Raw genomic sequence first — 57,052 nt, forward strand, 5'->3', positions numbered from 1 at the left:
TGCCGGTGATTTCGATGCTGCAAAGCCAGCAGCGGTTTGCGTTGCCGACTTATCGCTAATTGGGGTCGCCATGCGGCCCATCGCGGGACCAGCCCGCTCCCACACCCGCTCCCACAAAGGCAGTGCGGTCCTCTGGGAGCGGGCTAGCGCCGCGATAGCTTCAGCGCCGATCAATCATCCAGACGTGCAAAACGCTGGGCGATCTTCTCCCCGGTGAAGCGCACCTGCGCCTGCGGGTTGTTGCCCATACGAATGGCCACCATCCGCGGGTTCTCGCCCAGATCGAACCAGTGCGCCACCCCCGCCGGCACCACCAGCAGGTCATTCTTCTCGCACAACAGCACATATACATACTCGCCAATGTGCAGGCTGAACTGCCCGCGCCCACTGACGAACAGCCGCGCTTCATCTTCATCGCGCACATGCTCGGCCAGCAGCCGCGTGTCCTGCGGCGGCTCATCGCTGACACTGATCAGCGCCACATGGCGATAGCCACGCTCGCTCATCAGTGCATCGATCGAGGCCTGATAGGCCGCGATCATCTCCTGCGCGCTGGACTCGCGCTGCAACGGCGCAGCCGCGGTCCACTGCTCGAAACGCACGCCCTGCTCGGCCAGGGTCGCCGCGATGTCCTCGGCATGGGTCAGCACCTTGTTCGGAATGTCGGCGGTGGACTGGTGGTAAACGGTCAGGCAGCTCATCGGCAAATTCCTATGTCACGGCATCTTTCAATCGGGTCGCAATGATAACGGCTGCCGCCATCGCTGCGACGCTGGCAATACTAAAGGTGGTCAGCGGGCCCAGCAGATTCCAGCTGTAGCCCGAATACAGCGCGCCCAGTGCCCCGCCGGTGCCGGCCAGCGCCGCATACAGCGCCTGGCCTTGGCCCTGCTGGCGCGCACCGAAGCTGCGCTGGACGAAGGCGATGGCCGCCGCATGGAAACTGCCGAAGGTCGCCGCGTGCAGCACCTGGGCAAACAGCAGCAGCGCCAGGTGCTCGGCAAAATGCCCGAGCAGCAACCAGCGCAGCGCCGCCAGCACGAAGCTGGCGCAGAGCACCCAGCGCAACGACAGCCGCGCCAGAATCCAGCTCATCGCCAGGAACATCAGCACCTCGGCCACCACCCCCACGGCCCAGAGCATGCCGATGGTGCCACGGGCATAACCGAGGCGCTCCAGGTGCAGGGTCAGGAAGGTGTAATACGGGCCATGGCTGAACTGCATCAAGGCCACGCACAGGTAGAAGGCCGCGACGCCGGGGCTGGCCAGTTGCTTGAGAAAACCCGCCCCCGCCGCACGCTCGCCCTGCTCCGGGGGCTGGGCGTTGGGCACCCACAAGCTGGCCACGACGATACCGGCCATGATCGCCACCAGCGCCAGCGGGTAGATGTCCAGGCTGAGCCACTCAAACAGCCGACCGAGGCCGACTACGGTCAGGATGAAGCCAATCGACCCCCACAGGCGGACCTGGCTATAGCGTGCGGTCTGCCCCTTGAGGTGGGCCAGGGTGATGACTTCGAACTGCGGCAGCACCGCGTGCCAGAAGAACGCATGCAGGGCCATCACCAGCGCCAGCCAGGCGTAGCTCTTGGCAACGAAGATCAGCGAAAAACTTGCCAGCGTGCACAGCGCGCCCAGGCGCACGATCAGCAGGCGCCGACCGCTGCGGTCGCCCAGCCAGCCCCAGAGGTTCGGTGCGATGCAGCGCATCAGCATGGGAATGGCCACCAGCTCGCCGATTCGCGCGCTGGAGAAGCCCAGGTGGTCGAAATACAACGCCAGGAACGGCGCCGTCGACCCGAGCAGGGCGAAATAGAACAGGTAGAAGCTGGACAGGCGCCAGTAAGGGATCGCCGCCACGGCTTAAAAAGCCGTGGCGCGCGGGCCGGCCAGCGGCATTACAACTGGCCCAGCACCGGCGTGGCGACACGCACGTCGGCGTTCTGCCCACGGTGACGCAGCAACTGGTCCATCAGCACGATGGCCATCATCGCTTCGGCAATCGGCGTGGCGCGAATGCCCACGCACGGGTCGTGCCGGCCCTTGGTGATGACATCGACCGGGTTGCCATCGACGTCGATGGAACGGCCCGGCGTGGTAATGCTCGAGGTCGGCTTGAGCGCCAGGTGCGCAACGATCGGCTGGCCGGAGGAAATACCGCCGAGGATGCCGCCGGCATTGTTACTGAGGAAGCCTTCCGGGGTCAGTTCGTCGCGGTGCTCGGTGCCGCGCTGGGCGACACAGGCGAAACCGGCGCCGATTTCCACACCCTTGACCGCGTTGATGCTCATCAGCGCATGCGCCAGCTCAGCATCGAGACGGTCGAAGATCGGCTCGCCGAGGCCCGGCATCACGCCTTCGGCGACCACGGTGATTTTTGCCCCGACCGAATCCTGGTCGCGGCGCAGTTGGTCCATGTAGGCCTCCAGCTCCGGCACCTTGTCCGGGTCGGGGCTGAAGAAGGCATTCTGCTCGACTGACTCCCAGGTCTTGAACGGGATCTCGATCGGGCCCAGCTGGCTCATGTAGCCGCGGATGCGGATGCCCTGGGTGGCAAGGAACTTCTTCGCGATTGCACCAGCGGCAACGCGCATGGCGGTTTCCCGCGCCGAACTGCGGCCGCCGCCACGGTAGTCGCGCTCACCGTACTTGTGATGGTAGGTGTAGTCGGCGTGGGCCGGGCGGAACAGGTCCTTGATCGCCGAGTAGTCCTTGGACTTCTGGTCGGTGTTGCGGATCAGCAAGCCGATCGAGCAGCCGGTGGTACGCCCTTCGAACACACCGGAGAGGATCTCGACTTCGTCGGCTTCCTGGCGCTGGGTGGTGTGCCGGCTGGTGCCCGGCTTGCGCCGGTCGAGGTCATGCTGCAGGTCGGCCAGCGACAGCTCCAGACCCGGCGGGCAGCCATCGACAATGGCGACCAACGCCGGACCATGGCTTTCGCCAGCGGTGGTGACAGTGAACAGCTTGCCGTAGGTATTGCCGGACATGCAGGACGCTCCGCGAATCAGCCTGATTTGAACAAGACCGCCAGTATACGCAGGCTAACCACGCAGTTCATCCCTGACGGCGAACCTTATTGCCGGTGCCCGGTCCAAAACGCATCGCCCCGATAGTAGCCAGATAATGTTGCGCCTCGTCGCTGTACTTTTCCTGCTGTTCAGCGGCCTCGCCCAGGCGACCGCGCCCACCGTTCTGCAACGCCCGATCAGCCTCGCCACCGAGCAGGGCACCCTGTACGGCAGCCTGCTGCTGCCACGCGGTGACAGCCCGCCACCAGTGGTGCTGATCATTGCCGGCTCCGGGCCCACCGACCGCGACGGCAACAACCCCGGCAGCGGCCGCATCGATAACCTCAAGCGCCTGGCCTTGTTACTGGCCAACAACCACATCGCCAGCGTGCGCTACGACAAGCGCGGGGTAGCTGCCAGCCAGCCGGCGACCCCGGACGAACGCAACCTGAGCGTCGAGCGCTATGTGGCCGACGCCGTGGCCTGGAGCCGCACGCTCAAGGCCGACCCGCGCTTCGGCCCGCTGATCCTGCTTGGCCATAGCGAAGGCGCATTGATCGCCAGCCTGGCCGCCGAACAGGCCGGGGCCAGCGCAGTGATCTCGCTGGCCGGCAGCGGCCGGCCAGTGGACCAGGTGCTGCGCGAACAACTGGCCGAGCGCCTGAGCGGCACGGAGCTGCAGCAAGGCCTGGCGCTGATCGACCGGCTCAAGGCCGGACAGTACTCGCGCGACGTGCCGGCCCCGCTGCGCGCCGTGTTCCGGCCCAGCGTACAGCCGTACCTGGTGTCGCTGTTTCGCCAGGACCCGGCGGCGGCTTTTGCCGCAGTGAAGGTACCGGCGCTGATCGTGCAGGGGCGTAACGACATCCAGGTCAGCCTGCAGGATGCCGAGAACCTCCATGCCGCCAAGCCAGATGCAGCGCTGGCGCTGATCGATGGCATGAACCACACCCTGCGCATCAGCCCGGCCGAGATGAACGCGCAACGCGACAGCTACCTCAATCCGGAACTGCCGCTGGCACAGGCGCTGGGCGAGAAAATCATTGCGTTTATCCGTGGATTACCGGCGGCCTGAGGCGATCCGGCGCAAATTGCTGCTCCAGTCTTGCCCGGTTCTGCCGATAGGCTGGTGCTGGCAACGCCGTTGCGGCCAGCCTGCTGCGCACTAGAGGACCGCCGTGATGACCGATGCCCCAACCCAGGATGCCCCAGAAGCGTCTGACGAACCGCAACTGCCGGAGGCTGCCCCCCTGCCGTGGGCCGAGGTAACCACCGAGCATTTCCAGATGCTGCGCCTGTCGCCGCTGCCCACCGACCGCAATAGCGGCATGCGGCCGTTACGCTTCGTGCAGTTCGGCTATGCCGAGCGGCACAACAAGGAGCACAGCCTGCTGCGCATGGACGTTCGCCTGCCGGGGCAGAAAGTGCGCAAGGAGCAGAACCACCTGGATATCTGGGTCGACCACGAGAACAAATCGCTTAAGGTCGCTCCTGACAGCGGTTTGCAACTGGAGCCACTGAACCGCGGCCTGGGCCGTTTCATGCTGGCGCAGGCAGTGCAATGGGCGCAGCGCAAATGGTCGCATTACCAGGTCGAGGGCATGGCCCTGCAGAGCAAGGACGCCTTGAACGAAGACAATCGCCTGCGCCGCGACCGCTTCCTCAACAGCCATGGATTGGAAGTGGAATACGCCGACGCCCAGCACATGAAGGGGCGTTATGTGGAAGTGCCGGTGGGTCAGCTCAAGGGCGGCTGGAACACCGACAAGGTGCAGCGCATGGAGATTCTCGATGCGGCGGGCATGCTGCAGCAGGCCGAGCAGAACCTGCAGGACAAGGAAACGCAACTGCGCGAGCGCGATGAGCGGGTGGCGAAGTTCAAGCGCGAGGACAGTGGCTTGCGCTTTACCATCACCTGCCTGGTGGCGTTTGCGGTGTTCCAGGCCGGGCTGCTGATCTGGATTGCTACCCACCGTTAAACGCATCGCGGGGCTAACCCGCCCCCACAAGCACTCTTAACCCTGTGGGAGTGGGCTAGTCCCGCGATAGCCTCACTGCATTACACCCGCGAAGCGAACAGCGCCTGATGCTGGCGGCATTGTTCCGCCGTCAGCATAAACACGCCGTGCCCGCCGCGCTCGAATTCCAGCCAGGCGAAATCGACTTCCGGGTACAGCTGCTCGACATGCACCTGGCTGTTGCCCACTTCGACGATCAGCAAGCCCTTCTCGTTCAGGTGATCGGCCGCCTCGGCGAGCATCCGCCGCACCAGGTCCAGGCCATCGTTGCCGCAGGCCAGGCCCAGCTCCGGTTCGTGGTGATACTCCTGCGGCATGTCGGCGAAGTCTTCGGCATCGACATACGGCGGGTTCGACACGATCAGGTCGAAGCGCTGCCCCGGCAGACCGCCGAAACCATCGCCCTGCACGGTGTACACGCGTGCTTCCAGACCATGCCGCTCGATGTTCTGGTTGGCCACTTCGAGCGCTTCGAAGGACAGGTCGGCCAGCACCACTTCGGCCTCTGGGAACACGTCGGCACAGACGATCCCGATGCAGCCGGAACCGGTGCACAGGTCGAGAATCCGCGCCGGCTCGCTGGCCAGCCACGGCTCGAAGCGTTTCTCGATCAACTCGCCAATCGGCGAACGCGGAATCAGCACGCGCTCGTCGACAATGAACGCCATACCGCAGAACCACGCTTCGCCGAGCAAATAGGCGGTCGGCACACGCTCGTCGATGCGGCGTTTGAGCAGACGCTGCAACTTGACCAGTTCGTCGTCTTCCAGGCGACAGTCCAGGTAGCTGTCGGCCACTTCCCAGGGCAGGTGCACCGCGCCCAGAACCAGCAGCCGCGCCTCATCCCAGGCGTTGTCGGCACCGTGGCCGAAGAACAGCCCCTGCTCATGAAAACGGCTGACAGCCCAGCGGATGTGGTCGCGCAAAGTGCGCAGGCGGGAAGTGATCACGGTAGACTCCTTGAATTTCGACCGGCAATTCTAACAGCCCAGGCTGCACAATTGGCCGGCAAATGTGCCACTGGCATGTCTCGCCAGGGTGGCTGCAGGCCACTAACCACGCTGCTTGTACGCGAAGCGATTCACATAAGCGTCCAAGCAGGGGACAATAGGTTAAAAGCCCTATCCAAAGGAGCCCCTGATGTCTGTTCCAACGACGATGTTCCACCTCAGCGGTCGCGGTTATCCGCCGGCCAAACTGAGCAACGCCAGCCTGGTGATTATCGATGCGCAAAAGGAGTACCTCAGCGGTCCTCTGGCGCTCTCGGGCATGGACGAAGCGGTGGCCAACATCGGCAAACTGCTCGAGGCAGCACGCAAGGCCGGGCGTCCGATCGTCCACGTGCGGCACCTGGGCACCGTCGGTGGCCTGTTCGATCCGCAAGGCGAGCGCGGCGAGTTCATTCCGGGGCTGGAGCCCCAGGGCGATGAAATCATCATTGAAAAGCGCATGCCGAATGCCTTCAAGAACACCAAACTGCATGAAACCCTGCAGAACCACGGGCACCTCGACCTGATCGTCTGCGGCTTCATGAGCCACTCCAGTGTCAGCACTACCGTGCGCCGGGCCAAGGACTATGGTTACCGTTGCACCCTGGTCGAGGACGCCTGTGCCACCCGCGACCTGCCGTTCAAGGACGGGGTGATTGCGGCAGCGCAGATCCAGCAGAGCGAAATGGCAATCATGGCCGACAATTTCGCCTGCGTGGCGCCGGTCAACAGCCTGATCTGACCGACCGCCTGGCTGGCAGCTGGAACCACCCTGCGGCTTTTCGGTCCAACCTCGGATATCCATAGAGGGAATCGGAATGAAGTTGTCCGATGGTTTCGACGCCAAGCGCCTGCGCCCACGTGAACGACGCAACTGGGGCGCGCGCCTGGCAGCCGGCGTGTCCGCACTGCTCGCCACGCTCGGCGTGCTGTTGGCCATGGCCGGCGTTGCCAGCCTGCTGGGCCGCCCGGCAGCGCTGGGCGAGCTCAATGCCAATCCGGCCGGGGCCGCGGTGTTGCTTGCCGGCGGTCTGCTGTTGCTCTATCTGGGCGTCTGGTGCTGGCGCCGAAGCCGCTTGCGCCTGCGCCGTAGCCGCGAGCTGAACCTGTCGCCGCACCTGATGAAAAAGCACGATTGACTGCAACGCCATGGAGAGTCGCGTAAACTACGCCGCCCTGGCGGAGGCTTACATGCAAGACGACGATTTTTCCCTGTTCACCAGCGAGATGCGTGGCGTAAAGCCGATCAAGCACGATCGCGCCGACACCGGCAAGCCCAAGGCCGACCGCAAGCAGCTGGCCAATCTACGCCTGCATGCAACCGTGCGGAGCGACCAGACCGTGGTCGACGGGCTGTCCGACCAGTTCGTTATCGACGTAGGCCCGGAAGACGACCTGCACTGGAGCCGTGATGGCGTCCAGGAAAGCCAGATGCGCAAGCTCAAGCTGGGCCAGATCGGCTTCGAAGGCAGCCTCGACCTGCACGGCATGAGCGTCGAGAAAGCCCGTGAAACGCTGTGGGCGTTCATCGAGGAGGCTACCCGCTTCGAAGTACGCTGCGTGCGCGTCACCCACGGCAAGGCCGTGCGCCTGGACGGCAAACGACCGATGATCAAGAGCCACGTCAACACCTGGCTGCGCCAGCACGCCCAAGTACTCGGTTTCACCTCCTGCCAGGCCCGCCACGGCGGCGCCGGTGCGGTGTATGTGATGCTCAAGCGGACCATGCTCGAAGGCCGCGACGAATAACGCCGTACTTGCAGCGCCGCCACAGCCACCGTACCCTTCGCGTTTGCGATAAATCTCACAGGTAGATCCATGTCCCTGGAACAGAACTACACCGCGATCCTCGGCCAGCTCGGCGAGGATGTCTCCCGCGAGGGCCTGCTCGACACGCCCAAGCGGGCTGCGAAGGCCATGCAGTACCTTTGCCGCGGTTACACCCAAACCCTGGAAGAAGTGACCAACGACGCCCTGTTCAGCTCCGACAACAGCGAAATGGTCCTGGTCAAGGACATCGAGCTGTACTCGCTGTGCGAACACCACCTGCTGCCATTCATCGGCAAGGCCCACGTTGCCTACATCCCGAATGGCAAGGTACTGGGCCTGTCGAAAGTAGCGCGGATCGTCGACATGTTCGCTCGCCGCCTGCAGATCCAGGAAAACCTCAGCCGCCAGATCGCCGAAGCGATCCAGCAGGTCACCGGCGCGCTAGGCGTGGCAGTGGTCATCGAGGCCAAGCACATGTGCATGATGATGCGCGGTGTGGAGAAGCAGAATTCGTCGATGATCACCTCGGTGATGCTCGGTGAGTTCCGCGAAAACGCCTCGACACGCAGCGAGTTTCTCAGCCTGATCAAGTAACCAGGCGCTGTACTGGAGCCGACCCTTTGCGGGTCGGCTTTTTGCATTCAGAGGAGTTGTCATGATCGTTAAAGCACTGCGGGTTGGCTTGGGCCAGTTGATCGTCTTCCTCGACTGGATCAGCCGCCCGGCCAAGCTCAAACGCGACGCCGTTGCCCAGGCGCACGTCGAACAGGCGGCCAAGGGCCTTAGCCTGTATCAGTTCCATGCCTGCCCGTTCTGCGTGAAAACCCGCCGCACCCTGCACAAGCTGAACGTGCCGGTGACGCTGCGCGATGCGAAGCACAACGCGCAGGATCGCCAGACCCTGCTCGACCAGGGCGGCAAGATCAAGGTGCCCTGCCTGCGCATCGAAGAGGACGGCAAGACCACCTGGATGTATGAGTCCAAGGTGATCATCGAGTACCTGAACAAGCGTTTCTCGGCGGTCTGATCAAGCGCTAACCACCCGCAGTGACTGGCCATCCGAGAGCGCTGGCCTCCTGCGGGAGCGGGCCTTCAGCGATAGGGCGTACACCTGCCTCATCGCCGGCAAGGCCGGCTCGCCGAGGGTCAGTGCCCCCTGGGCAGCGTTTCAGCCGACCATCGTTACATGCCGCGGATGGCTGGCCACGCGCTTCAGCCACTCCTGCACCGCCGGGTAGCCGCCCAGGTCGAAGCCACCTTCATGGGCAACGTGGGTGTAGGCATACAGCGCGACATCGGCAATCGAGTAGCTGTCCCCGACCAGGTACGGGGTCATCTGCAGCTGCTTCTCCATCACCCGCAGGGCCTTGTAACCGCCCTTGTGCAGCGTCTTGTATTCTTCCTCGCGGTCGGCCGGCCGGCCCAGGTAGTGTTCGATAAAGCGTGCCACGGCAATATACGGCTCATGGCTGTACTGCTCGAAGAACTGCCACTGCAAGACCTGAGTGCGCAAGCGCGGGTCACTGGGCAGGAACTCGCTGCCATCGGCGAGGAAGTTCAAGATGGCGTTGGACTCCCACAGGTACGTACCGTCTTCCAGCTCCAGAACCGGCACCTTGCCGTTGGGGTTCATCTTCAGAAAGTCGTCAGTTTCCGTCTCGCCCTTGAGAATGTCGACCGAGTGCCACTCATACGGCTTGCCGAGCAGGTGCAGCATCAACTTGACCTTGTAGCAGTTGCCCGACTGGTAGTCGCCGTAAACCTTGTACATTGCTCCCCCTCATGAATACTCGATCGTGCCGCCGTCCATAGTTGGCGACTGTACGGCTAATTGCAATGGTTGCTGTATGGCATATCCGCGAGACTCGCAGGGTAGTCTGCAAAATCTGCTTACACCCGTATAAGGAATACCCTTCATGTCCGATGCCACCTCAACGCACCTGCGTCCGTTGGCCGACACCTCTCCTTCGGCCGTTGTTGCCGGATTCATTGCCATGCTCACCGGCTACACCAGCTCCCTGGTGCTGATGTTCCAGGCCGGCCAGGCCGCCGGGCTGAGCAGTGCGCAGATCTCCTCATGGATCTGGGCGTTGTCGATCGGCATGGCGGTGTGCAGCATCGGTCTGTCGCTGCGTTACCGCACCCCGGTCACCGTGGCCTGGTCGACGCCCGGTGCCGCCCTGCTGATCACCAGCCTGGGTGGTGTGACCTATGGCGAGGCGATTGGCGCCTATATCACCTGCGCCGTGCTGGTGGTGATCTGTGGCCTGACCGGCAGCTTCGAAAAACTGGTCAAGCGCATTCCTGCCTCGCTCGCCTCAGCCCTGCTGGCCGGGATCCTGTTCAAGATCGGCAGCGAAATTTTCGTCGCGGCCCAACACCGCACAACACTGGTGCTGGGGATGTTCTTTGCCTACCTGCTGGTCAAGCGCCTGTCGCCCCGCTACTCGGTGCTGGCGGCGCTGCTGGTGGGCACGGCACTGTCCGCCCTGCTCGGCCTACTCGACTTCAGCGGCTTCACACTGGAACTGGCAACCCCGGTGTGGACCACGCCAAGCTTTTCGTTGGCGGCGACCATCAGTATCGGTATCCCGCTGTTCGTGGTGGCGATGACTTCGCAGAATATGCCAGGTGTCGCGGTGCTACGTGCTGACGGATATCAGGTTCCGGCGTCGCCACTGATCTCGGTGACCGGTTTTGCATCGTTGCTGCTGGCGCCGTTTGGCTCGCACGGGATCAATCTGGCGGCGATCAGCGCCGCCATCTGTACCGGCCCACACGCCCATGAAGACCCGAACAAGCGCTATACCGCGGCGGTCTGGTGCGGGATCTTCTACGGCATTGCCGGCGTATTCGGCGCGACCCTGGCGGCGCTGTTTGCCGCCCTGCCCAAGGAGCTGGTGCTGTCGATTGCGGCATTGGCGCTGTTCGGCTCGATCATGAACGGCCTGAGCGTCGCGATGAACGAAGCGCGCGAGCGTGAAGCGGCGCTGATTACCTTCATGGTGACCGCGTCGGGGTTCACCCTGTTCTCCATTGGTTCGGCGTTCTGGGGGATTGTGGCCGGGGTGCTGACGCTGCTGATTCTGAACTGGCGCAAAACTGCCTGAGGCGCATCATGGGAAGGCAAAGCCTTCCCAATCGCTCACAAGCGAAAATGCCCGACCATGCCCTTCAGCGCATTGCCCAACTGCGCCAGCTCGACACTTGAGCTGGCGTTACCCTGCATCGCCAACGCCGACTGATCGGCACTGCTGCGGATTTGCGTAACGCTGCGGTTGATCTCCTCCGCCACCGAGCTCTGCTGCTCGGCCGCCGCCGCAATCTGCTGGTTCATCTGCTGGATCAATGACACCGCCGCAGCGATGCTGCCCAGCGCACTCTCGGTCTGCAACGCATCGGCCACCGCCAGCTTGACCAGCTCGCCACTGCCCTGGATGGTCGCCACCGAGGCCTGGGCATTGCTGCGTAAACTGCTGACCAAGCGCTCGATTTCCTCGGTCGATTGCTGGGTGCGCCGTGCCAGCGCGCGCACCTCGTCGGCCACCACTGCAAAGCCGCGGCCCTGCTCACCGGCTCGCGCCGCCTCGATCGCCGCGTTGAGCGCCAGCAGGTTGGTCTGCTCGGCCACGCTCTTGATCACCTCAAGCACCGAGCCGATGTTCTGCACCTGTGCACTGAGGCTTTCGATACTCTGGCTGGCCGCCTGCGCCGAACCGGCCAGTTGCTCGATACGTTGCATACTCTGGCGCACCACCTGCTGCCCACTGTCGACCTTGGCATCCGCCGATTGCGCGGCCTGGGCAGCCGCTTCGGCGTTGCGCGCCACGTCATGCACGGTGGCCGTCATCTGGTGCATGGCCGTCGCGACCTGCTCGGTCTCCTCCTTCTGGCTGCTCACTTCACGGTTGGTCTGCTCGGTCACCGCCGACAGCGAATGGGCGTTGCTGGCCAACTGCTCGATCCCGGCCTGCAAGCCGCTGACAATCTCGCTCAAGCCGTTGCCCATCTGCTGCATGGCCTGCATCAGCTGACCCACTTCGTCGTTGCGCGCCACCCCGGGCTCTTCGCGCAGGTCGCCGGCGGCAATCCGCTGGGCACGCTGAATCACCTGGCGCAGCGGGCCGACAATCGCCCGCGTGATCAGCCAGGCCGCCACGATCCCGACCAGCAAGGCCAGCAGCGAGGACACCAGAATCAGCAGCGCATTCTGCTTCAGCTCGGCCTGCATGGCGCCGTCGATATCGGCATTGATCTGCTCGACCCGCGCCGTCACCTGGTCGGCGCGCGCCTTAAGTTGTTCGCACAGTTGCTGCTCACGCGCCAGCAGGTCGGTGTACTCGCCAAGCTTCTCGGCAAAGCTGCCGATATGGGTGGCTACCTCACCCAGCACCGACTGGTAACCGGGGTCTTGGATACTGCCCTTGAGTTGAGCGACCAGCGTCGCCGCCTGTTCGACCTGTTCTATCCGGCCCTGACGGGCATCCTCGGCGCCCTTGCGGTTCTGCTCCAGGCGCAGCCGCGCCTCGTCCATCGCCAGCAGCATCAGCCGGGCCACCTGGGCTACCTGGCCGGACTGCTCGACGAATTCGGCACCCTGCTGCCCCTGGGAGTTCTTGAGTGTGTAGGTGCCATCGTCGGCCAAGCCAGCCTGCAGCACATCGAGGTTGTTGGCGACGCTGGACACCGACCAGCTGGCCATGTCCAGCGCCAGCTCCTTGGCCTGGGTCAGCGCAACGAACTGGTCGAAAGCCTGTCGATAGGCACCCAGGGCCGCACCGACATCGCTGCCGGTCAGTACCGGCAGCACTTCGACCTGGCTGCTCAGCGCCTCGACCCCCTGATGCAGGGCCTCGATTGCCTGGGGGGCGGAGCGCTGGGCGAAGGCTTGTTCCTGCAAACGCACCTTGAGCAGACCGTCGTTGAACGCGGTCATCTGCTTGAGCGCCTCGAAGCGCTGGCCAACGCTGTACAACGCGGCAATGCCGATGGCCGCCACAGCCGCCGTCAGCACCAGCACCAGGGTAAACCCCAGCCCCAGCTTGCGGGCCATGCCCAGGTTGGCAAAACCGCCACTCGTGCCCGATTTCATTACGCGCCCCCCTTAGATGCCCAGCCCGAAGAGTGGCAATCGCGCAGGTCTGTGCACAAGCCTTTGGCGTCGGAATAATGGCAAAAAGCTACGGCCACGTCGTTTTCAGGACACTCGAGGTCGTCGCTACAGGGGGTCTCGGCTAGCGCGGAAAAACTGCTGGGCACGCAGGTCCTGAGCGTAGGCCACATTGATGCGCAGCCAGTCGCTGGCGCTGCCATCGGGATTGAAGGCACTCCCCGGCGACAGCAACACACCGGCCTCCAGCGCCAGCCGGTGCAGCGCCGCGAAGTCGCGCCCTGGGCAGCGCGCCCAGACGAACATGCCACCATACGGCTCGACGAACACCTCCCAACCGCTGGCCTCAAGCAACTGCAAGGCACTGGCCATGTGCTGGGCCAGGCGCACACGCAGGCGCTGTACGCTTTTGCGGTAGACACCGCTGGACAGCAGTTGCGCCACCACCTGTTCGGCAAAGCGCGAGGCGCCAATCCCGGTGACCATCTTCACCTCGGCCAGTCGCGCGATCAACGGCGCATCGGCGAGCAGGTAGCCAACCCGCAACGAACTGCTCAGGGTCTTGGAAAAACTCGCCAGGTAGATGACCCGCTGGTGGTTGTCGAGGGTCGCCAGCCGCGTGGTGCTACCTTGCTGGAAGTCGGCATAGATATCGTCCTCGACAATCCGCAGGTCGTGCTCGCGCGCGAGCTCAAGCAAACGCTGCGCGACCTTCGGTGCCAGGCTGGTGCCGGTCGGGTTCTGGTACATGCTGTTGATGAAGAAGAAGCTCGGCGCATGCTCGCGCAGCAAGCCCTCCAGGACCGCCAGATCCGGCCCCTGCACGGTGCGTGGCACCACCAGCATCTGCACGCCGTGCAAGCGCAACAGGTTGTAGAGGTTGTAGTAGCCCGGGCTCTCCACCAGCACCTTGTCGCCCGGCTTGAGCAGCGTACGCACCAGCAGGTCGAGCGCGTGGCTGGCGCCTTGCGTAGTGAGGATCTGCTCAGGTTGCGCTTGGATGTCCAGCAGGCCCAGGCGCTTGCGAATCTGCAGGCGCAAACTGGCCAGACCGAGGGGCGGGCCATAACTGAACAGGTCCTGCTCGGGGCCGCGGCTGACCTGGCGAATCGCCTGGGCAATCTCGTCGGCCTGGCGCCAGCTGGCGGGCAGCCAGCCACAACCCAGCTTCAACAGCTCGGCATGTGCGTCGCTGAACTGCCGCCAGCGACTGTCGACGCCGTCGTCCCAGGGCGCATCGTCAAGCGTCGGCGGCGAGGCTTTCTGCTCAGCCACGAAGAAACCGACGCCATGTCGTGCCTCCAGCGCGCCCAAGGCCACCAGCCGGTCATAGGCTTCGATCACGCAGGACTGACTGACGCCCTGCGCCTTGGCCAACTGACGGATCGACGGCAGGCGGCTGCCCGGACGCAAACGCTGGGCGCCGATCCAGTGGTGCAGGTTGTCCACCAGTTGCTGCACCAGCGGCATGCTGGCCGTGCGATCAAGGTTCAGGTCCATTGCAGGTGTTCGCTATTTTTGGGTAAACAGTTAATCACAAAAGCATAACGGCTGTGCCTTGTTGCGTGATGGCCTTACGCCGAGAGTGGAGGCCTCATCCACTGGAGTTTTTGCATGGCCGCTCACCGCGCCCCTTACGCCCTGGCCTTCGCCTTGTGCATGATCACCTTTGCCGTCAACCTGCAGGCGCCGCTGTACACCGCTTACGCCGAGCTTGCCGGCGGTGGCGCCACGGCTACGGCCATCGCTTTTTCCGGTTACGTACTGGGTGTGTTGCCGGTGCTGTTGCTGCTTGGTGGGCTTGCCGACCGGGTTGGCCGCCGAGCGCTGATCCTGAGCGCGCTGGGCCTGTCGATCGCCGCCACGTTGCTGATGCTGTTTGCTCCGACACTGGAATCGTTGGGTATCGCCCGCCTGCTGATGGGTGTCGGTACCGCCCTCGCCTCCGCCACCGGCACGGCCTACATGGGCGAACTGATGCATGACGGCGACAACCGCCGCGCGGCCAACTGGGTTACCGCTGCCACTTCACTGGGTTTCGGCCTGGGCGCGGCGACCACCAGCCTGTTCCTGCTCAGCGTGCCAAGCCTGACTCCGGGCAGCTTCCTGCTGCATCTGCTGCTGGCAGCCTTGGCCATGCTGGCGGTCTGGCGCTTGCCGGACACCCGCCCGGCGCAACGCTCGGCCTTGCTGCGCCTGCCCTACTACCCTGCCGGCAGCCTGCCTTACGGGCTGGCGATTCTGTTGGCCTGGGCCTGTGTCGGCCTGGTCATCGCGCTGCTGCCGTCGATCCTCAAACAGCATGAGCTGGCCACCTGGTCAGGCTTTTCGACCTTCTGCGTGATCAGTTGCGGTTTGCTGTTCCAGCCGCTGGCGCGGCGACTGGCGCCGGCGCGGGCCACTGCACTCGGGCTGCTGATTCTGCCGTGCAGCTACGCCGTGCTGGCCTGGGGCGCCGACCATGGCGCCCTGGGCGCCGTGCTACTCGGCGCGGTGGCGGCCAGCAGTGCCTGCTACGGCTTTATCTACCTGGGTGGCCTGTCGGCGGTGAACAGTTTGGCCGGCGCAGAAAAAACCCGCGCAAGCGCGGGCTTCTTCCTGCTGGCCTATCTGGGCTTCAGCCTGCCGGTGATGTTCACCGGCCTGCTGGCAGACCGCCTAGGCGCGAGCACAGCCTTGCTGCTGTTCGGCCTGGCCCTGGTAGCCGGCTGCCTGCTGGTCGGCCTGGCCCTGCTGCGCAGCACACGCTCGCTGGCGACCACCCTGGTCAGCGTCAAATAGCCGTGGCGCCGCCGTCCACAGCCAGCGCCTGCCCAGTGGTGAAGGCCGCGCCATCGCTGCACAGGTACAGCACTGCACTGGCGATTTCCTCAACCGTGCCGATGCGCCCCACCGGGTGCATCGCGGCAGCGAACTCGGCCTTGCGTGGGTCGGCCTCATAGGCACGGCGGAACATATCCGTGTCGATCACCGCCGGGCACACGGCGTTGACCCGGATCTGCTTCTTCGCGTACTCGATGGCCGCCGATTTGGTCAGCCCGATCACTGCATGCTTGGAGGCACTGTAGATGCTCATCTTCGGTGCAGCACCCAGCCCGGCCACCGAGGCGGTGTTGACGATGGCACCGCCGCCCTGGGCCAGCAGTACCGGCAACTGATGCTTCATGCACAGCCAGACACCTTTGACGTTGACGCCCATGATCGCGTCGAACTCGGCTTCACTGCCCTCGGCCAGGCGCCCCTGCTCGATCTCGATGCCGGCATTGTTGAAGGCGTAATCCAAACGCCCGTAGACCTCCAGGGTGCGCGCGATCACGTGCTTGACGTCGGCATCCAGGGTCACGTTGCAGGCGACGAAGATTGCCTCGCCGCCGGCCTCGCGGATCAGGCTGACGGTGGCTTCGCCGCCTGGCGCATCCAGATCCGCCACCACCACCTGCAACCCTGCGCCAGCAAAAGCCAGCGCGGTGGCCCGGCCGATACCGGCGGCACCGCCAGTGACCAGGGCAACCCGTCCAGAAAACTTCATGCTCATCGATAGCTCCCGCAACAAGGTGAGGACAATGGCTGCAGTCTAGTCAGGCAGGCAGCCGCTTGAGCAGCATCATCAGCGAGCCGGTTGCAGCACTATCGGATCGAATGATTATCCGCTCACGCGCTTATCATCGACATGGATTACTGCCTATTCGCCCCAGGGCCGAACCTTGCCGGTTTGCCCTTGAGGGTCTATCAACAAGCTTTGCCCTTCACTTCGAGAGCCTTGCCATGACAGCCAAGACCAACCGCCGCTTCCTCCTCAGCAAACGCCCTGTTGGCGCGGTAACCCGCGACGATTTCACCTTCGAACAGGTCGCCGTCGGCGAGCCGGCCGCCGGCCAGGTGCTGGTGAAGAACCTATACCTGTCGCTGGATCCGGCCATGCGCGGCTGGATGAACGAGGGCAAGTCGTATATTCCACCGGTAGGCCTGGGCCAGGTGATGCGCGCGCTGGGAGTTGGCGAGGTGATCGCCTCGCAGCACCCGGACTACGCAGTCGGCGACCACGTCAATGGCGCGCTGGGCGTGCAGGACTACTACCTGGGCGAACCCCAGGGTTTCTACAAGATCGATCCCACGCTGGTGCCGCTGCCGCGCTACCTGTCGGCATTGGGCATGACCGGCATGACCGCGTACTTCGCCCTGCTCGACGTCGGCCAACCGAAAGCCGGCGACACCGTGGTGATTTCCGGGGCCGCTGGGGCAGTTGGCAGCATTGCCGGGCAAATTGCCAAGCTCAAGGGCTGTCGGGTGGTCGGGATTGCCGGTGGCGCGCAGAAATGTGCCTACCTGCAGGACGAGCTGGGCTTTGACGGGGTGATCGACTACAAGGCCGAGGACGTGCTCGACGGCTTGAAGCGCGAATGCCCGAAAGGCGTCGACGTGTACTTCGACAACGTCGGGGGCGAGATTCTCGACGCCGTGCTGAGCCGGTTGAACTTCAAGGCGCGGGTGGTGATTTGCGGGGCCATCAGCCAGTACAACAACAAGCAGGCGGTCAAAGGGCCGGCGAATTACCTGGCACTACTGGTCAACCGCGCGCGCATGGAAGGTTTTGTGGTCATGGACCATGTGGCCGAGTATGGCAAGGCGGCGCAGGAGATCGCCGGCTGGCTGGCGAGCGGCAAGGTCAAGAGCAAGGAAGATGTGGTCGAGGGGCTGGAAACCTTCCCCGAGACGCTGTTGAAGCTGTTCAGCGGGGAGAACTTTGGCAAGCTGGTGTTGAAGGTCTGAAATGAAAAGGGGCTCTAACCAGAGCCCCATTTCTTTTAGCCGCGGATTTCCGCAACCACCGCTGCCAGCGCCTGTGCCGGATCGGCAGCCTGACTGATCGGGCGACCGATCACCAGATAGTCGGAGCCAGCATCCAGCGCCTGGCGCGGGGTGAGGATGCGGCGCTGATCGTCCTGGGCACTGCCCGCCGGGCGAATACCCGGCGTCACCAGTTGCAGCGACGGATGCGCGGTCTTCAGCGCGGTAGCTTCCAGCGCCGAGCACACCAGGCCGTCCATCCCGGCCTTCTCGGCCAGCGCGGCCAGCCGCAGCACCTGCTCCTGCGGCTCGATATCCAGGCCGATGCCGGCCAGGTCTTCACGCTCCATGCTGGTCAGCACGGTCACACCGATCAGCAGTGGCTGCGGACCGCTGCGTTGGGCCAGTACCTCACGGCATGCCGCCATCATGCGCAGGCCACCGGAGCAATGGACGTTGACCATCCACACGCCCATTTCCGCAGCCGCTTTCACAGCCATTGCGGTGGTGTTGGGGATGTCATGGAATTTCAGATCGAGGAAAACTTCGAAACCCTTGTTGCAGAGAGTTTCGACGATGCCGGACGCACTGCTGGTGAACAGCTCTTTACCGACCTTGACCCGGCACAGCTTGGGGTCCAGCTGATCGGCCAGTTTCAGGGCGGCGTCACGGGTGGGGAAATCCAGGGCGACGATAAGGGGCGTCTGACAGGCGGACATGGGCAGGCTCTCTGGGCAAGTCGAAATCGGCGCGCATTGTAGCCGATGCAGCGTAGCAAGGGGGGCCGATGATCGCGAATTCGCCCTTGGCGGGCACCACTCCTATAATTGAACCAACACCCGATGCGCCGACTCGAAACTTCAAGCGCGACGGTGTTCGCGCGTTAAGGAGAATCACATGCCCTGGTATGCCTGGTTGATATTGCTGGTTGCAATCGGTTCGATTGTTGGTGGGTTGATGATGCTGCGTGATACGGCAAAAAAGTTGCCGTTGACCGAAGAACAGTTGAAGCGTGTCCATGAGCGCAATGCGGAAATGGATGCCAAAGACGCAAAAGACCGTTAAATCATGCGCTATCGAGGGGCAGGCGTGCACACCCGCCCCGGCGTTGCTCAGTTGACCGTCACTTTGCCACGGTTGCGCTCCAGGATCGCTTTACCAATCCCCTTGACCTCCAGCAGTTCGTCGACCGAGGCGAAGTTTCCGTTCGCTTCGCGGTAGGCGACGATGGCTTCGGATTTAGCTTTACCGATACCCGACAGCTCACGCTGCAAGGTGGTGGCGTCGGCATTGTTGATGTCGATCTTGTCGATGCTTTGGTCGGCGCTGATCGCAACAGGCGGCAGTTCGGTTACGGCCGGGGCGCTCGGGACGGCAGCGGCGCTGAGCGTGAAAGTGGCGACGGCAGCGGTCAGCAGCGAGGTAAGGAAGGTGTGGCGCATTGGTGTCACTCCATGGTGTCTTGAGGTTCGAAGGCAGCTTTTCCTTGGCTGCCTTTGAACGCTAGACGCCAGCAGTTCGACCAGCAAACTGCAATCGCCGGGGATTGCTTTCCAAATAATTCAAGGGCTTGCCGCAACCACTGGAGAGCGCCTTCCTATGGCACTTTGATGCTGATAAGCTCGCCGCCCACCGATGCCACTGCCACTGGACCAGGCGAACCCCAGAGCCCCGCCTTGCATATACCCATACAGACCACTTCCTTCCGATCCTTTGCCGCCAACACCAAAGGGCGAGACTTTGCCGTCGGTGACATTCACGGGCATTTCGAGCTGCTTGAAAGAGTGCTGGCACGGATTCATTTCGAGCCAACGGCAGACCGCCTGTTTGTCACAGGCGACGTGATTGATCGCGGCCCTCGCTCCCAGGAACTCCTGGCTTGGCTGGACAAGCCGTGGTTTCACACGATCAGGGGCAATCATGAGCAGATGGTGCTCGATTGCATGGCCGGCGTGGGGGATCCGCCACGGCACGCGCGTAATGGGGGCGCCTGGTTCTATCAGCGTAGTGCACTGGAACAACAGCAAATTGCCGACCGGTTGCTTGAACTGCCCGTCGCCATGCAAATCTCGCTACCCACGGGGGCGAACGTCGGTATTATCCATGCCGAGTCGCCGCACTGGGAAGATGATCTCTGCTGGCACGATGCCGTAGCCCTGCTGGACTCACCTGATCGCGAGCGGAAGCACTCGGCACTGACCCAGGCACTCTACGCCAGGCGCAGAATCAGTACCCATGACGAGCAACCCGTACGGGGGGTACACCGCTTGTATGTCGGACATTCGACCACCCCTCAGGTTCTCCGCCTGGGCAACGTGGTTTACATCGACACTGGATGCTCATTCGCCGACGGCCGGCTGACGGCTATCAACCTCTTTAACGAAGAAGCCTCAGCCAGCCACTTTCCAGAAGAATAATTAATCTGCACCCGACGGAGTTATTCCGTGCTACTTGGAGCCCAACGCACAATGAGACCCTTGAGCGAAAAATGTATAACGTTTTTCGATTTTCTGCGATTCAGCCTGGCCCAGGTGGTCCTGATCGGCCATGGCATCGGGATTTTCTACAGCTACTGGGGTGGGTTCTTCCCCGACCGCATTCCCTATCTGCAACAGATCGCGGTGGTAGGCTTCTTCTTCGTTTCCGGCTTCCTGATCTGCCGTAGCGTCATGGCCAACGTCAAGTACAAGGGCGCCGATGCCACCCGCTACTTTGTCGATCGTTTTGCGCGCATCTATACAACACTGATCCCGGCCTTGCTGTTTGTACTGCTGGTCGACCTGCTGTTTTCCTGTTTTTACCCCGAAGCAGAGTTGCTGGCCTACCTTAGCGTGAAGACCTTCGTATACAACCTGGGCTTGATCCCTTCTATGCCTCTGGGAACCATGCGGCCCATCTGGAGCCTGATGTTCGAGTGGTGGATCTACATTCTGTTCGGCGGCCTGGTGTTCTTCCGCAAGCGTTGGTTCCTTTGCCTGATTTGCATCTGGCTGGGTGCAAAATACACCTTCACGGTTAATGCCAAGGGCGAAGCCGGGCACCTCGAACTGATATGGCTCGCCGGCGCCCTGGGAGCCTTCTGGTTTGATCGCCTGACCCAACGCACTAGCCTCGCCGGCCTGAGCTGGGTCGCGTTCGCGGCGGCAAGCGCCATCTATCTGTACACCAAAAACAGCTATCACCTGGTCGCAGGGCTGTTGCTGACGGTCGGGCTGGTATTGCTGGCAGCCAGGTTAAACCGTGACGAAAAAGCTGTAAGCCCGAAGAAAAAGCAACGCTACGCCGCGCTTGCAGGTTTCAGCTTTACCTTGTTCCTGACCCATTACACCGTACTGTACTGGGCGCAGAAAGCGTTGGGCTCCACCACCACCGGCTTCGTGACATCGATCCTGCTAGCCAATCTTCTGGCATTTGCCCTGGCCTATTGCACCGAGCGACACCACAAAGCCGTTGCCGTATTCCTGCTTGAGCTGGTTCGTCAGCGCCGCTGGCGCTTGAGTCAACCGCACAACTGATACAGGTAAAAAAATACCCGGCCAATGCCGGGTATTTTTATTTCATGGGTCCAGTCGCCGCTGCTGATAGATCCAGTCGACAATCTCTCCATCCGGCGTGTAGCCACTGACTGTTTCACGCAGCAACTGCCGAACGTGGGCGTAGTCGTCACGCTTGACCGCACTCAGCAACTCGTTGAGGCGCTCTTTCAGGACATCCCAGGCCAGATAGTCCTCATGGGCACTCATGATCATCGGGTGGCGTGTGGCCACGACGTTGTCACCGATGAGCAACTCCTCATAAAGTTTTTCCCCTGGGCGCAACCCCGTGAACTCGATGGCAATGTCACCATGTGGGTTACGTTCGGAGCGCGTGCTGAGGCCGGACAGATGAATCATTTTTTCCGCCAGCTCGACGATCCGTACCGGCTCCCCCATGTCCAGCACAAAAACGTCACCGCCCTGCCCCATGGAGCCCGCCTGGATTACCAGTTGTGCCGCTTCCGGGATGGTCATGAAGTAGCGGGTGATCTTCGGGTGAGTGACCGTCAATGGACCACCCGACTTGATCTGTTTGTGGAACAACGGAATCACCGAACCGGAAGACCCCAGTACATTACCGAAGCGCACCATGGTGAAGCGGGTCTTGTTCACTTGCGACACGTTGCTGGTATCGCCAAACAGCACAGGCGCCAGTTCTCGACTGAGGGCCTGAAGTGTCATTTCCGCCAGGCGTTTGGTGCTCCCCATGACATTGGTCGGACGCACGGCCTTGTCAGTGGAGATCAGTACAAAGTTGGAAATTCCGGCCTGTAAGGCCGCCTGGGCAGTATTCAATGTACCAATGACGTTGTTTAGCACGCCTTCGGCGATGTTGTGTTCCACCATCGGCACATGCTTGTAGGCCGCCGCGTGATACACCGTATCGACGCGCCAGGCCCTCATGATGTCGAGCATCTGCGCCTGATTGCGCACCGACCCAAGAATCGGCAACAACTTGATCGCCAGCGACTCCCGGGCAACGCGCTGTTCCAGCTCGGAAAGAATACTGTAGAGATTGAACTCGCTGTGCTCGAACAACAACAGCGTTCGCGGCTTAAGGCCGACAATCTGCCGACACAGTTCAGAACCGATCGAACCACCCGCTCCGGTCACCATCACCGATTGACCAGCAATGCAGCGCTCCAGCAGATCATCCTGTGCGGGTACCGCGTCGCGACCGAGCAAGTCGGCGATATCCACCTCCTGGATATCGTCAACCTTGACCCTACCGCTGGCAAGGTCCATGAAGCCTGGAATACTGCGAACATGCAGCGGGAAACCCTCGAGGAAACCAAGAATTTCGCGACGACGTACTCGAGTTACCGATGGGATAGCCAGGAGGATTTCCTGCGCCCCGGTGTTATCGATCATGCGTTGCAGATGGCGCGGCTTGTAGACCTGCAAACCAGAAATAACCCGATCCGCAATGCTACTGTCATCATCAATAAACGCCACCGGGCGCATCACCTTGCCCAGGCGTAATGCTGCCACCAACTGATTGCCAGCAGCACCAGCGCCATAAATGGCTACTTTGGGCAGGCCATCGTCACGGCTGGTAAAGGGTACGTGCTGCGCCGCGGCGAACCAGTCACCGAGAAAGTATTGCCGCATGGCTAGACGCAACCCACCAACCATCACCAGGCTCAACCACCAGTAGTTGAAAATGATCGAGCGCGGTACCACGTTCTGGTGGTTGCTATACCAGTAGACAACAAAGCCAAGGATCAACGAAGACAGGCTGACGGCCTTGATGATGGCGATGAGCGCGTCGTTGCCAAAATAGCGCATGACCGCGCGGTACATGCCGAAACGGATAAACAGGGGAATGGCAACGATTGGCGCACTGATGAACAGCCAGAAGTGGTCCTTGATGGGGTTGGCCATTTCGTCGATACCCAGGCGCACGACAAATGCCAGCCACAGCGCCATCCAGACCAATATGACGTCAGCCAATACCTGCAGTAGGCGTTTTTGACGACGCGGCAAGCCCAGTAGAAATGCCCGTAACCTATCCATAACCCCTTCGAACACCTTTACTGCTCCCATAGTAATCTGCAGCTGAAACCTCGTGTAGCAAGTGCATGCCAGCGAAAAGGCAAGACGTGTGGGTGCCTTACTCCAATGCACCCGCACGATAGCGCACAGCCAGTACGACCAGCGGTGCATAGGCAATTACCACACCCAGTGCACCATCCAGATCTAGCAGGATGACGCACAAGGCGATTGGCAACAACCAGAACAGATTCAGTACTCCGACTGCCACGGTTACCGGGAGATGCTTGCCGTACAACCGCGAGGCAAACTGGTAGGCGTGGCTACGATGCGCTTCATAGACTTTGTCGCCTCGGGACAGTCGGCGAATAAGGGTGTAGGTGGCATCCACGATGAACACACCGAGCAAAATCAACCAGCACCAGAACAATTGCGAAGACACCCAGGCCGCCTGCAGCGACAGAACGCCCAAGGCAATGCCAAGGAAACCGCTGCCGGCATCGCCCATGAAGATTCGCGCAGGCGGAAAGTTCCAGTATAGGAAGCCGAAAACCGCCATCGCCAGCAACAATGGCAACATTACCAGTTGCTCGAAGCCTGCGAGCCAGTAGAGCACGCACGCCCCCAGGCACGCACAAATGGCTTCAACACTGGCGATGCCGTCAATGCCATCCATGAAGTTGTATAGATTCAACAGCCAGACCAGATAAAAAGCCGCAAATACTGCCCCGAACCAGCCGAGGTCGACTTGCCATCCCAACACCTCGACCGCCGGAAAACCACCCAGCCAGACCAGCGCCCAGGTCGCAGCCAGAAAGTGTCCGAGCAAGCGCCATCGGGCCGCGATGTGGCCGTGATCGTCCATGAACCCAATGATTGCAATCAGTGCCCCGGAACCGCCCAGGGCGACTAGCGCGGGCATCTGCGCAGCCTCTCCCACCGCCAGCACAGCCAACGCCAGAAGAAAGGCAATCACGATCGCCACACCACCACCACGAGGCGTCGGTACAGCATGCGAGCTGCGCGCATTGGGAATGTCGATGATGCTTTTGGCCAGTGCATAACGCCGTAATACGGCGGTCAATGCCAGAGACAGCACCGCAACCAGCGGAATCAGCCACCCTTGAGTCATTTTCTTGTTTTTTCCTGATAATCCCGAGCCGTCAGCCCAAGCGCGTCATCGACGCTGATAGGTGGCTTCCAGCTCAGCAAAGAACGAGTTTTTTCAATATCGACCTGCAGCGAGCCACACAGGCGCTGCGACAGCGAATGCTTGCCCAGCAAGGCGGCGCCCCACTCCAGCAGCCGGCTGGGGACCGGCAGCAGGCGAGCTGGGCGCCCCAGCGCCTTAGCCATGCGGCGAAGCAACCCGGAAGTCGAAAGATCCTCTCCGTCGCTGACCAGGAACGTCTGGTTCGCGGCGGCCGGATGATCCACGCAGGTAACCACGAGGTCGGCCAGATTCCCCAAAGCCACTAGACTGCGACGATTATCGATGGCTCCGAACGGCAAGGGCACGCCTTTATCCAGCCAGCGCATCATGGCCAAGAAGTTGGCTTTGACGCCCGGCCCATATACCAATACCGGACGGACGATCACCACTTCCAGGCCGATCTCCTTGGCCAAGATCCGCAACCCTGCCTCGGCTTCCATCTTGGACACACCATAGGGGTCAGCCGGCGCGGGTACGTCATCGGCAGTGTAGGGGCGGCCTTTAGGCGTACCTTCGCCATTGACCTTGATCGAACTGATGAAGACAAATCGCTTGGCACCGGCTGCCGCGGCCTGGCGTGCAAGATTCAAGGTGCCCTCGACGTTGACCTTGCGAAAAGCGGCCAATGGGTCGGCTTCTGTATCGTTCATCACGTGAACGCGCGCAGCGGAGTGAATGACCGTATCCACACCGGCAAGCGCGCACTGCCAGTCGGTAGTAGCGTCCAGCGCTGCGATGCGGGCCACAGTCACGCGCGGGTCAACCTGCACAGGTACCTGGCGAAATGCCGCAACCACTGCCTGGCCCTTGGCAAGGAGCCGTTCAAGGACGGCCTTACCTACGAAACCGGAAGCTCCGGTCAACAACACGGTATGCGACATCACTTGTCTGCCTTACGTAGGGTAGCTTCACCAAAAAGAGTTTCCAAACGTGCCATCAGCTTGGGTTTGGAGTAATGCTGCAGGTAGTACTCGCGCCCGGCGTCGCCCATCTGCTTACGCTGCGCACTCGAGGTGCCAACGAGGTCGCTGACGATCCGGACAAGCCCCTGGGCATCACCAGAGTCGCACGCAAAGCCGGCGCCGGATTCATCGATGACCCGCGCAGCCTCGCCGTTGATCATCCCCAGCAAGGGTCGCCCGGAAGCCAGATAGGCCTGGACCTTGCCTGGAATGGTCTTCTGGAACACATCGTTGGTCTTCAAGGTAACCAACAAGGCATCGGCCCGGGCGAACAGCCCGGGCATGGCCTCCAGAGGGTGACGACCAAGCAGGTGCACATTATCCAGGCCACGTGCCAGCACCTGCTCAGCCAGCCAGGCACTCATGCGCCCATCCCCCACAATGACCCAGCGCACTGCCACCTTGCCACGCAGTGCTTCGGCGGCATCCAGCACCGCAGGAAAGTCCTGGGCCTCGCCAAGATTGCCGGCGAAAACCACAGTGAATACCGACGCATCCGCTGTTATCAGAGCGCTGCTAGCCGCGTCTGGCGCAGAGAAGTCGTCCTCGGCCCAACTTGGAAAGTACACCAGACGCTCATCGGCAATGCTGCGTGTGCAGTACTGCTTGACGTTCTCCAGGAACCCATGGGACTGCAAAAGCAGGTAGTCGGTACGATTGTAAATCCACGAAACCATTCGCCCAACCAGCGATAGCAGACGTGGGTTGCGCAATACCCCCACCGCCCTGAGGGTCTCCGGCCAAAGGTCCAGCACCCAGACAAACACCGGCGCACGCTTGAGGCGCCCAATTACGATAGCGGGTATCGCCGCCATGATCGGCGACACGGCATACACGAAAAGCGCATCGAACTTTCGTCCGCGCAACTTGAAGGCACCCAGGGTCGAGGCACTGAGGAAAAACGAGGCATAGTTCAGGACCAGCCGAATGCTGCGCTTGCCACGCGGCAGCATCGGAACCCTAACGATCTCGGCGCCGTGGTAAGAGGAAAAATCGCCAGGCGCGGCACGATAGCTTTCGAACACTTCGCCTTCTGGATAATTCGGCAACCCGGTCAGCACCGTCACCTCGTGACCTTTTTCCCTAAGGTCGCGGACCATGTCATTGATCCGCATATTTTCTGGCCAAAAATACTGGGTAACGACTAGCACTCTCAGCTTTTTATCACGCATGCCTACCACTCAGTTCAGTAACGCTTCCATACGGTACGATTCACATAGTCGGTATAACTATGAAGAATGCGAACAACCTTGTCCGAGACGTTCGGCATGCTGTAGTCAGTCACCAGGCGCATGCTGCGTTCGTCCCCACGGGCCTGGCTGTCGAGAATGCTCAAGCCCTGCAGGACCCGCTCAACGTCCAACCCGACCATCATCGCCGCCGTTTCTTCCATGCCTTCCGGGCGCTCATGCGCTTCACGAATGTTCAGGGCCGGGAAGTTCAGGATCGACGCTTCTTCACTGATCGTGCCGCTGTCCGAAAGCACTGCCTTGGCTTCCAGTTGCAACTTGTTGTAATCCTTGAAACCCAATGGTTTCAACAAACGCACATTCGAGTGGAAGGTAACGCCCATCGCATCGACCCGTTTCTGAGTACGCGGGTGCGTCGAAACGATGACTGGCAGGTTGAATTGTTCGGCAACCGTGTTGAGAACCTCCACCAGTTTGAGGAAGTTCTTTTCCGAATCAATGTTCTCTTCGCGGTGCGCACTGACAACAAAGAACTTACCCTGTTCAATGCCAAGCCGAGCCAGTACGTCCGACGTTTCGATGCCCTGACGATAATGATTGAGCACTTCGAACATCGGGCTGCCGGTCTTGATCACCCGGTCAGGTGGCAACCCTTCGCGCAGCAGGTAGTCACGGGCGATGGTGCTGTAAGTCAGGTTAATATCGGCCGTATGGTCGACAATCCGCCGATTGATCTCTTCAGGTACACGCATGTCGAAGCAACGATTACCCGCCTCCATATGGAAGGTTGGAATCTTGCGACGCTTCGCCGGGATCACTGCCATGCAGCTGTTGGTGTCTCCCAGGACCAACAGGGCCTCGGGATTTACCTCAGCCAACACGCGGTCGACCGCAATGATCACGTTACCGATGGTTTCGGCGCCGCTGCTACCAGCAGCGTTGAGGAAATGGTCCGGCTTACGGATACCCAGATCCTGGAAGAATATTTCGTTCAATTCATAGTCATAGTTCTGCCCGGTGTGCACGAGGACATGATCACAATGTTGATCAAGTGCATCCATCACACGGGACAGACGAATGATTTCGGGACGCGTCCCAACGACAGTAACGACCTTCAACTTTTTCATACGATTCCCACTTCCTGATCAATCGAACTTACGGGCACACGGGCAGTGCGTAAGTATCCGGTTGTTCACGGTCAAAAATTTCATTGGCCCACAGCATCACAATCATTTCTTCGCTGCCAATATTGGTGATGTCATGCGTCCAACCTGGAACTGTCTCGACGATTACCGGCTTTTCGCCCGTGGTCTGCAATTCGTAGAAATCGCCGGTCAGGATATGCCGGAAGCGGAAGTTGGCATGCCCCTTGATCACAAGAAACTTTTCGGTCTTCGAATGATGATAGTGGCCACCACGGGTAATCCCTGGGTGCGCGGTGAAATAGGAGAACTGACCGGCGTCCGGCGTTTTCAGCATCTCCACGAACACACCGCGAGGGTCACTGTAGCCGGGGACGTCGTAAGTGAATGACTGCTCCGGCAAGTAACTCAGGTAAGTGGAGTACAGCGCCCGTACCAAGCCTGTGCCAACCCTCTCTGTGACCAGGCTCGCACGGCTGTCACGAAAAGCTAGCAACTGCTCGGCGAGCGCCCCCACCGTAGTCGAATAGACGGGCTGTACCTGAGCACTGCCGTCGACTGTTTTGCCATCGAGGATCGCGATGCAATGGCGCACCACATCGTCGATATACACCAGTTGCAGAGGCGCCTGCTTGTCATTGATCTGGATCGGCAGATCGCGAGCAATATTATGGCAGAAGGTGGCGACCGCCGAGTTGTAGTTCGGCCGCGCCCACTTGCCAAATACGTTTGGCAGGCGCAAGACATGCAACTGAATGGCCTGGTGCCTGGCCAGCGCCTGCAGCGCCTCTTCGGCCTCACGCTTGCTGGTGCCATAAGGATTGTCGCGATCAGCCTGAATCGAAGAGCTATAGACCACCGGTATGCACTGGCCACTTTCACGCAGTGCATCACAGAGCACCTGAGTGAAATCACTGTTGCCCGTCGAAAATTCGGCAGGATCTTGAGGGCGGTTCACCCCCGCAAAGTGGAAGATGCAGTCTGCCTCGGCGACCCGGGCTTTCAAGCCATCAAGGTCATCGCGTGCGGCGTGCAGTATCTCGATATCCTGACGCTCGCGCAGATGACTTGCCAGGTTCTTGCCGATAAAACCATTGATACCCGTGATCAGAACCTTCATCGATCATTCCTCTGGCGTGGCGTGCTCACCACGCTGAATGGCACGAATGAACTCCAGCTTCAACAGCAGTTGTTGCATGCCGGCAACATCAAGACGCTCGGTGTTGTGAGAGTTGTAGTCTTCGGTATGAGAGATTTTTTCTTCGCCTTGCTCGACGAACTTGCTGTAGTTCAGGTCGCGCAGATCAGGCGGAACGCGGAAGTAATCGCCCATGTCTTCGGCGCAGGCGATTTCCTCACGGCTCAGCAGTGCTTCGTAAAGCTTCTCGCCATGGCGAGTACCAATCACCTGGATCGGATGATCTGGTTTACCCATCAATTCCGTCAGCGCTTTAGCCAGGACCTGCACGGTCGCTGCTGGGGCCTTCTGCACAAACAAGTCACCATTATTGCCATGCTCGAAGGCATACAGCACCAGGTCGACTGCATCGGCCAGGGTCATCATGAAACGGGTCATGTTCGGGTCTGTAATCGAAAGGGCCTGCCCCTGACGAATCTGATCGACGAACAGTGGAATGACCGAACCGCGCGATGCCATCACGTTGCCATAGCGCGTACCGCAAATCACGGTTTTGCTTTCGTCAACATTACGCGACTTGGCAACCATGACCTTTTCCATCATGGCCTTGGAGATGCCCATCGCATTGATTGGATAGACTGCTTTGTCGGTACTGAGGCAGACAACCCGACGAACCTCGTTCTGAATCGCCGCTTCCAGCAGATTTTCTGTACCGATCACATTGGTCTTGACCGCTTCCATCGGGTGGAACTCGCACGATGGCACCTGTTTCAGCGCCGCCGCATGGAAGATGTAGTCGACACCGCGGGTAGCATTGAGGACACTTTGATAATCACGCACATCGCCAATGTAAAACTTCAACTTGCTATTGGCATAGCGCTTGCGCATGTCGTCCTGCTTCTTCTCATCACGGCTGAAAATGCGGATTTCCGCGATATCCGTATCAAGGAAGCGCTTGAGCACAGCGTTACCGAAGGAGCCTGTACCGCCTGAAATGAGAAGTTTCTTTCCGCTAAACATAATTGTTCCTGAATATGATGCAGACGGCCCCGACTAGCGGGGCGGCAGGGCTGAGAAGACCAGTTCGTCTTTCTGCTTGGCGCTGGGGTAGCTGATCAGTACCGCACGATAGGTACCTTTAAAAACGAAGAAGCTTCCTGCTGCGACGCCAACTACGCCACATGCAGCGACCACCTTGTTCATGTCCTCAAGCGAACCACCGCCGCCGAGGATTGTAACAGGGATGCTTACCGTCTCACGCAAGCGGCAGGCAAGCGCTACATCGTAGCCCTTCATCCGCCCGTCGTTATCAATCGAATTGATAACAATCTCTCCTGCCCCGGCGGCTTCCATTTCCTTGGCAACGTCCAGAACATTACGCTTGGTGTTGCGCGTGCCATTGTGCGTCCACACATCGTGCTGCTTACTGAGCAGCCTCTGCTTGTGGTCAAGCACGACGACAACGCTTTGCCGGCCAATTTCCTCGGCAATGCGCGTGACCAGGGAAGCATCTTCCAGCGCAGCGGCACTGACGGCGACCTTTTCGACACCCAATGCGATGATTGTCCTGGCCTGCTCCGGGGTACGGATACCGCCGCCATAGCAGAGCGGCATGCGACATTCGGCTGCCAGGTTGGCGATCTTCTTGTAGTCCGGCTCACGCCCATTCACGGTGGCGTCGATATCGACAACGATCAACTCATCGGCTTCTTTTTCGTTGAAGATCTTCACCGCATTGATCGGATCCCCGACATACTTGGGGTCCTTGAAGCGCACCGTCTTAACCAGGCCACCGTCCTGAATCAACAGGCAAGGAATAATTCGAGGTCTTAGCATTTCAGAGTTCCGCGAAGTTTTTCAGAAGGCCTACGCCAAAATGGTGACTCTTCTCTGGATGGAACTGAACGCCGTACACATTATCCACGGTTACCGCACAGCTGAAGTCCAGCCCGTAAGTCGATGCGGCAGCCGCATGTTCAGCCTGTGCACACTCAAAATAGAAGGAGTGCAAAAAGTAAAACCGCGCGTCTTCTTCAAAGCCTTTGAACAACGGATTCCCGTTTACCGGCGCAACATCGTTCCAGCCCATGTGCGGCAGGGCGATATTATCCAGACCCGCTACCGAGCGGAACGAACGCACCCGGCCTGGCACCCAACCCAGCCCGGGCAACTGCCCCTCGTCACTGGTATTGGCGAGCATTTGCATGCCAACACAGATACCTAGTACCGGGATCTTGTCCTGTCGGACCATCCGATCAATCGTCTCGCGCATCCCCGAAGCATCCAAACGTTCAATCGCATGATCGAACGCGCCAACGCCAGGCAGGATCAGCTTTTCAGCGCCTTCCAGTGCCTGCGCCGTGCGGGCAACCTGCACCGGAATATGCAAACGCTTGTAAACATTCACAAAGGCCTGAATGTTGCCAAGCCCATAGTCGATAATCGTGATCATCTGAAAAGTCTTCTTTCCAAGCCAAGGACACTCATGACACGGGCACCAATGCCGATCATGAAACGCTTGTTCTTGTAATCATGGAATGTCTTGTTCTTGCCGTCGAAGATTGCCTGCAACTCGGGCACGCTCAGGTCAAGCTTGTTCGCCACATACTCGAACTCGGAGATGAGGAACTGCTCGTCCAGCTCAGGCTTGGCGATACGTTCCATAGCCGCTTCACGGGTCATCTGCCCGGTCATGATCAAACTGGAGAAATGCGCGCGGCGCTTTTCATAGCCAAATTTCCGAGGCATCCAGTAATCTTCATAGAAGCGGGTAAAACGCGACTCGTGGTGCTTGTGCTGGAATCGCTTCCAACCAAACAGCCGCTCCAGGGTCTCTTCTGCTTCCTGCTTGACATACGGCAGCAGGTTCAGCGGGCGCACGACCTGCATACCCAGTACATAACGGTAGTAAAGCTTGTAGGCCATCACGTCGACGATCGGGAAGCTTTTGAGCTTGCGCGAGCCAAACTGATCATGGATACCGTTGATCAGGGTCTTGTCGATGCCCGGATAGGCGCCCCACTCTTCCGGCTCGCGGCAGCACTCGGTCGAATAGTTGCCACCGGTCAGTACGTACTTGATCTTGTGCGCTTTGGCGAACTTGTAAAGTGCCGAGAAGAACGCAGTGTCCTGTGGGATGTCCTGATCCGGTACTTGAGCCTTGAGAAAAGCCACTTGCAGACTCTTCATCTCTTCCCAGTTGATCACCTCGGTGTAGAGGTCCAGGCCGAGACCGTCAACCAGCTTCTCGATATTACCTACGGCCTGGTCAGTGTTCCAACCTGCATCGACATGGAAAAGCAGGGGGCGCAGGCCCATCTTTTCCTTGGCCACGTATGCAAGGTAAGAGCTGTCTAGACCACCACTGAGGCCGATGATGCAATCGAAATCGCGGCCCTTGCCATCGGCCTTGATACGCTTGGCAATGTTCGACAACTCGGCTTCGCCACGTGCATCGGTATGCCAATTCGGCTGGATATTGCTGCGGAAATTGGCGCAATACTCACAGCTGCCCTGAGCGTCAAAGCGAATATTGGGATCCGACGTATCCATTATGCACGTCTTGCAAATCTGGTAATGCATGAAGCCCCCTTCAAACCTCGGATATTAACATCTAAGGATGCCCCATAAACACCTGTACGGAGCGCTCATCCTTTAGAAACAGAACATTTTTCCCTAGCGCCTTGTACTCATAACCCAAGAAAGAATCATAAGAAACCATGCAGTCGCACTCGGGGAAACACGCGGGATCAACCACCCGGTCAGCCAGTGCGGTGAGCTGCTTCACCGAGTCCTCGTAAACATGCCGTGGGTGCAGCTTGACCACAACGAAAAAGTCCAAATTATTCTTGACCTGCCGAAGAAAATCAATCTCGACCTGAACAAACGGTGCAGAGGAGGCAAGGAACAACACTGGCTTGTCACTCCCCATGCCCTGAAGGTCAAGTTTCGGGCGAATGATGGCTGAGCTTCGGAATTTGAAGTAGCGAGAGAACACCGCTTCAAACTCGGGATCGAAGACAAACAGACAATCAAGATCGCCAAACGCGTGGGTAAACTGCAGGTCGGCATGGATATAAGCATGCTGAATAATCGAGCAGCGGTCAGTCAAGTGCGAAGCAATGTAGCTCCAGCGCTGCAAGTTACAATCGGTAATAAAAGCCTTATCGGCCTGCGCCAGATGACTGACAAACAAGGCGTACCAACTCAGCGGCAGCACATCCAGCGCATGGAAAATCAGATCTCGCCGCCGCACGCCGTGCAGCGGTGCATAGCAAAGAATAGCGAACAATACCCGCCAGACAATAAATAGAGCCCGAAGATAGTCCACTGCCGACAGGTAACGCAACATGCCCCATGGGCGCTTGCACTGAAAGCTTTTACGCTGATCGAAATCGTCGAACAGGTAATTAAATAGCTTCACGCTCCGGGTATTCGGCAAACACACCGGCTCGGCCAAATCAGCCACCGACCTACGCAGCGGCAGCAGCGTAAAGAGCAAAGCCAGAATAAGGTTCAACAGTGCCGCAACAGCCAACAACGGCAGCAATGTCAGGCGCATCCCCAACAACAACAGCAAGAATTTATTACCGTGACGCTTCCACAAGGAAAACAGCGGCATAATCTTGTACTGCGGCAATGCATCAACCCCGGGCTCCGCCGAGAGAAATTTATCTTTCAGCACACGATCGAGGCGCACTTCATTAACATACGATTCCAGCAACAGCCGGGACAGCAATACTACTTTATTACTGGACATGAACTTTCTCTTTCACAAACAACAAACGACTGCCGCCCCACAACATCAGATAGAAGATGACATTGAACAACGCGATCCATTGAAGCATGCTACCCCTGAACATACTCAGGAAGAACAGCAACTCACAGGTAAAAATAAAGAGAAACACCGGACCCAGCCGATAACGCAGCGAGTACAGTGCACAGATAAACAGGGAGTAGACGAAGATAGGCACCACCCAGAACAGATAGTTACCATAATTCAAATACAACTCAGTTTCCACCGGCCACTGCTGAGTGGCCGCACCACCAAACCACTGCTTGGGGAAATAAATAGAAGTCAACCAGCGACTAATGTCATGCATGTAGTCTTCGGACGGAACACCGAAGAAAGTCAACCATTTGTTCAGCGGATATCCCATGGTCAACAAAAAGTTCGGCGGCATATCCCGAAGAATCATGTCATGAAGAAAAATGGTATTGAAGTAACTCAGAAAATATTCGAGCAACATTTCAGGCGTGCTGTAGAAACCGTTGGAACGGAAATACATTGCAAAGCTGAAGGCCAGAACGAAACCAACGAACAGCACCGCCCCCTTGAACAAGGTAAGGCGAAGCGTGGTCAACCAGGGGATACTGAAGAAGATGGCAAAGTAGAAAATACGGCTCTTGACCCCCTGAATATAAGCGCAGAACACTAGGGCAACCAGCACAAACGCGAGCAAGGTATAGCTGATGCGCCGTTGGGTCTTCCAGTAGAACCCCAGCACGAAGGCCAGAAAGTTCGAACTCATGATCAACAGGAAGTTAAGCAGACCGTAGCCTTTCTTGTTTTCCAGGTAAGTATCGCTGTAATTACTAAACCAGGCTTCGGCACCGCCAGTAACCTGAAAAAAGTACAAACCGCCCAACAAGATCATACCGGAGAAAACGAACAGCACGAGCGGATTCACCCGATACTGCTCGAACAGGCTGACTGCAGACGAGCGCACCAACAACACCTCGAACAACCGGGTAAAGCCATAGAACAAGGTAAACACATAGGCGTAGGAGAGCACAGCCTCGTCCGAAAGTGTCGACCAGTCATTGGTCTTCCCCCACGGCAAGACATAGACCCAATCCACCCATTCAAGCACGTAAAAGAGCACACACGGGAAGACAAAGTAAAGGAAGTAACTACCGAATACGATATTCGACGGGCACAGCACCTCCTTGTTTCTGAAAACAAGGAATACTGCCAACATGAAGAACACAACCAGGAATATCATATGCCCCACGATTCCCTATTTTTTTGCGCTCAGAGACTATCCAGCTTGCTCTTGACGGCATCAAAAACCAGTCCATTACCCATCACGTTCAAATGATGATTGTCACTTAAGAATATGTCATCTGCTGCACTGGCTGGGTAACACATCGCCAGAAAGTCGGCGGCAAAACGGGCCTTCAGCAGCTGGTTGTACTCATCTACCGACGACGCGATACACGGGTTTCTGGCCTGGTACGCAGGAGATGGCGGAGCAATCGGCACCGCCAGTATCCGGGCACCTTCGAAGGCCCTGCAAACCGCCTGCAGATTGGCCTCGAACAAGGCGGGCGGAACATAGCGAATACCCCGAGAAACAATCAGCCGGGCATAGAAGCGCTTGACCAGTCGATGCACAAAACGACTGATAAAGCCAGGCAACCGCAGCAATACAGAGAGCTCTGCCTTCTTGATTGCCCTGGGATAACAATCAACGATACCCACCTGCAACACCACAATATCGGGCTTGATTGCGCAGTAGTAATCTCGGACTAACGACAACAACTGGTTGCTGTCCATGCCGGGCACGCTGACTACGCGAACCTTGAAACGCCCCGCACAATAATCGGCAAGCCGATACGACCAGCACTGCTCGTCATTGATAAGCGCCGGGCTCACCCGGGGCAACCCCAGCGAATCAGTTAATACAAGTACTTTTTTCATGACTGCCTTGAACACGGATTCTTTTGAACAGAACCGCTACCAACGCACCGACAAGGAGCGCATTGAGCAGCGGAAGAAAAACGATAAACGACGTTCCCGTGAACAGACGACCGAAGACGAACGACAGGCCGAGTCCGACAACCATCAACCCTAAGTAAGCCACCGCCAGTACTTTTTCCAGGCGCTGCGCCAGATAAAAATTACAGACGAAGCCCAAACAGATTAACATCGTTTTCAATAGCAGCATGGAGACAAGAATCTCTACCAACGCCCAATCAAATCGCCCCACCAACTGCAAGAACACCATGATCGCCAGCACAAATACCATCATCACACCCGACAGATACCCGGTGTACTTAATCATCATACTTTGGAAATCACCATCAGCCGCATTCTCGCCACTAAAGCGTTTGAGCAGGCCCGGGGTAAAGTAATAAAGAACCGACGTCATCCCCAGGAAATATATGTTCGTTAGAACATCAATGTACTGAAAATCCGCCCGAACCCTTTCCACGGCCCCCAATACGTTCAGCACCAACCGATCCGAGGTGAGCACGACCACCAGGCCGCTCGCCATCAAGAACATATATTTGGACGCGCTCAGCACCTTCCAAAACAGCTTGATATCTTCACTACGGTCGTTGCTGGAAATATTGAGTTTTCGCCAACAATAGACAAAAAACGAGAACACCACGACGAACGCGGCAAAACTCCACGCGCCGAAAAACTGGATTTCCAGAGCATGCCCCTTAAACAGCCAGAGCACCAACCCGAAGCTGACAAAGAATGTACCGGCCCAGGTAACATTGAGCGTATTCAGGTGCATGTCCATCCCCAAAAGGCGGAATACCGTCTGGCATGCCGTTTTCAAGTGATTGACTCCACCAATGAACAAGCCGGCCATCAGGTAGAAACGCTCACGGCAGATAAACGCGGCAAGCATCAGTAACAGGGCGATCACCGCCGAGAACCAGACCTCAAGGCGCAAAATGCGCTCTTTCCCCTCTACCGTACTGCTGATGGCACCATCGCGAATCGCTCCATTATGAAATCCCAGCGCTAGAAACGTACTGTAGGAAATCACGATGAAGGCAATACTCGAGTCAGCCAACACCTGCTGACTTGCCATGTTGGTGAAATACAAGGTCAGCAGCGCGACCAGCGAAAACTCGCTGTAGGTTGCCAACACGTATCTGACAGCACCTGCCAAGCCCTCTTTCCTCATGATGAGGAAACTCCTTGGTACCCCATCACAAGATCACGCATAGCCGGCAATACGCGCATACAGACGGCTGTTCTCGAGATGCTCGGCCAGCGGGCAAAGGCCCGCCTGGTTACCCGTAAGGAAGTGCTCCACTTGCAGGTACAGCCCAGGCTTGTACTCACTGTCCAGTGTGGCGTCGACCTCAACCGGCGCAACGGCAACACTGTTCAGCACCTGCACCTGGAGTTTTTCCAGCGGTTTGAAGATGAACCGGCGCTTACGGGTAAGCACCTCCACAACCCAGCGGCCCGGCGCTTCCCAGTCGCCCGAGTAAGAGAACAGGGCACCCTCGTGGGTTTCGCCGGCTCCCGTGAAACGCGCCGCCCGGTTATGCCAATCCAGCGTACCGGACGTAAAGGTACTCAGCTGGCGTGGACGCCCACCCAGGTAAAAGGCAAGATCGGTCACATGCGTGGTATTGGCGAAGAACCAGTTCTCCTTCACCCCATCCGCTTTTGGGATAGCCCTGATCGTGTCCGACCACTCAGTGATCTCGAAAGCGAAGCTGGTCACGCCACCATCTTCCTCGATCAACTCACGCGCCTTGAGCACGGAAGACAGGAACCGACGATTGTAAGCGATGTAGATGGATGCACCCGCCGCATCCGCGCGCTGCTTCAGACGCTCAATAGACTCCAACGTGAGGCCGCCAGGCTTTTCGATCAGCAGGTGCTTGACGCCCTTCTCCAGCAGATAAGTGCTGGTATGTTCCAATTGCTCGACACTAACCGCAACGATTGCAAACTGTATCGCAGGGTGCTCCCCTTCAAAATAAGCCTCAATCCCGCCCTGCGTAGGCTGCACACCGACAGCTGCATGGAAGGCTGCAGCCGATTGCGCGCTACGCCCAACGACCTGGAAAGGCCTGCCCATGCCGTTGAGTACGTTGGCATATTGAACGGCCATTGGGCCGGCACCGACTAATAGAATCATGATCAAGTCACTCAGGTAATCGGGCAGCGCGTGTAAGCGCCGCCATCGTGCTCATTGAAGAATGCAAGCAGCGCTCGCAGGAAGGGCGCATGCAGGGCAGCCGACTCTTCAAAGGTGGTCAACTCGCAAGTGCCGTGACGATAGATCGACTCGGCAACTCGGTGAGACAACTGACTTTGATACAGAACCGAGAATGGCAGGGACTCGAGCGCACCGCTTTCCTTATCCTGTAGTTCACATTGGCCAGCCGCCTCATTGATTGAGACCCGGTACCTTTCAGTCTCGATTTCCAGCAGCAGAGGCACTTGCGACATGCTGGCGTGAGAAGTCAGTGCGAACTCGCAGCCCTGTGCATGCCCTGCCAGGGTGCCCGTGATTTCCTTGTACCCTGCGCGCTTGCTTTCGATGACCGCCTGGTCCAGGCCGGAAACATCTGGCTGGAAGGTCTTACTACCACAGAGGAAAGCCCAGAGGTCGATGAAGTGAATGGCGTTGCACGCCAGCCCCCACTGCTCACCCTGCACCCGCAAGGCAAGTTGCTGCTGCGCATGCAGACGTTCACGCAATAGCGCATAAGCCGGGAACATTCGCCGAGGGCAGTTGACCCAGACATGACATCCAGCACGTGAGAACAGTTGCTGTGCAGCATCCAGTTGCGCTTCCGACTGGAACAGGACCTTCTCCAGCAGCAGGTTTTTCACCGTCAGTTGCGCGAGCATGTCCACCAGCAACTGCAAACGGCAATCGGCATTGGTAGCAACGATACAAAAGTCGACCACATTCTTTACCTGGCTCATATCGGTAAAGAAATCGATAGCGCGAATGGACGAAGACTTTTCAACCTGCGCCCAGCGCTCTTTTGCCCGCTCCAGCGAAGCCTCGAACGGATCGACAACCTGAATGGCGATATCAGCAAAATCTGCAAGCGCGAGGGCCTGAAGATGACGACTGCCGAGCTGCCCGGCACCCACGAGAAGAATATTGAACATAAAGAATCACTTTATCCAGGCAGGGATTACAGGCTGAAGCCATCATCAACAACGATGTTTTGACCATTCACATATTGGGCATGATCAGACAGCAGGAAGACAATGGAGCCGATAACATCTTTGATATCGAGCATGCCTTTACCCAAGGTATTTTCCTTGTAGCGTTCAAGGAAACGCTCTGGCTGATGATCGAAAATCCCGCCCGGACTTACGCAGTTGGAGCGGAACTGGCTGTTGGCAACGTAGCTGCTCAGGTATTTGCTGAGGTGGATCAGCGCCGACTTGATTGCAGCGTACTCCACTGGCATGGTCATCGGCGTATCGGCATACACTTCAAATTTTGGGGCAACGACCCCATAAATCGAGGAAATATTGACCAGAGAAAACGGCCGCTGAACCCGCTGGAAGTACTTCGCGCACTGCTGCATAAACAGGAACGACGACCCCAGGTGCAGGGAAACGTTCTCGTTGAAGTCGGCCAAGGTCACATCAAAAAGCTTGGCACCGTAGCGCTTGTTTCTCGGGTAGGTGCAGTTCACTGCCCCATCGAGCTCTCCCAGCGCCCCGAAGAATGAATCGACCGCTGCCACGTCGTTCAGATCGAGGGAAACACGAGTCAACAACGGATTGTCCTGCTCGATGCCTTGCTGCCGCAGCCGCTCGTTCATCAGCGACTCATCGATATCTGCGGCAATGACATGGGCACCTTCCCCGAGCAACGCCGCACTCAGGGTACTGCCCAGCAACCCGCCAGCCCCTGCAACCAGAATGCGCTTATCCTTCAACATGCGTTTTCTCTCTATCGGCGTACAACATTTCGGCCATTTTGAAATCATAGATATCGTCAATATCGACAGCCCTTTCCCGCGGCACCACTACCGATTTGACGCGACCGGCGAATATCCGCTCATGGCTCAGCACGAAGGCTGGACGCGTTACATAGGCCACGGTGGTCATGTCGAATACCGCTGGGGCATCCTGACGGCGATGCACGGAATCGCCAGCGCACACCAACTGACTGTTACCCGCCTCGTCCCGGACGACCATGTTGAAATATGGACTGCGTGCGGCGGGGGTAACGGTGACGACAACGTCCGTCTCTTGATCAAGACTGGCCAGACAATTGCGCACATCTTCACTGTTTCTCAACGGACTGGTAGCCGGGAGGCTGATAAAGGTGTCGAACGACTCACCCCGCTCCTGCAGGTAGTTGATGGCATGCCGCCAGGCCAACCACTCGGCAGCCGTATCGGTGGCCAGCTCATCCGGCCGGACGATGACCTGCGCCGAGTAAGCTCGCGCCACTTCGGCAATGGCTGGCGAATCGGTCGATACGAAGATCTTGTCGATGCCTTCAACCTGCTGCGCAACCAGAATCGAATGTGCAATCAGGGGCAGATCACCGAGGGGCTTGATGTTCTTGCCAGGCAATCCCTTGGAGTTGCCACGAGCAAAGATAAAGGCGAAAACGCTCACGCTTGAATACCTCCAATACTAATCACCTGGCCGACTACCGCCGAACGCCTCATGGCCTCGATGAGTTGCAACGTCCTCAAGGCGTCGACAATGCCCACCGCCGGTCGCACTACCCCCTGTGCTACCTGGGCAAAGTGACGTAACTGATCCAGGTACATATTGTTGCGATCATAGGAAGGGTCGTCGAAAAGGACCCGCTGCTGGTCTTTACCGGTGTGCAGGACAATGCGGTTATTCAAGATGTCCCAGACCAGGGTGCCAAGTTGGCCGATCACTTTGCAGGTGCGCACAGGCGCGCGCTGCAGAAAGTCCATGTGCACATTGGCAACCAGACCATCCTTACGCACCAGCACAGCATCCACGGTATCTTCTACGTCGATTTCCAGCGCACCCGAATTGCGTGCTGCACAGTAGACGGTGTCGAATTCGCCGAACAGCCAGCCCAGGTAATCCAGCTCATGGCTGAGTTCCAGGAGCACTCCCCCACCCAACGCCTGGCGCGCTGAAACGTTATTTCGATAATCACTGGCCGGCCGCCAATCCGGAAGGTACTGCCCGACATCGACACTGACACCGCGCACGTCCCCCACGCAACGCTCATCGAGCAGGGCCTTGAATGCCGTGGCCGACGTCATGTAGCGAAGGTTATAGGCAACATCGATGATCGATGCATGCTCCATTAACAGATCATGCACACCACTCAAACGTTCGAGACTATCGGCGACAGGTTTCTCGATAAGCACCGGAATACGCTGCTGCAGCAGCACGGCTGCATGCTCGATATGCCAGGGCGCGGGCGACGCCACGATCACAAAACACGGTCTGACTTGCAGGGCATCCTGCAACGAAGCAAAACGCTGGGTATCTTCACCCACTTCTTCGGCGAGCAACGCTCTACCCGACGCAGAAACACAACCGACCCGGGCAGGGCCGAAGAGCTGTTTCAGGTTTGCGATATGGCGCTTTGCAATACTGCCACTGCCAATAACCAGATAAGTATTGAGTTCGGTCATAGGCTGCCGAACTCTTGCTGAGCACGCTGAAAATCTTCCATCCGGCCAATATCCAACCAGTACTCATGCACCGGGAACATATTAACGTCGCGGCCCGCGGAGATTTCATGCTCAAGCAATGTCGGCATATCGACTCGGGTACCCGCAGCAACGCTCTTTACCAACGCCGGCGAGAGCAAGTAGATACCTGCATTGATGAAGAAGCGTTGAATCGGTTTTTCGACCATCGACTGGATCCGATGCCCATCGCTCTGGATGACCCCATAGGGAACGCAGTACTCATACTCCCGGACGCACATGGTCGCGGCCGCAGCGTGCTCCTGGTGAAAATCGAGCAGGTTCTCGAAATCCAGCGTGGTCAACAGATCGCCGTTCATCATGAATAACGGCAGGTCGATTTCATCATGCGGCAACAGGCCGAGCGCACCGCCGGTACCCAGCGGCAATTCCTCATGAATGTATTGGATGCTCACCCCCCAGCGACTGCCGTCGCCGAAGTGCTCACGAATCATCTCGGGCATGTAATGCGTGGAGATAAAGAAGCGGTGGAAGCCTGAACTGATGAAACGCTCCAGAATCAACTCGAGAATTGGTTTCTCGCCGACCTTCAGGAGCGGCTTGGGGCAGTTGTGGGTCAGCGGACGCAAACGCGTACCAAAGCCACCCGCCATCAGAAACACCGGGTTGTTGCGCCGCGGCTTGTTCAGGAGGTCGTGCAGGGTTTCAAGGCCAATCACCGTGCCCTCAGTATCAACCACTGGCAACTGCAGCAATTGGTACTTTTCCATTACCGTCAGGATCCGTTCCTTGCTCCAGTTCGGCTCGGCAGTTCTGGGCGTAGGGCACATAACTTCCCTGGCAGGCGTACTCAAAGGCCGCTGCTTCAACAACGCACGTCGAATATCACCGTCCGTCAAAGTTCCCAGCAGCCGACGCTGCTGATCAACGACCATGACGATTCGCACCGCGACCCGATCGAGTGTCGCAATGGCTTCTTCCATAGAGCACTCAGGGTCGACGAGCGTTTGTTCCCACTGCTTCATTGCGTACCTTCTCTATATTTACGCGCCCGACACGGGTCTTAGACGCGCCGGCGGACCAATCAAAACACCCTGGGCGGGCACATCACGCACGACCACCGTCCCAGCACCGACCACTGCGTCCTCTCCAATGGCAATTCCTTGTATTACGGTGGATCCGCTTCCAACAAACGCACCGATCGAAACGTGAACACCACCGCACAGCGTTGCCGCAGGGGCGACATGGACATGCGCAGCCAAACAGCAGTCGTGATCCAGGCTTGCCCGGGTGTTGACGACCGTATTGCATCCAACCATCACATCGGGTTGCAAAATAGCGCCCGCCATCACTTGAGCCCCCTCGCCCAGGACGACCGACTCGTCGATCCAGGCAGTCGGGTGCACCAGCACGGGAAAGTGAAAACCCTTGGCTTTGGCCTGTTCAAAGATCAGGCGACGCAACGTGCTCCCGACCACCTGCCCGATGCCATTGATCAAGCCCACGCTATCGCGATCAAACTGCTCCAACGCCTCGTCGCCACCGAGCACCTGAAGACCTCTCCAGTGGCCAACACCCTGCTTGACCAGGCCAGGGTCGCAGACACCGAGAAGCTCGTGGCCACACGCCCTGACGAGCGAAAGTAACACTTTCGCATGACCGCCAGCGCCCAGCAGGACCAATGGCAACGATTGCGTCGGAGCCGCATTCATTTTTCGATAATCTCGCCAGTTGCAAACGCACGGCGACTGGTACTGCCGACCAGTTCCCACAGGGCAGTAGGCGGTAAACCAGAACCACTGCGCGCAGTGGTCAGGTCATCCCGGACAATCACCGAATTAGCGGCGATTTCGCGTGCCGCAACCACTTGTTGGCGCGCAGCTTTTCGTGTGTCCCACTCACTTGCCTGAGGTGCCTTGCAGGGATCTCCCAGTGCCAGTTCCAGAGCGCGGATCTGCGCCACCATCAACGAAAGCTCTTCCGGCTCAAGCGAGGCCTTGTGGTCCGGCCCGGGCATCGAGCGATCCAGGGTGAAGTGTTTTTCTATGACCGTTGCGCCACGAGCCACGGCGGCCGCAGGAATCAGGCAACCTTCGGTATGGTCGGAATAACCCACCGCCAAGCCGAACGCCTTCAGCGTGTCCATCGCACGCAGATTGACTTCATGAGGCGGTGTCGGGTACTGAGAGGTGCAGTGCAGCAAGGTAACGTGCCCTTGCAGACGCTGGCGATTGTCCGGGTTGCCCCAAGACTTCCAGACTTCATCCATATCGGCCGGCTCGGTCGACGAGGACAGTGCATGGGCGACGATCGCAAGCCCCTGCTCGACCTCGCTCATGGTTGCCATCCCGGTGGAGAGCACAAGAGGCTTGCCCGTGTGGGCAAACTGCCAGAGCAATGGCCCGTTCGTGAGCTCCCCCGAGGGAACCTTGAAGAACGGTAGGTTCATCTCGCAGAGAAACGCCAGACTGCCTGTATCGAACGCTGTCGAAAGAAACTCGATTCCCTTGCTCCGCGCATACGCTTGCAACTCGTAGTGCCAGTCGCGAGGCAGCTCCAGCTTTTTCAGCATTGCCAATTGGCTTTCCGACGCATCCGTGCTCTGTTTCTGGTAGCTGGCCTTGGGAGCCGCCTTGGACGCAAGCCGGGCAGCGTCGAAAGTCTGGAACTTAACAGCGTCGGCACCTGCAGCGGCCGCTGCATCGACCAGAGCAAAGGCAAGGTCACGCTCACCGTTATGGTTAACACCGGCCTCGGCTATGATGTATACCGCGTTTGCATTGGATGATTTCATGGCTCAACTCAAATCGTGAAATGACTTGCTGTGACTGATGTCGAAGCGCTCGAGAACCCCCACAATACTCCGCGCCGCATCCCCCGCCCCGTATGGATTGCTCGCCTGCTTGCACAGCGCAGCGAATTCGCCGGACAGCGCCTGCCGCAATGCCGCCTCAATCGCCGCGGGCTCGGGCTTGCAGTTCAAAACCGAGTCTGCAGCCAAGCGCCCATCCTGGCGGGCACCGATATTGACGGTAGGAATGCCGAACGCTGGAACTTCGATAATGCCGCTCGAGGAGTTCCCTACCACCGCATCGGCCAATGCAACCGTGCTCAGATAGCGCTTGAAGCCCAACGACGGAATCGCCTTGATTCGCGTCGGCGCTTGCCGAGCATACTCTTCGAGCAGTGGAATTATTGCGCGACCGCCATTATCGGCATTCGGATAAGTAACGATGACCTTGTGCTCCGGAAAGCAGTCAAGTGCGGATAACAGCGCCTGGAAGCTCTGCACCGGATCCTCTTCAGCCAGTGTCACCGGATGATAGGTAACCAGCAGGAAAGGAGAATCGAGCTCAAACTCGAGACTCGCGGACAGTTCATCCCGCGTCATCCGCTGGCTGCGCAACAGATGATCCAGGCCAACCGCACCGACGTTGAATACCCGCTCGGCAGACTCACCCATCTGAATCACACGCTGACGGTAGGGCTCTGCTGCCACGAAATGCAGATAGGACATCTTGGTAATGGCGTGACGAATCGCATCGTCATACGCGCCTTCGGTGATTTCGCCTCCGTGCAGGTGCGCTACGGGTATCTTCATCACCAGCGCTGCCTGGACAATCGCCAATGCCTCGAAGCGATCGCCCAGCACCACCAGCACATCAGGGCGCAGCCGATCGAGGGCATCAGCGAAGCCAAGCACTCCCAGCCCTATGGACTTGACAACACCCACGTCGGTATCGGACGAAAGCAGCATCTCGACCTTGGCATCAATGGCAAAACCATCGCTTTCGATGGTCTTCCACGTTGCACCAAACTCGGGCGACAGGTGCATACCGCTGACAATGATCTGCAGATCAAGCCGAGGACTGGACTGAATGTCCTTCATCAACCAGTAAAGCAAACCGTACTCGGCGCGTGTACCGGTAAAAACGCAGACTTTGCGCTTCAAATCGACGGCTCCGGGAGAACGCTGCTTGGCAAATTGACCACCCGCTCCTCCAGCCACAACGCGTTGCTCAAATCACCGCGCAGACTGTCGGCAAAGGTCGGCAGGTGTGTCATCAAGCGCCAGATCGGTCGCGTCATTACGCCTGACGCGTTACTTGCCAGAAGCAGTGCGTCGCGCTGTTCCAGGTCTTCACAAATGATGGCATTCAACCAGTAGTTGGAGCGGCACCCCTCGGGCTCCAGAACGAATTGAGCCGAACGTCCCTGGAAAAACGCCTCATAGCTCGCGGCCAGGGCGCGCTTGGATGCGATGAAGGCTTCAAGGCTTTCCAACTGCGCGCAACCGAGTGCGGCATTGAGATTGGGCAAACGATAGTTGTATCCAACTTCGTCGTGCACATACTCGTAGGGGTGAGCCTTCTTGGCAGTCGTAGTGATGTGTTTGGCACGAACACCCAGTGCTTCGCCAGCCAGAATCATGCCCCCACCGCCGGTGGTGATGATCTTGTTGCCATTGAAACTCAGTGTACCGACACACCCGAATGTGCCGGTATGGCGCCCCTTGTAGAGGCTGCCCAGAGACTCTGCCGCATCTTCGACCAACGCCAGGTTCCAGCGTGCACAAACCCGGACCAGTTCATCGAGCTCCACCGGGTGGCCGAAGGTATGCATCGGCAGGCACGCCCGCAACACTTGCCCGCCTGCCTTAGTACGGCAGACCCCCTCCGGATCGAGGTAGGCACTTTCCTCCAACCATGCTTCAAGCGCCGTGGGAGACAAGCCCAGGGTGTGCCGATCAACGTCGATAAAGACCGGTTCGGCACCGCAGTAAGCAATGGCGTTGCAGGTAGCAACAAACGTCAGCGGCTGAGTCAGAACCAGGTCACCGGGTTTTACGCCTGCCAGCAGCAATGATACATGCAGTGCTGCCGTACCGTTGACCGTAGCTACCGCACGCGGAGACCCCGTGTAGGCCGCCATGTCATTCTCGAAGCGATCGACGAAAGCGCCCACACTGGAAACAAAGGTCGAATCGACCGTTTCAAGTACATACTTTTTTTCATTCCCCTGAAACACCGGTGCGTGCAGCGGAATGAAATCATTTGTACGGTATTGTTCGCGGATGAAACCGATTAGCGCATCGAACATGGCAAGCACTCAGACGTTGTAGAGGTCGGCTTTGTATTTGGCCAGGTTTTCCGCACGAGAGAACCAATCGATTGTTTCCTGCAAACCTTGCCGAATGGAATACTGTGGTTCAAAGCCAGTCAGGCCATGAATCTTGGTATTGTCACACCAGAGACGGAACACTTCCGATTTTTCTGGACGCAGGCGCTGGTCGTCCATCAGGAACTCGACATCGCTCCCCATCAACTCTCGAATCAATTCGAGCGTATCGCCAACGGAAATTTCGTAGTTGGAGCCAATATTCACGGTTTCACCAATCGCCTTGTCGCACCGCGCAAGCTCCAGGAAGCCACGGCAGGTGTCGGCGACGTAGTTGAAGTCACGCGTAGGCGAAACATCGCCCAACTTGATTTGTTTCTTGCCGTTGGCAATCTGGGTAATGATGGTCGGGATCACCGCACGTGCAGATTGACGCGGGCCATAGGTATTGAAGGGCCGAGCAATGGTCAAAGGCAGGTCGAAGGCATTGAAGAAGCTCATCGCCATGGCGTCAGCGCCCATTTTCGACGCACTGTAGGGTGATTGGGGCTGCAGTGGGTGCTTTTCATCGATTGGTACGTACTGGGCAGTACCGTAGACTTCGCTGGTCGATGTATGAATGACACGTTGAACACCATTATCCATGGCCGCCTGGCAAATGTTCAGCGTACCCTTTACGTTGGTATCGACATAGCTATCGGGCGCAACATAGGAATAAGGAATGGCGATCAGTGCAGCCAGATGAAAAACGGTATCGACACCCTTGGTAATATGCTTGCAGTAATGTGGGTCGCGAACATCGCCATTCAGAACTTCAATGTCTTTAAGACAAGCAACGTCTTCAAGCCATCCCCAATAATTGAACGAATTATATTGAGAAAGCGCCTTTACCTCATAACCCTCACGAACCAACAGCTCGGTCAAGTGCGAACCGATAAAACCATCTGCACCTGTTACCAATACCTTTTTCATCACACCACCTTAATCCCGTCACACGAGCAGACGACTAAACCCTACTCATTAAAATCACTATATTTCGCTATACACCTGACTATAAACATCCGGCACTGATAGCAGTCGACATGCCTCAATCTACATTTTTTGAGATGACTGCACCACCCCGGCGCCAGACACAAGACAGAAAGACAAAAGGGCTGGCCGACACTGCGACCTCGGCATCAGCCCTTTCTGCCGGACTCAGGCACCAGCCACTGTACCGCGGCGCAACTGTATATAACGCATCAAAATGACAGCACCCGCAGCCAGCACCGCCCCCAAAAGCACGCCCAACACCACGACCAGCACTTTCATCGGCTTGATCGGCGCAAGCGGCTGCAAGGCAGGACGGTCGATAACCACCAGTTTCAACTGCTGCATATCGGTATTCAGGCTCTTCAGGCGGACCATCTCTTTCTGCATCGGCTCAACCCCCAACAGGAAGAGGTCCTCGTTCTGACGCTGCCTTAACGCTTCTGCCTGTCGATTGGACTGGAGCATCTGCAGCTCCTTGTGAATTTCGGCGATACGCCCACTGGAGAAGTCGTCGGACCCACGCTTCTGCAGAACCGCACGCTCGGCCTCCAGCGCATCGCTCCCCATGAAATACAACGGTATGGTCTGGTTACTGACTTCTGTCCGCATGACGCTGCCAGCCCCCCCCTGACCTGCCTCGCCCAGCAGAGAAGGGGTAGTGGGCCGTTTGATACCCAGCGAGTGGGCAATTGCAATCGCCTCGGACAACTCGCTGATGCGATTCAGTCGCTGTGTCTTCAACTGCTGACGAAGGGCCTTGAGCTCATCCTGCAAAAGAGATCGCTTGAGGTTGTCCTGCTCCAGCAACTTGGCAATCTGCCCTTGTTTGTCTGCCTCGTAGACTGCCCGCTGCGCATCGATCAAGGTGGACACCTCAGCCATACGGTTGCGCAAGATCACGTCGAAATCAGACTGGACAATGTTGCGCTGAGCGGCAATCGCATAGGAAACAAAGCCATTGAGAATCGCCACACCATCCACCCCCTGCGGGTAAGACATATCGACGGAGACTCGCGCCGCCACCGGATCGGTGTCAGGGGCCGGCAAGGTAATCTTGAGGGAGCTGCGATTGAACTCTTCGAACGCCTGCTCCACGGTCATACCAGCGCGCAGGTACGACCTGAAGAGCTCCTCGTTTTCACGGAAGTAGTTCAAGCGGATACTGTAGGACTCCAACGCCGCGCCAATTTTGAGCACCGCAGCATTCGGAGAAAGATCATAGAGCGCGGAACGGTTCAGGGAGTCCATGTCATTCAGCGCGACAGGGCGGAGAACACTGGTCACCTGGTATACCGGCGTAGCGATAAAGGACACGTAGAGCGCAGCAAGCAAGCCCGTGCAGCTCGCCACTGCACAGATGAAAAGTCTTCGTCGCCATAGCATCTGGAAAATGGCAAACAAATCGAACTCCACACGCGGAATTACCGGAAAGCCAGTAGCACTACTCACATTCACCTGCCTTGGTAGATAGCTCAGCTCCAATCCTGGGCAAGTCCGCACACCATAAACCGGAAGCCGCCAAATGAGCGGAGCGAAAGCCTCCTCTCAGCCGACATCAGAGCAAAAGCCGCGAGTCTACCAAGATCCAGACCAATTACAAGGCTACACCCCGCACCGCAAAATACCGCACCCTACCCAAAAATCACCGCGACACAACGGCAGCGAACAAGCGACCTGGCTCACACACCAAGACAGCCGCTGCAACGCTCCTGATACTAATGATTGCGTCTCACAGAGATGCCGCGCAGCAACGACCGCACTAAAACAACAAGAATACCCATCACCACCCCCAATAACCCTCCCATGAGAACGATCAACAACTTGTTTGGCCGGACGGGTCTATCAGGCAACTCGACAGCACCATCCTGGCGATAGACGGCAACAACCGAGGGATCGATACTCAGACCCCGATAAAAGGCAAAATCCTCTTCCAGCTGACGCAATCCTTCGATAAAGGGATCATCGGAAGCACGACTTTGCAAGTTATCGATTTCCGCCTGGAGAGCCTGGCTACCGCGCATGTAACTCAACGCACCAGCAACCCCGGCGGAAATTTCGGCAGCAAGGCTGCCAGAAATCAGTGGAGGCTTTTCCAGCCCAATCGACTTCGCTACAGCCAAGGCTTCACTCAATCGAGCCTCCCGATCCTCGCGCACCTTTTCAGCAGTATTTCGCGCCATGGCGATTTGCCGCTCCAGATTAGCGGCCTTGACCGCAGCGTCGCTCTTCGCACCGTTGAGCACCTCAACCTTGGCTTGTGCACTCACCATCTCCGCATATTGCACCACCCACTGCACCGCCTCCCGAGGGTCAGCCAATTGGACCTTGATGGAATAACGGGTAGGCACGTCCTTGTTTACTCGGGCAACTAACAGCAACTGGTTGAACTGGCTATACAGCCCATCCTGCCCCTGCCTGCGCTGCGCCTCGTCGAGACCAGGGAGATAAACAGTCTGGAAAAATTTTCGCCGCAACGACTCTGATAGCAAACTGCGAGCATAAACATCGTAGACGTCCTCAGTGGACAATAAAGGCAACTCCGTATCAGCCCCGCGACCAAAATTGAGTGGCGCAATGTCGTTCTGAGCAGGCGGCTCAACGAACATCTTGGCTTCATAAAGCGGCGTCACCGAAAATGCATAAAAAATTGCCGCTATCAACACCAACGCAGCAACCGAAGCAATAACCCACTTCCCCCCCCAAAGCATCCGAATCAGTTCAATCAACTCATTTTCGTGACCTGCACTTTCACGCTCACGATTATTGCTCATCTATTCTATTTCCCCTCAGGCCCGGCGGTTCTGATTGTTAGCTGCCACTCCACTGAAAGCGACAATGAGAATTGAGAACGACAACAAAAACGCCAAGACAACAGCAGATGCCCTAACCACCCAGCTTAGCTGTGATCTTTAAGTTCATCCCAGCCCATCCCAAGCCTACTCGCCCCCACCCGGGGAGCTAGGCACTGAAAACAGCCCTATAGAATCCCGGAGATCGAACAGAGTTCCATAAACCGCCAGCCACTCATCCACCCACCGCATCAGGCACCTCGACCGAAACCTGCCAGCCGCGTGCCTGGAACCGCAGCCTCAACTGTTCAGCCAGCGCCCGCTTCGCTGCCGCCTCACCATGTACAAGCACAACCTTTTGCGGCGCGCGCTCCATCCCCAAAACAAACTCAACCAGCCCCGCCTGATCGGCATGGGCAGAGAAGCCGCCCAGTGTCATGACCTTGGCACGAATCTCGTACATCGCCGAATCGAGGTCGATCATCACAAACCCTTCCGCCCCTTCACTTGCCTGGATTACCGCGCCCGGCGTGCCTTTCGCCTGATAACCAGTAAAGATGACTTCGTGACGCCTATCGCCAAGCATCGACTTCAGATAACTGACGATCCGCCCTCCCGAACACATACCATTGCCCGCAATCACAATAGCCGGCCGCCCCGTACTCGCCAGATAATTCACCACCTGACGATGCTGCGCAGCACTATCAACCGCAATCAGTTGCCGAAACCCCAACGGCCTGCGCCCTTCGGCAAGGCGCTGACGCGCAGCACCGCTCCAGAACTCGCTGAGCTGACGATAGGCAGCGGTCAAGCGCACAGCCAAAGGAGAATCAAGAATGATCGGCAGTTGCGCCCAATCAACAGGGGCGCACAATAACGATGGGGTGCCCAACTGCTCAGACGAATGCTGTATGAGGGACTTTCGATACAGGATCTCTTCAATCTCGAAGAGCAGCTCCTGCGTCCGCCCCACACTGAAAGCAGGTATCAATACCGTGCCCCTATCGGCCAAGGCACGCTCAATTGCCTGCTCGAGACACTGCCGACGAGTAGAGCGCTCTTCATGCAGGCGATTGCCGTAGGTGCTTTCCAGAACCAACACATCGGCATATCGGGGTGAGTGCGGCGCGATGAGCACGGGATTGTCGCTCGCACCAATATCTCCAGAGAACACGAAACGGGTACCACGACCCCCTGCCGAATAACCGACATCGCACTCAATGTATGCAGAACCCAGCAAGTGACCGGCACGCCGAAAACGAACTCGGCACGCAGCCCCCGCCACCGACAAGTCATGCCACCGATCAAAAGGCAACGCGACAATTGCCCGCCGAACCCTGCGTAAATATTGCTCAACCCGCTCAGGATCACAGCTGAAGCCCAACTTAAAGGCATCCTCCAGAACCAGCGGCAACAAGTGCGCTGACGGCTCACTGCAAATGATTGGCCCCTGGAAGCCCGCTGCAAACAACTCTGGAATACGCCCGACATGATCAAGGTGAACATGTGTAACGAGCAGTGCAGCGATACCAGGATCGCGGAAATCCGGCGTACCCTCGCAGGCGGCCCGGCGACCGGCATCATGATCAAGGCCGCAATCCACCAACAAACTTCTGACAGAAGAGAGATGCAACTGATGGCAGGAGCCACCAACGCCCCGAATGGCGCCATGATGGCTTATAGAGGGATAGTCCATGCGAATCCGCGCTCCATGCTTGATTTCCGAGGCGCCATTACCCCACAAAATCAAATACATCGAGCTACGAAAAAGCATCAGCAGCTGTAGGCTATTTCCGAACAGCCAGCTCAGACAGCTCGCACAGCAGACCTGCGCAAGCGCCTGCCGGCACGAATAGCGATAAAGCCACCCAGGATGGGCCCCACCGCCAGACCTAAAAGCAAAGCCAGCATCACAATTACAGCAAGCGGAATGGCGGGCGACGACCAGCCGAACAACACCAGAGCAACCGACTGCTGGTTCTCCAGCACAAAGAACAGAATCACAGCCGCAATAGCCAAAACACAAAGCACCAGCAGCGCGCGCTTAAGATTGCCCATGATCAAATCCTTGGTTATACGTGATCGTGCTCATCCTCATTCACCCGATCGCGCAATTCCTTGCCCGGCTTGAAATGAGGAACAAACTTACCATCCAGACTTACGGATTGCCCGGTCTTGGGATTACGCCCTACGCGAGGCGCACGGTAGTGCAGCGAGAAGCTGCCAAAGCCGCGGATCTCAATGCGATCTCCGGTGGCCAGGCACTGGGACATCTGTTCAAGCATGGTCTTGATGGCCAGCTCGACATCCTTGGATGAAAGCAGCCCCTGATGGGTGACAATTCGTTCGATCAGCTCCGACTTCGTCATACTTTTCCCTTCTTTATCAAGCAGCTAGATCATTGCTTCCATTGTTTTTAGCATGCCCTACGGGATTTGAACAGTACGGTTATTGACTTGGTCAAAAATTCAAGAAACGCCACAGACGAGCAACCCCCCATCCAGGAAGGGCCACCCCGTCAAAGCCGGGGCCCGCAGTAGCCACCCCTGAAAAACGCAGACACAAAAAAGGGCGACCGAAGTCGCCCTTTTTCATGATCAAGCAGAACTTAGTTCTGTTTGGCCATTGCTTCGCGCAGCAGTGCAGCCATGGTGGTATCGGCAGCAGCAGCTTCTGGAGCCGATTTCAGGCTCTGGATAGCTTCACGCTCTTCAGCATCGTCTTTCGACTTGATGGAGAGGTTGATTACGCGGCTCTTACGGTCAACGCTGATGATCTTAGCTTCGATCTCTTCGCCTTCCTTCAGAACGTTACGCGCGTCTTCAACGCGGTCACGACTGATTTCGGAAGCTTTCAGAGTGGCTTCGATGTCGTCGGCCAGGGTGATGATAGCGCCCTTGGCGTCAACTTCTTTAACGGTACCTTTGACGATAGCGCCTTTGTCGTTGACAGCAACGTAGTTGGAGAACGGATCGTCTTCCAGCTGTTTGATGCCCAAGGAGATGCGCTCGCGCTCTGGATCAACCGACAGGATCACGGTGTCCAGCTCGTCGCCCTTCTTGAAGCGACGTACGGCTTCTTCGCCCACTTCGTTCCAGGAGATGTCGGACAGGTGAACCAGACCGTCGATGCCACCGTCCAGACCAATGAAGATACCGAAATCGGTGATCGACTTGATGGTGCCGGAGATTTTATCGCCCTTGTTGAACTGGCCAGAGAAGTCTTCCCATGGGTTGGACTTGCACTGCTTGATGCCGAGGGAGATACGACGACGTTCTTCGTCGATGTCCAGAACCATAACTTCCACTTCGTCGCCGACTTGTACGACTTTCGAAGGGTGGATGTTTTTGTTGGTCCAGTCCATTTCGGAAACGTGTACCAGACCTTCCACGCCTTCTTCCAGCTCTGCGAAGCAGCCGTAGTCGGTCAGGTTGGTGACGCGCGCCATGACGCGGGTGCTTTCTGGGTAACGTGCCTTGATAGCAACCCATGGGTCTTCGCCCAGTTGCTTCAGGCCCAGCGAAACGCGGTTACGCTCACGATCGTACTTCAGAACCTTGACATCGATCTCGTCGCCAACGTTGACGATTTCCGATGGGTGCTTGATACGTTTCCAGGCCATGTCGGTGATGTGCAGCAGGCCATCAACGCCGCCCAGATCAACGAATGCGCCGTAGTCGGTGAGGTTCTTGACGATACCTTTGACTTGCTGGCCTTCCTGCAGCGATTCCAGCAGAGCTTCGCGCTCGGCGCTGTTTTCGGCTTCCAGGACGCTGCGACGGGAAACGACAACGTTGTTGCGCTTCTGGTCCAGCTTGATGACCTTGAATTCCAGCTCTTTGCCTTCGAGGTGGGTGGTGTCGCGCACTGGGCGGACATCAACCAGGGAGCCCGGCAGGAACGCACGGATACCGTTAACGTCGACAGTGAAGCCGCCTTTAACTTTACCGTTGATAACGCCCTTGACCACTTCTTCAGCGGCGAAAGCTGCTTCCAGAACAATCCAGCACTCGGCGCGCTTGGCTTTTTCACGGGACAGCTTGGTTTCGCCAAAGCCGTCTTCGACCGCGTCCAGCGCAACGTGAACTTCGTCACCGACCTTGATGGTCAGCTCGCCAGCTTCGTTGTAGAACTGCTCGAGCGGGATGACGCCCTCGGACTTCAGACCAGCGTGGACAGTAACCCAGTCACCATCGATATCAACAACGATACCGGTGATGATCGCACCTGGTTGAAGGTTGAGGGTTTTCAGGCTTTCTTCAAAGAGTTCTGCAAAGCTTTCGCTCATTTTAATTCCTGTCAATTAGGGCGAAACAGACGCCCATCAGCCACATTCCAGACAATGTGGGTTTCGTTCATATAAAGGAAAGCCGGCAGGACGTTGACTGGTGCCCCTGCCTGCTTTCCTGATCATCATGCGATATCGCGTTGTACGATCTCGTCTCTGATGCGTTGCAACACCTGCTCGATGGACAACTCCGTGGAATCCAGCTGAATTGCATCGGCCGCCGGCTTAAGCGGGGCCACTGCGCGCTGGGTGTCGCGCTCATCACGCGCACGTATCTCATCTAGCAGACTCGACAGACTAACATCATCGCCCTTTGCCTTCAACTGCAAGTAACGACGACGGGCCCGCTCCTCGGCACTGGCCGTCAGGAAAATCTTCAGCGGTGCATCCGGAAACACCACGGTGCCCATGTCACGGCCATCGGCGATCAGCCCCGGGCTTTCCTGGAAGGCGCGCTGGCGCTGCAGTAGTGCTTCACGTACGGCCGGCAGCGAAGCCACCATCGAGGCGCCAGCGCCGACGGTCTCGGTACGAATCACATGACTGACATCCTCACCTTCAAGGATGATCTGCTGCAATTTGCCCGGCTCGGCAGCAATGAACTGCACATCAAGATGCGCCGCCAGTTGCTTGAGCAACTCCTCGTTGGTCAGGTCGACACCATGATTGCCGGCAGCGAACGCCAGCAGACGGTACAGCGCACCGGAATCCAGTAGTTTCCAGTCCAGCTCGCGCGCCAACAAGCCAGCGACAGTTCCTTTACCGGAACCGCTGGGACCGTCAATGGTGATAACCGGCGCTTTCACGTTCACGACTTACCCTCTTCAGCAACGCGAATACCGACTTCAGCACACAGCGACAGGAAGTTCGGGAACGACGTCGCGACGTTGGCGCAATCATGGATACGGATCGGCGCAGTAGCGCGCAGAGAAGCCACACTGAAGGCCATCGCAATACGGTGATCGCCGTGACCGTGAACTTCGCCCCCCCCCATGCTACCGCCCTCGATGATGATGCCATCCGGAGTCGGCTCACACTTCACACCCAGGCTCAATAGACCATCGGCCATGACCTGGATCCGGTCGGACTCTTTCACCCGCAGCTCTTCGGCACCGCGCAGCACTGTACGCCCTTCGGCGCAGGCCGCAGCGACGAACAGCACCGGGAATTCGTCGATCGCCAGCGGGACCAGCTCTTCAGGGATCTCGATCCCCTTGAGTTTGGCTCCGCGCACACGCAGGTCGGCCACCGGCTCACCGCCGACTTCACGCTGGTTCTCCAGGGTGATGTCGCCGCCCATCAGGCGCAGGATATCGATCACACCGGTACGGGTCGGATTGATCCCGACGTGCTCAAGCAGCAGCTCGGAGCCTTCGGCAATCGACGCCGCTACCAGGAAGAACGCGGCCGAGGAAATGTCCGCCGGCACTTCGATATGAGTCGCACTGAGCTTGCCACCCGAGCGCAGCGAAGCGGTCGGCCCCTTGACGGTGACGTCATAGCCGAAACCACGCAGCATACGCTCGGTATGGTCGCGGGTCGGCGCTGGCTCGGTAACGGTGGTAGTGCCTTCGGCATACAGCCCCGCCAGCAGCAGGCAGGATTTGACCTGGGCACTGGCCATCGGCAGCGTGTAGGTCAACGCCTTGAGCGTATGGCCACCACGAATGGTCATCGGCGGACGTCCTTCGGCGGCGGTCTCGATGACCGCGCCCATTTCCCGCAGCGGGTTGGCGACACGGTTCATCGGCCGCTTGGACAGCGACGCATCGCCAGTCAGCACGGTGTCGAATGGCTGCGCAGCCAGCAGGCCGGAGAGCAGGCGCATCGACGTACCGGAGTTACCCAGGTAAATCGGCCCCGGTGGCGGCTTCAGGCCATTCAGGCCAACACCATGGATGGTCACACGACCATGGTGCGGACCTTCGATGACCACACCCATGTCGCGGAACGCCTGCAGGGTCGCCAGGGCGTCTTCACCCTCAAGGAAGCCTTCCACCTCGGTGGTGCCTTCGGCCAGCGAGCCGAGCATGATCGAGCGGTGGGAAATCGATTTGTCGCCTGGGACGCGAATACGCCCGGACAGGCGACCACCAGGTTGTGCCAGGAAAATCAGGTCGTTGGAGTTCATAGCGTCCACATAGGCCCGACGGGCCAGGATTTTACTGAAATGCTCGCGGGCAACCCGGGCGCGGGTGAATACACCCAGCAGTTGGTGCCCATCCCCTGCATCGACCGCGTCGCGCAAGGCGTCGAGGTCGCTGCGAAATGTATCCAGTGTGCGCAAGACCGCCTCGCGGTTGGCGAGGAAGATGTCATGCCACATAACCGGGTCGCTTCCGGCGATTCTCGTGAAATCGCGGAACCCACCGGCAGCGTAACGGAAGATATCGAGGTTTTCATTGCGCTTGGCCAGGGAATCGACCAGGCCGAAGGCCAGCAGGTGCGGCAGATGGCTAGTGGCCGCCAGGACTTCATCGTGGCGCTCGACCTGCATGTGCTCGACATCGGCGTCCAGCGCACGCCACAGGCGATCGACCAATGCCAGCGCTGCCGGATCGGTTTCCGCC

Annotated in this window: 57 protein-coding genes and 1 pseudogene (2 of these 58 only partly in view); 14 read left to right on the forward strand and 44 right to left on the reverse strand. The window is 58.5% G+C overall.

Translation table 11 applies throughout. The features are described from left to right. Positions 1-59, forward strand: partial view of a DUF3509 domain-containing protein gene (locus DCO48_RS00590; RefSeq protein WP_116548690.1) — the 3' portion only. Its footprint begins 214 nt before the window's first position; 59 of the gene's 273 nt are visible here — the last part of the coding sequence; its start codon lies beyond the left edge, outside the window; it ends in the stop codon at positions 57-59. A 111-nt stretch (positions 60-170) separates the two neighbouring features. On the opposite strand, the gene DCO48_RS00595 is transcribed toward DCO48_RS00590, so the two are convergent. Genes DCO48_RS00595 through aroC form a run of 3 tightly spaced genes read right to left on the reverse strand, consistent with a single transcriptional unit; the run spans position 171 to position 2,990 of the window. After that, the gene (locus tag DCO48_RS00595) at positions 171-701 is read right to left on the reverse strand and encodes an acireductone dioxygenase (protein WP_116548691.1); all 531 of its coding nucleotides are present in this window, start codon (positions 699-701) and stop codon (positions 171-173) included. 10 nt (positions 702-711) lie between these two features. Continuing rightward, positions 712-1,860, reverse strand: coding sequence for an MFS transporter (locus DCO48_RS00600; RefSeq protein WP_116548692.1), 1,149 nt, complete (start codon positions 1,858-1,860; stop codon positions 712-714). Positions 1,861-1,898: 38 nt separating this feature from the next. Beyond that, a complete protein-coding gene (gene aroC, locus DCO48_RS00605) occupies positions 1,899-2,990 on the reverse strand; it encodes a chorismate synthase (protein WP_116548693.1) in 1,092 nt (363 codons plus the stop codon). Positions 2,991-3,123: 133 nt separating this feature from the next. On the opposite strand from aroC, the gene DCO48_RS00610 reads away from it, so the two are divergent. Together DCO48_RS00610 and DCO48_RS00615 are read left to right on the forward strand one after the other, a co-directional pair. Beyond that, positions 3,124-4,086 (forward strand): alpha/beta hydrolase, encoded by a 963-nt coding sequence (locus DCO48_RS00610; RefSeq protein WP_116548694.1) that lies wholly within the window; start codon positions 3,124-3,126, stop codon positions 4,084-4,086. Between the two features lie 106 nt (positions 4,087-4,192). Next, on the forward strand, positions 4,193-4,990 hold the full coding sequence (locus DCO48_RS00615; protein ID WP_116548695.1) for a hypothetical protein: 798 nt from the start codon (positions 4,193-4,195) through the stop codon (positions 4,988-4,990). A gap of 80 nt (positions 4,991-5,070) precedes the next feature. On the opposite strand, the gene prmB is transcribed toward DCO48_RS00615, so the two are convergent. Next, positions 5,071-5,979, reverse strand: coding sequence for a 50S ribosomal protein L3 N(5)-glutamine methyltransferase (gene prmB / locus DCO48_RS00620; RefSeq protein WP_116548696.1), 909 nt, complete (start codon positions 5,977-5,979; stop codon positions 5,071-5,073). A gap of 190 nt (positions 5,980-6,169) precedes the next feature. Here prmB and DCO48_RS00625 point away from each other — a divergent pair, with 190 nt between their 5' ends. The 5 genes from DCO48_RS00625 (at position 6,170) to DCO48_RS00645 (ending at position 8,815) form a co-directional block, all read left to right on the forward strand. After that, complete coding sequence (locus DCO48_RS00625) at positions 6,170-6,760, forward strand: cysteine hydrolase family protein (protein ID WP_116548697.1); 591 nt, start codon at positions 6,170-6,172, stop codon at positions 6,758-6,760. A gap of 76 nt (positions 6,761-6,836) precedes the next feature. Next, positions 6,837-7,157, forward strand: a complete 321-nt coding sequence (locus DCO48_RS00630; RefSeq protein ID WP_116548698.1) for a hypothetical protein — start codon at positions 6,837-6,839, stop codon at positions 7,155-7,157. Positions 7,158-7,209: 52 nt separating this feature from the next. Then, positions 7,210-7,767: a Smr/MutS family protein gene (locus tag DCO48_RS00635; RefSeq protein ID WP_116548857.1), complete on the forward strand. Its 558-nt coding sequence runs from the start codon at positions 7,210-7,212 to the stop codon at positions 7,765-7,767. 69 nt (positions 7,768-7,836) lie between these two features. Continuing rightward, positions 7,837-8,382 (forward strand): GTP cyclohydrolase I FolE, encoded by a 546-nt coding sequence (folE, locus tag DCO48_RS00640; RefSeq protein WP_116548699.1) that lies wholly within the window; start codon positions 7,837-7,839, stop codon positions 8,380-8,382. 61 nt (positions 8,383-8,443) lie between these two features. Continuing rightward, entirely contained in the window at positions 8,444-8,815 is a 372-nt protein-coding gene (locus DCO48_RS00645) for a glutathione S-transferase N-terminal domain-containing protein (protein WP_116548700.1), read from the forward strand. A gap of 141 nt (positions 8,816-8,956) precedes the next feature. Here DCO48_RS00645 and DCO48_RS00650 read toward each other — a convergent pair whose 3' ends face one another. After that, entirely contained in the window at positions 8,957-9,559 is a 603-nt protein-coding gene (locus tag DCO48_RS00650; protein ID WP_116548701.1) for a glutathione S-transferase family protein, read from the reverse strand. Between the two features lie 145 nt (positions 9,560-9,704). Here DCO48_RS00650 and DCO48_RS00655 point away from each other — a divergent pair, with 145 nt between their 5' ends. Then, positions 9,705-10,898: a benzoate/H(+) symporter BenE family transporter gene (locus DCO48_RS00655; RefSeq protein WP_116548702.1), complete on the forward strand. Its 1,194-nt coding sequence runs from the start codon at positions 9,705-9,707 to the stop codon at positions 10,896-10,898. Between the two features lie 35 nt (positions 10,899-10,933). Here DCO48_RS00655 and DCO48_RS23105 read toward each other — a convergent pair whose 3' ends face one another. The 3 genes and pseudogenes from DCO48_RS23105 to DCO48_RS00665 all read right to left on the reverse strand — a co-directional run bounded on the left by DCO48_RS23105 (position 10,934) and on the right by DCO48_RS00665 (position 14,398). After that, positions 10,934-11,815 (reverse strand): methyl-accepting chemotaxis protein, encoded by an 882-nt coding sequence (locus DCO48_RS23105; protein ID WP_371919476.1) that lies wholly within the window; start codon positions 11,813-11,815, stop codon positions 10,934-10,936. After that, a pseudogene (locus tag DCO48_RS23110) lies at positions 11,792-12,880 on the reverse strand (HAMP domain-containing protein); the annotation flags it as partial. The pseudogene DCO48_RS23110 and the gene DCO48_RS23105, both read right to left, overlap by 24 nt. 126 nt (positions 12,881-13,006) lie before the next feature. After that, a complete protein-coding gene (locus DCO48_RS00665; RefSeq protein WP_116548704.1) occupies positions 13,007-14,398 on the reverse strand; it encodes a PLP-dependent aminotransferase family protein in 1,392 nt (463 codons plus the stop codon). A 114-nt stretch (positions 14,399-14,512) separates the two neighbouring features. Here DCO48_RS00665 and DCO48_RS00670 point away from each other — a divergent pair, with 114 nt between their 5' ends. Beyond that, positions 14,513-15,679, forward strand: coding sequence for an MFS transporter (locus tag DCO48_RS00670; protein ID WP_116548705.1), 1,167 nt, complete (start codon positions 14,513-14,515; stop codon positions 15,677-15,679). Here the strand turns inward: DCO48_RS00670 and DCO48_RS00675 are convergent. Further along, a complete protein-coding gene (locus tag DCO48_RS00675) occupies positions 15,672-16,433 on the reverse strand; it encodes an SDR family oxidoreductase (RefSeq protein ID WP_116548706.1) in 762 nt (253 codons plus the stop codon). The genes DCO48_RS00670 and DCO48_RS00675 overlap by 8 nt on opposite strands. Before the next feature lie 230 nt (positions 16,434-16,663). Here DCO48_RS00675 and DCO48_RS00680 point away from each other — a divergent pair, with 230 nt between their 5' ends. Then, positions 16,664-17,668 (forward strand): NADP-dependent oxidoreductase, encoded by a 1,005-nt coding sequence (locus DCO48_RS00680; protein ID WP_116548707.1) that lies wholly within the window; start codon positions 16,664-16,666, stop codon positions 17,666-17,668. Positions 17,669-17,703: 35 nt separating this feature from the next. Here the strand turns inward: DCO48_RS00680 and pyrF are convergent, their stop codons facing one another. After that, complete coding sequence (gene pyrF, locus DCO48_RS00685; RefSeq protein ID WP_116548708.1) at positions 17,704-18,405, reverse strand: orotidine-5'-phosphate decarboxylase; 702 nt, start codon at positions 18,403-18,405, stop codon at positions 17,704-17,706. Positions 18,406-18,583: 178 nt separating this feature from the next. Here pyrF and DCO48_RS00690 point away from each other — a divergent pair, with 178 nt between their 5' ends. Next, complete coding sequence (locus DCO48_RS00690; RefSeq protein WP_003378661.1) at positions 18,584-18,751, forward strand: DUF2897 family protein; 168 nt, start codon at positions 18,584-18,586, stop codon at positions 18,749-18,751. A gap of 47 nt (positions 18,752-18,798) precedes the next feature. Here the strand turns inward: DCO48_RS00690 and DCO48_RS00695 are convergent, their stop codons facing one another. Continuing rightward, positions 18,799-19,128, reverse strand: a complete 330-nt coding sequence (locus DCO48_RS00695; RefSeq protein WP_116548709.1) for a helix-hairpin-helix domain-containing protein — start codon at positions 19,126-19,128, stop codon at positions 18,799-18,801. A 168-nt stretch (positions 19,129-19,296) separates the two neighbouring features. On the opposite strand from DCO48_RS00695, the gene DCO48_RS00700 reads away from it, so the two are divergent. Both DCO48_RS00700 and DCO48_RS00705 read left to right on the forward strand, forming a co-directional pair. Continuing rightward, positions 19,297-20,103: a metallophosphoesterase gene (locus DCO48_RS00700; protein ID WP_116548710.1), complete on the forward strand. Its 807-nt coding sequence runs from the start codon at positions 19,297-19,299 to the stop codon at positions 20,101-20,103. Between the two features lie 60 nt (positions 20,104-20,163). After that, complete coding sequence (locus DCO48_RS00705; RefSeq protein WP_116548711.1) at positions 20,164-21,201, forward strand: acyltransferase; 1,038 nt, start codon at positions 20,164-20,166, stop codon at positions 21,199-21,201. Between the two features lie 42 nt (positions 21,202-21,243). On the opposite strand, the gene DCO48_RS00710 is transcribed toward DCO48_RS00705, so the two are convergent. The 33 genes from DCO48_RS00710 to DCO48_RS00870 all read right to left on the reverse strand — a co-directional run. Beyond that, entirely contained in the window at positions 21,244-23,238 is a 1,995-nt protein-coding gene (locus tag DCO48_RS00710) for a nucleoside-diphosphate sugar epimerase/dehydratase (RefSeq protein ID WP_116548712.1), read from the reverse strand. A gap of 97 nt (positions 23,239-23,335) precedes the next feature. Beyond that, positions 23,336-24,346: a glycosyltransferase family 4 protein gene (locus DCO48_RS00715; protein WP_116548713.1), complete on the reverse strand. Its 1,011-nt coding sequence runs from the start codon at positions 24,344-24,346 to the stop codon at positions 23,336-23,338. Beyond that, entirely contained in the window at positions 24,343-25,308 is a 966-nt protein-coding gene (locus tag DCO48_RS00720) for an SDR family oxidoreductase (RefSeq protein ID WP_116548714.1), read from the reverse strand. Before DCO48_RS00720 ends, DCO48_RS00715 begins: the two co-directional genes overlap by 4 nt. Next, positions 25,308-26,561 carry a glycosyltransferase family 4 protein gene (locus DCO48_RS00725; protein ID WP_116548715.1) on the reverse strand — a complete coding sequence of 418 codons (1,254 nt, stop codon included), beginning with the start codon at positions 26,559-26,561 and terminating at the stop codon, positions 25,308-25,310. The genes DCO48_RS00720 and DCO48_RS00725 overlap by 1 nt, the downstream gene beginning before the upstream one ends. 14 nt (positions 26,562-26,575) lie before the next feature. Further along, a complete protein-coding gene (gene wecB, locus DCO48_RS00730; RefSeq protein WP_116548716.1) occupies positions 26,576-27,706 on the reverse strand; it encodes a non-hydrolyzing UDP-N-acetylglucosamine 2-epimerase in 1,131 nt (376 codons plus the stop codon). Positions 27,707-27,734: 28 nt separating this feature from the next. Beyond that, positions 27,735-28,841 carry an NAD-dependent epimerase/dehydratase family protein gene (locus DCO48_RS00735; RefSeq protein WP_116548717.1) on the reverse strand — a complete coding sequence of 369 codons (1,107 nt, stop codon included), beginning with the start codon at positions 28,839-28,841 and terminating at the stop codon, positions 27,735-27,737. Between the two features lie 3 nt (positions 28,842-28,844). Next, positions 28,845-29,879 carry a polysaccharide biosynthesis protein gene (locus tag DCO48_RS00740; protein ID WP_116548718.1) on the reverse strand — a complete coding sequence of 345 codons (1,035 nt, stop codon included), beginning with the start codon at positions 29,877-29,879 and terminating at the stop codon, positions 28,845-28,847. A 33-nt stretch (positions 29,880-29,912) separates the two neighbouring features. Continuing rightward, the gene (locus tag DCO48_RS00745) at positions 29,913-30,695 is read right to left on the reverse strand and encodes an AglZ/HisF2 family acetamidino modification protein (RefSeq protein WP_116548719.1); all 783 of its coding nucleotides are present in this window, start codon (positions 30,693-30,695) and stop codon (positions 29,913-29,915) included. 1 nt (position 30,696) lies between these two features. Then, positions 30,697-31,311, reverse strand: a complete 615-nt coding sequence (gene hisH, locus DCO48_RS00750) for an imidazole glycerol phosphate synthase subunit HisH (RefSeq protein ID WP_116548720.1) — start codon at positions 31,309-31,311, stop codon at positions 30,697-30,699. Next, the gene (locus DCO48_RS00755; protein ID WP_116548721.1) at positions 31,308-32,441 is read right to left on the reverse strand and encodes an N-acetyl sugar amidotransferase; all 1,134 of its coding nucleotides are present in this window, start codon (positions 32,439-32,441) and stop codon (positions 31,308-31,310) included. Before DCO48_RS00755 ends, hisH begins: the two co-directional genes overlap by 4 nt. 31 nt (positions 32,442-32,472) lie before the next feature. Next, entirely contained in the window at positions 32,473-33,618 is a 1,146-nt protein-coding gene (locus tag DCO48_RS00760; protein WP_116548722.1) for a hypothetical protein, read from the reverse strand. Then, complete coding sequence (locus DCO48_RS00765; protein ID WP_133247576.1) at positions 33,608-34,840, reverse strand: hypothetical protein; 1,233 nt, start codon at positions 34,838-34,840, stop codon at positions 33,608-33,610. Before DCO48_RS00765 ends, DCO48_RS00760 begins: the two co-directional genes overlap by 11 nt. Before the next feature lie 53 nt (positions 34,841-34,893). Continuing rightward, the gene (locus DCO48_RS00770; protein WP_133247577.1) at positions 34,894-35,562 is read right to left on the reverse strand and encodes a hypothetical protein; all 669 of its coding nucleotides are present in this window, start codon (positions 35,560-35,562) and stop codon (positions 34,894-34,896) included. Continuing rightward, positions 35,537-36,787, reverse strand: coding sequence for a hypothetical protein (locus tag DCO48_RS00775; RefSeq protein ID WP_116548725.1), 1,251 nt, complete (start codon positions 36,785-36,787; stop codon positions 35,537-35,539). The genes DCO48_RS00770 and DCO48_RS00775 overlap by 26 nt, the downstream gene beginning before the upstream one ends. 33 nt (positions 36,788-36,820) lie before the next feature. Then, positions 36,821-37,759 (reverse strand): Gfo/Idh/MocA family oxidoreductase, encoded by a 939-nt coding sequence (locus DCO48_RS00780; protein WP_116548726.1) that lies wholly within the window; start codon positions 37,757-37,759, stop codon positions 36,821-36,823. Between the two features lie 11 nt (positions 37,760-37,770). Continuing rightward, positions 37,771-38,748 carry a Gfo/Idh/MocA family oxidoreductase gene (locus tag DCO48_RS00785; protein ID WP_116548727.1) on the reverse strand — a complete coding sequence of 326 codons (978 nt, stop codon included), beginning with the start codon at positions 38,746-38,748 and terminating at the stop codon, positions 37,771-37,773. A 26-nt stretch (positions 38,749-38,774) separates the two neighbouring features. Further along, positions 38,775-39,536, reverse strand: coding sequence for an oxidoreductase (locus DCO48_RS00790; protein ID WP_116548728.1), 762 nt, complete (start codon positions 39,534-39,536; stop codon positions 38,775-38,777). Next, complete coding sequence (locus DCO48_RS00795; RefSeq protein WP_116548729.1) at positions 39,523-40,224, reverse strand: cytidylyltransferase domain-containing protein; 702 nt, start codon at positions 40,222-40,224, stop codon at positions 39,523-39,525. Before DCO48_RS00795 ends, DCO48_RS00790 begins: the two co-directional genes overlap by 14 nt. After that, a complete protein-coding gene (locus tag DCO48_RS00800) occupies positions 40,221-41,237 on the reverse strand; it encodes a Gfo/Idh/MocA family protein (protein WP_116548730.1) in 1,017 nt (338 codons plus the stop codon). Before DCO48_RS00800 ends, DCO48_RS00795 begins: the two co-directional genes overlap by 4 nt. Then, a complete protein-coding gene (locus DCO48_RS00805; RefSeq protein WP_116548731.1) occupies positions 41,234-42,280 on the reverse strand; it encodes a nucleotidyltransferase family protein in 1,047 nt (348 codons plus the stop codon). Before DCO48_RS00805 ends, DCO48_RS00800 begins: the two co-directional genes overlap by 4 nt. 18 nt (positions 42,281-42,298) lie before the next feature. Then, complete coding sequence (locus DCO48_RS00810; protein ID WP_116548732.1) at positions 42,299-42,967, reverse strand: NeuD/PglB/VioB family sugar acetyltransferase; 669 nt, start codon at positions 42,965-42,967, stop codon at positions 42,299-42,301. Further along, positions 42,964-44,049, reverse strand: coding sequence for an N-acetylneuraminate synthase (neuB, locus tag DCO48_RS00815; protein ID WP_116548733.1), 1,086 nt, complete (start codon positions 44,047-44,049; stop codon positions 42,964-42,966). Before neuB ends, DCO48_RS00810 begins: the two co-directional genes overlap by 4 nt. A gap of 3 nt (positions 44,050-44,052) precedes the next feature. Further along, positions 44,053-45,207 (reverse strand): UDP-N-acetylglucosamine 2-epimerase, encoded by a 1,155-nt coding sequence (neuC, locus tag DCO48_RS00820; protein ID WP_116548734.1) that lies wholly within the window; start codon positions 45,205-45,207, stop codon positions 44,053-44,055. Then, positions 45,204-46,355 carry a LegC family aminotransferase gene (locus DCO48_RS00825; RefSeq protein ID WP_116548735.1) on the reverse strand — a complete coding sequence of 384 codons (1,152 nt, stop codon included), beginning with the start codon at positions 46,353-46,355 and terminating at the stop codon, positions 45,204-45,206. Before DCO48_RS00825 ends, neuC begins: the two co-directional genes overlap by 4 nt. A 9-nt stretch (positions 46,356-46,364) precedes the next feature. Further along, a complete protein-coding gene (locus tag DCO48_RS00830; RefSeq protein WP_116548736.1) occupies positions 46,365-47,345 on the reverse strand; it encodes an NAD-dependent 4,6-dehydratase LegB in 981 nt (326 codons plus the stop codon). A gap of 225 nt (positions 47,346-47,570) precedes the next feature. After that, on the reverse strand, positions 47,571-48,818 hold the full coding sequence (locus tag DCO48_RS00835; protein WP_256583937.1) for a Wzz/FepE/Etk N-terminal domain-containing protein: 1,248 nt from the start codon (positions 48,816-48,818) through the stop codon (positions 47,571-47,573). A 302-nt stretch (positions 48,819-49,120) separates the two neighbouring features. Further along, on the reverse strand, positions 49,121-50,176 hold the full coding sequence (locus tag DCO48_RS00840; RefSeq protein WP_116548737.1) for an LPS O-antigen chain length determinant protein WzzB: 1,056 nt from the start codon (positions 50,174-50,176) through the stop codon (positions 49,121-49,123). Between the two features lie 253 nt (positions 50,177-50,429). Then, on the reverse strand, positions 50,430-51,890 hold the full coding sequence (locus DCO48_RS00845; RefSeq protein ID WP_116548738.1) for an MBL fold metallo-hydrolase RNA specificity domain-containing protein: 1,461 nt from the start codon (positions 51,888-51,890) through the stop codon (positions 50,430-50,432). 110 nt (positions 51,891-52,000) lie between these two features. Continuing rightward, positions 52,001-52,252 carry a lipopolysaccharide assembly protein LapA domain-containing protein gene (locus DCO48_RS00850; RefSeq protein WP_116548739.1) on the reverse strand — a complete coding sequence of 84 codons (252 nt, stop codon included), beginning with the start codon at positions 52,250-52,252 and terminating at the stop codon, positions 52,001-52,003. 14 nt (positions 52,253-52,266) lie between these two features. Then, positions 52,267-52,563 carry an integration host factor subunit beta gene (gene ihfB, locus DCO48_RS00855; RefSeq protein ID WP_116548740.1) on the reverse strand — a complete coding sequence of 99 codons (297 nt, stop codon included), beginning with the start codon at positions 52,561-52,563 and terminating at the stop codon, positions 52,267-52,269. Positions 52,564-52,802: 239 nt separating this feature from the next. Continuing rightward, positions 52,803-54,482 carry a 30S ribosomal protein S1 gene (gene rpsA / locus DCO48_RS00860; protein WP_116548741.1) on the reverse strand — a complete coding sequence of 560 codons (1,680 nt, stop codon included), beginning with the start codon at positions 54,480-54,482 and terminating at the stop codon, positions 52,803-52,805. Positions 54,483-54,607: 125 nt separating this feature from the next. Further along, complete coding sequence (gene cmk, locus DCO48_RS00865) at positions 54,608-55,294, reverse strand: (d)CMP kinase (protein WP_116548742.1); 687 nt, start codon at positions 55,292-55,294, stop codon at positions 54,608-54,610. After that, a protein-coding gene (locus DCO48_RS00870) for a bifunctional prephenate dehydrogenase/3-phosphoshikimate 1-carboxyvinyltransferase (protein ID WP_116548743.1) crosses the window boundary here: on the reverse strand, positions 55,291-57,052 show its 3' portion. 479 nt of this gene lie beyond the right edge of the window; only the last 1,762 of its 2,241 coding nucleotides appear in the window; its start codon lies beyond the right edge, outside the window; it ends in the stop codon at positions 55,291-55,293. The genes cmk and DCO48_RS00870 overlap by 4 nt, the downstream gene beginning before the upstream one ends.

This window comes from Pseudomonas sp. SDI (assembly GCF_003105155.1).
Lineage (GTDB): Bacteria > Pseudomonadota > Gammaproteobacteria > Pseudomonadales > Pseudomonadaceae > Aquipseudomonas.

Excerpts from the sequence above, each read along its gene's own strand:
- DCO48_RS00670 (WP_116548705.1), top strand. The coding sequence starts at position 14,513 with ATGGCCGCTCACCGCGCCCCTTACGCCCTGGCCTTCGCCTTGTGCATG.
- DCO48_RS00840 (WP_116548737.1), bottom strand. The coding sequence starts at position 50,176 with ATGAGCAATAATCGTGAGCGTGAAAGTGCAGGTCACGAAAATGAGTTG.
- neuB (WP_116548733.1), bottom strand. The coding sequence starts at position 44,049 with ATGAAATCATCCAATGCAAACGCGGTATACATCATAGCCGAGGCCGGT.
- DCO48_RS00780 (WP_116548726.1), bottom strand. The coding sequence starts at position 37,759 with ATGATTCTATTAGTCGGTGCCGGCCCAATGGCCGTTCAATATGCCAAC.
- DCO48_RS00615 (WP_116548695.1), top strand. The coding sequence starts at position 4,193 with ATGACCGATGCCCCAACCCAGGATGCCCCAGAAGCGTCTGACGAACCG.
- DCO48_RS00740 (WP_116548718.1), bottom strand. The coding sequence starts at position 29,879 with ATGTTTAGCGGAAAGAAACTTCTCATTTCAGGCGGTACAGGCTCCTTC.
- DCO48_RS00695 (WP_116548709.1), bottom strand. The coding sequence starts at position 19,128 with ATGCGCCACACCTTCCTTACCTCGCTGCTGACCGCTGCCGTCGCCACT.
- DCO48_RS00790 (WP_116548728.1), bottom strand. The coding sequence starts at position 39,536 with ATGTTGAAGGATAAGCGCATTCTGGTTGCAGGGGCTGGCGGGTTGCTG.
- DCO48_RS00635 (WP_116548857.1), top strand. The coding sequence starts at position 7,210 with ATGCAAGACGACGATTTTTCCCTGTTCACCAGCGAGATGCGTGGCGTA.
- DCO48_RS00700 (WP_116548710.1), top strand. The coding sequence starts at position 19,297 with ATGCTGATAAGCTCGCCGCCCACCGATGCCACTGCCACTGGACCAGGC.
- DCO48_RS00690 (WP_003378661.1), top strand. The coding sequence starts at position 18,584 with ATGCCCTGGTATGCCTGGTTGATATTGCTGGTTGCAATCGGTTCGATT.
- DCO48_RS00760 (WP_116548722.1), bottom strand. The coding sequence starts at position 33,618 with ATGTCCAGTAATAAAGTAGTATTGCTGTCCCGGCTGTTGCTGGAATCG.
- DCO48_RS00800 (WP_116548730.1), bottom strand. The coding sequence starts at position 41,237 with ATGACCGAACTCAATACTTATCTGGTTATTGGCAGTGGCAGTATTGCA.
- DCO48_RS00775 (WP_116548725.1), bottom strand. The coding sequence starts at position 36,787 with ATGAGGAAAGAGGGCTTGGCAGGTGCTGTCAGATACGTGTTGGCAACC.
- DCO48_RS00845 (WP_116548738.1), bottom strand. The coding sequence starts at position 51,890 with ATGGACTATCCCTCTATAAGCCATCATGGCGCCATTCGGGGCGTTGGT.
- DCO48_RS00785 (WP_116548727.1), bottom strand. The coding sequence starts at position 38,748 with ATGTTCAATATTCTTCTCGTGGGTGCCGGGCAGCTCGGCAGTCGTCAT.
- DCO48_RS00805 (WP_116548731.1), bottom strand. The coding sequence starts at position 42,280 with ATGAAGCAGTGGGAACAAACGCTCGTCGACCCTGAGTGCTCTATGGAA.
- wecB (WP_116548716.1), bottom strand. The coding sequence starts at position 27,706 with ATGAAAAAGTTGAAGGTCGTTACTGTCGTTGGGACGCGTCCCGAAATC.
- DCO48_RS00770 (WP_133247577.1), bottom strand. The coding sequence starts at position 35,562 with ATGAAAAAAGTACTTGTATTAACTGATTCGCTGGGGTTGCCCCGGGTG.
- rpsA (WP_116548741.1), bottom strand. The coding sequence starts at position 54,482 with ATGAGCGAAAGCTTTGCAGAACTCTTTGAAGAAAGCCTGAAAACCCTC.
- ihfB (WP_116548740.1), bottom strand. The coding sequence starts at position 52,563 with ATGACGAAGTCGGAGCTGATCGAACGAATTGTCACCCATCAGGGGCTG.
- DCO48_RS00810 (WP_116548732.1), bottom strand. The coding sequence starts at position 42,967 with ATGAATGCGGCTCCGACGCAATCGTTGCCATTGGTCCTGCTGGGCGCT.
- DCO48_RS00625 (WP_116548697.1), top strand. The coding sequence starts at position 6,170 with ATGTCTGTTCCAACGACGATGTTCCACCTCAGCGGTCGCGGTTATCCG.
- DCO48_RS00680 (WP_116548707.1), top strand. The coding sequence starts at position 16,664 with ATGACAGCCAAGACCAACCGCCGCTTCCTCCTCAGCAAACGCCCTGTT.
- DCO48_RS00655 (WP_116548702.1), top strand. The coding sequence starts at position 9,705 with ATGTCCGATGCCACCTCAACGCACCTGCGTCCGTTGGCCGACACCTCT.
- DCO48_RS00720 (WP_116548714.1), bottom strand. The coding sequence starts at position 25,308 with ATGTCGCATACCGTGTTGTTGACCGGAGCTTCCGGTTTCGTAGGTAAG.
- DCO48_RS00765 (WP_133247576.1), bottom strand. The coding sequence starts at position 34,840 with ATGTTGGCAGTATTCCTTGTTTTCAGAAACAAGGAGGTGCTGTGCCCG.
- DCO48_RS00675 (WP_116548706.1), bottom strand. The coding sequence starts at position 16,433 with ATGAGCATGAAGTTTTCTGGACGGGTTGCCCTGGTCACTGGCGGTGCC.
- DCO48_RS00735 (WP_116548717.1), bottom strand. The coding sequence starts at position 28,841 with ATGAAGGTTCTGATCACGGGTATCAATGGTTTTATCGGCAAGAACCTG.
- DCO48_RS00830 (WP_116548736.1), bottom strand. The coding sequence starts at position 47,345 with ATGAAAAAGGTATTGGTAACAGGTGCAGATGGTTTTATCGGTTCGCAC.
- hisH (WP_116548720.1), bottom strand. The coding sequence starts at position 31,311 with ATGATCACGATTATCGACTATGGGCTTGGCAACATTCAGGCCTTTGTG.
- DCO48_RS00725 (WP_116548715.1), bottom strand. The coding sequence starts at position 26,561 with ATGCGTGATAAAAAGCTGAGAGTGCTAGTCGTTACCCAGTATTTTTGG.
- DCO48_RS00715 (WP_116548713.1), bottom strand. The coding sequence starts at position 24,346 with ATGACTCAAGGGTGGCTGATTCCGCTGGTTGCGGTGCTGTCTCTGGCA.
- DCO48_RS00595 (WP_116548691.1), bottom strand. The coding sequence starts at position 701 with ATGAGCTGCCTGACCGTTTACCACCAGTCCACCGCCGACATTCCGAAC.
- DCO48_RS00650 (WP_116548701.1), bottom strand. The coding sequence starts at position 9,559 with ATGTACAAGGTTTACGGCGACTACCAGTCGGGCAACTGCTACAAGGTC.
- DCO48_RS00630 (WP_116548698.1), top strand. The coding sequence starts at position 6,837 with ATGAAGTTGTCCGATGGTTTCGACGCCAAGCGCCTGCGCCCACGTGAA.
- DCO48_RS00850 (WP_116548739.1), bottom strand. The coding sequence starts at position 52,252 with ATGGGCAATCTTAAGCGCGCGCTGCTGGTGCTTTGTGTTTTGGCTATT.
- folE (WP_116548699.1), top strand. The coding sequence starts at position 7,837 with ATGTCCCTGGAACAGAACTACACCGCGATCCTCGGCCAGCTCGGCGAG.
- aroC (WP_116548693.1), bottom strand. The coding sequence starts at position 2,990 with ATGTCCGGCAATACCTACGGCAAGCTGTTCACTGTCACCACCGCTGGC.
- pyrF (WP_116548708.1), bottom strand. The coding sequence starts at position 18,405 with ATGTCCGCCTGTCAGACGCCCCTTATCGTCGCCCTGGATTTCCCCACC.
- DCO48_RS00665 (WP_116548704.1), bottom strand. The coding sequence starts at position 14,398 with ATGGACCTGAACCTTGATCGCACGGCCAGCATGCCGCTGGTGCAGCAA.
- DCO48_RS23105 (WP_371919476.1), bottom strand. The coding sequence starts at position 11,815 with ATGCAGGCCATGCAGCAGATGGGCAACGGCTTGAGCGAGATTGTCAGC.
- DCO48_RS00745 (WP_116548719.1), bottom strand. The coding sequence starts at position 30,695 with ATGCTAAGACCTCGAATTATTCCTTGCCTGTTGATTCAGGACGGTGGC.
- DCO48_RS00825 (WP_116548735.1), bottom strand. The coding sequence starts at position 46,355 with ATGTTCGATGCGCTAATCGGTTTCATCCGCGAACAATACCGTACAAAT.
- DCO48_RS00755 (WP_116548721.1), bottom strand. The coding sequence starts at position 32,441 with ATGCATTACCAGATTTGCAAGACGTGCATAATGGATACGTCGGATCCC.
- DCO48_RS00645 (WP_116548700.1), top strand. The coding sequence starts at position 8,444 with ATGATCGTTAAAGCACTGCGGGTTGGCTTGGGCCAGTTGATCGTCTTC.
- DCO48_RS00710 (WP_116548712.1), bottom strand. The coding sequence starts at position 23,238 with ATGGATAGGTTACGGGCATTTCTACTGGGCTTGCCGCGTCGTCAAAAA.